53 protein-coding genes and 2 tRNA genes are annotated in these 56,222 nt (G+C 69.9%); 20 read left to right on the plus strand and 35 right to left on the minus strand.

The annotated features are described in order from the left end of the window. Positions 1–127: 127 nt before the first annotated feature. Genes IE302_RS13035 through IE302_RS13055 form a run of 5 tightly spaced genes read right to left on the minus strand, consistent with a single transcriptional unit; the run spans position 128 to position 4,457 of the window. The gene (locus tag IE302_RS13035; protein WP_191254791.1) at positions 128–1,081 is read right to left on the minus strand and encodes a DUF6177 family protein; all 954 of its coding nucleotides are present in this window, start codon (positions 1,079–1,081) and stop codon (positions 128–130) included. Continuing rightward, positions 1,066–1,422: a hypothetical protein gene (locus IE302_RS13040; RefSeq protein ID WP_191254792.1), complete on the minus strand. Its 357-nt coding sequence runs from the start codon at positions 1,420–1,422 to the stop codon at positions 1,066–1,068. Before IE302_RS13040 ends, IE302_RS13035 begins: the two co-directional genes overlap by 16 nt. A gap of 54 nt (positions 1,423–1,476) precedes the next feature. Further along, the gene (locus IE302_RS13045; protein ID WP_191254793.1) at positions 1,477–2,139 is read right to left on the minus strand and encodes a winged helix-turn-helix domain-containing protein; all 663 of its coding nucleotides are present in this window, start codon (positions 2,137–2,139) and stop codon (positions 1,477–1,479) included. A gap of 9 nt (positions 2,140–2,148) precedes the next feature. Next, complete coding sequence (locus IE302_RS13050) at positions 2,149–3,804, minus strand: right-handed parallel beta-helix repeat-containing protein (RefSeq protein ID WP_191254794.1); 1,656 nt, start codon at positions 3,802–3,804, stop codon at positions 2,149–2,151. Continuing rightward, positions 3,804–4,457, minus strand: a complete 654-nt coding sequence (locus IE302_RS13055; protein WP_191254795.1) for a helix-turn-helix transcriptional regulator — start codon at positions 4,455–4,457, stop codon at positions 3,804–3,806. The genes IE302_RS13050 and IE302_RS13055 overlap by 1 nt, the downstream gene beginning before the upstream one ends. 178 nt (positions 4,458–4,635) lie before the next feature. Between IE302_RS13055 and IE302_RS13060 the strand changes: the two genes are divergently transcribed. Beyond that, a complete protein-coding gene (locus IE302_RS13060; RefSeq protein WP_191254796.1) occupies positions 4,636–5,301 on the plus strand; it encodes a response regulator transcription factor in 666 nt (221 codons plus the stop codon). Continuing rightward, positions 5,298–6,551: a sensor histidine kinase gene (locus IE302_RS13065; protein ID WP_191254797.1), complete on the plus strand. Its 1,254-nt coding sequence runs from the start codon at positions 5,298–5,300 to the stop codon at positions 6,549–6,551. Before IE302_RS13060 ends, IE302_RS13065 begins: the two co-directional genes overlap by 4 nt. A 95-nt stretch (positions 6,552–6,646) precedes the next feature. Here IE302_RS13065 and eccB read toward each other — a convergent pair whose 3' ends face one another. Continuing rightward, a complete protein-coding gene (eccB, locus tag IE302_RS13070) occupies positions 6,647–8,080 on the minus strand; it encodes a type VII secretion protein EccB (protein ID WP_191254798.1) in 1,434 nt (477 codons plus the stop codon). A gap of 4 nt (positions 8,081–8,084) precedes the next feature. Further along, entirely contained in the window at positions 8,085–9,467 is a 1,383-nt protein-coding gene (gene eccD, locus IE302_RS13075; protein ID WP_191254799.1) for a type VII secretion integral membrane protein EccD, read from the minus strand. A 102-nt stretch (positions 9,468–9,569) separates the two neighbouring features. Here eccD and IE302_RS13080 point away from each other — a divergent pair, with 102 nt between their 5' ends. After that, positions 9,570–10,994, plus strand: a complete 1,425-nt coding sequence (locus IE302_RS13080) for a serine/threonine protein kinase (protein ID WP_191254800.1) — start codon at positions 9,570–9,572, stop codon at positions 10,992–10,994. An 85-nt stretch (positions 10,995–11,079) separates the two neighbouring features. Here IE302_RS13080 and IE302_RS13085 read toward each other — a convergent pair whose 3' ends face one another. Genes IE302_RS13085 through IE302_RS13100 form a run of 4 tightly spaced genes read right to left on the minus strand, consistent with a single transcriptional unit; the run spans position 11,080 to position 17,476 of the window. Next, entirely contained in the window at positions 11,080–13,254 is a 2,175-nt protein-coding gene (locus IE302_RS13085) for a transglutaminase TgpA family protein (protein WP_191254801.1), read from the minus strand. Beyond that, positions 13,251–14,378, minus strand: coding sequence for a DUF58 domain-containing protein (locus IE302_RS13090; RefSeq protein ID WP_191254802.1), 1,128 nt, complete (start codon positions 14,376–14,378; stop codon positions 13,251–13,253). Before IE302_RS13090 ends, IE302_RS13085 begins: the two co-directional genes overlap by 4 nt. 3 nt (positions 14,379–14,381) lie before the next feature. Continuing rightward, positions 14,382–15,335, minus strand: a complete 954-nt coding sequence (locus tag IE302_RS13095) for an AAA family ATPase (RefSeq protein WP_005158230.1) — start codon at positions 15,333–15,335, stop codon at positions 14,382–14,384. Further along, positions 15,332–17,476, minus strand: a complete 2,145-nt coding sequence (locus IE302_RS13100; protein ID WP_191254803.1) for a fibronectin type III domain-containing protein — start codon at positions 17,474–17,476, stop codon at positions 15,332–15,334. Before IE302_RS13100 ends, IE302_RS13095 begins: the two co-directional genes overlap by 4 nt. A gap of 117 nt (positions 17,477–17,593) precedes the next feature. Between IE302_RS13100 and IE302_RS13105 the strand changes: the two genes are divergently transcribed. Next, a complete protein-coding gene (locus IE302_RS13105; RefSeq protein ID WP_229907752.1) occupies positions 17,594–18,907 on the plus strand; it encodes a type VII secretion protein EccE in 1,314 nt (437 codons plus the stop codon). On the opposite strand, the gene IE302_RS13110 is transcribed toward IE302_RS13105, so the two are convergent. Then, positions 18,900–19,376, minus strand: coding sequence for a TspO/MBR family protein (locus IE302_RS13110; protein ID WP_191254804.1), 477 nt, complete (start codon positions 19,374–19,376; stop codon positions 18,900–18,902). The genes IE302_RS13105 and IE302_RS13110 overlap by 8 nt on opposite strands. An 86-nt stretch (positions 19,377–19,462) precedes the next feature. On the opposite strand from IE302_RS13110, the gene IE302_RS13115 reads away from it, so the two are divergent. The 3 genes from IE302_RS13115 (at position 19,463) to IE302_RS43075 (ending at position 20,932) form a co-directional block, all read left to right on the plus strand. Beyond that, positions 19,463–20,224 carry a nucleotidyltransferase domain-containing protein gene (locus IE302_RS13115; RefSeq protein ID WP_191254805.1) on the plus strand — a complete coding sequence of 254 codons (762 nt, stop codon included), beginning with the start codon at positions 19,463–19,465 and terminating at the stop codon, positions 20,222–20,224. A 64-nt stretch (positions 20,225–20,288) separates the two neighbouring features. After that, positions 20,289–20,720, plus strand: coding sequence for a pyridoxamine 5'-phosphate oxidase family protein (locus IE302_RS13120; RefSeq protein WP_191254806.1), 432 nt, complete (start codon positions 20,289–20,291; stop codon positions 20,718–20,720). 86 nt (positions 20,721–20,806) lie between these two features. Continuing rightward, positions 20,807–20,932, plus strand: a complete 126-nt coding sequence (locus IE302_RS43075) for a hypothetical protein (protein ID WP_005159680.1) — start codon at positions 20,807–20,809, stop codon at positions 20,930–20,932. A gap of 49 nt (positions 20,933–20,981) precedes the next feature. Here the strand turns inward: IE302_RS43075 and IE302_RS13125 are convergent, their stop codons facing one another. Together IE302_RS13125 and IE302_RS13130 are read right to left on the minus strand one after the other, a co-directional pair. Continuing rightward, the gene (locus IE302_RS13125) at positions 20,982–21,182 is read right to left on the minus strand and encodes a DUF3072 domain-containing protein (protein ID WP_373308003.1); all 201 of its coding nucleotides are present in this window, start codon (positions 21,180–21,182) and stop codon (positions 20,982–20,984) included. 19 nt (positions 21,183–21,201) lie between these two features. Beyond that, positions 21,202–21,345, minus strand: coding sequence for a hypothetical protein (locus tag IE302_RS13130; RefSeq protein ID WP_308436864.1), 144 nt, complete (start codon positions 21,343–21,345; stop codon positions 21,202–21,204). A gap of 158 nt (positions 21,346–21,503) precedes the next feature. On the opposite strand from IE302_RS13130, the gene IE302_RS13135 reads away from it, so the two are divergent. Next, positions 21,504–22,253, plus strand: coding sequence for a maleate cis-trans isomerase family protein (locus tag IE302_RS13135; RefSeq protein ID WP_191254809.1), 750 nt, complete (start codon positions 21,504–21,506; stop codon positions 22,251–22,253). Here IE302_RS13135 and IE302_RS13140 read toward each other — a convergent pair. Further along, complete coding sequence (locus tag IE302_RS13140; protein WP_191254810.1) at positions 22,243–23,022, minus strand: SigB/SigF/SigG family RNA polymerase sigma factor; 780 nt, start codon at positions 23,020–23,022, stop codon at positions 22,243–22,245. The genes IE302_RS13135 and IE302_RS13140 overlap by 11 nt on opposite strands. A 116-nt stretch (positions 23,023–23,138) precedes the next feature. On the opposite strand from IE302_RS13140, the gene IE302_RS13145 reads away from it, so the two are divergent. Then, on the plus strand, positions 23,139–23,516 hold the full coding sequence (locus IE302_RS13145; RefSeq protein ID WP_191254811.1) for a VOC family protein: 378 nt from the start codon (positions 23,139–23,141) through the stop codon (positions 23,514–23,516). An 85-nt stretch (positions 23,517–23,601) separates the two neighbouring features. Then, entirely contained in the window at positions 23,602–24,384 is a 783-nt protein-coding gene (locus tag IE302_RS13150; protein WP_191254812.1) for a GAF and ANTAR domain-containing protein, read from the plus strand. 81 nt (positions 24,385–24,465) lie between these two features. Here IE302_RS13150 and katG read toward each other — a convergent pair whose 3' ends face one another. Then, entirely contained in the window at positions 24,466–26,700 is a 2,235-nt protein-coding gene (gene katG, locus IE302_RS13155; RefSeq protein ID WP_191254813.1) for a catalase/peroxidase HPI, read from the minus strand. Positions 26,701–26,727: 27 nt separating this feature from the next. After that, positions 26,728–27,150 (minus strand): Fur family transcriptional regulator, encoded by a 423-nt coding sequence (locus IE302_RS13160; protein ID WP_191254814.1) that lies wholly within the window; start codon positions 27,148–27,150, stop codon positions 26,728–26,730. Positions 27,151–27,275: 125 nt separating this feature from the next. Between IE302_RS13160 and IE302_RS13165 the strand changes: the two genes are divergently transcribed. After that, positions 27,276–28,328 (plus strand): NsdA family TPR-like regulatory protein, encoded by a 1,053-nt coding sequence (locus tag IE302_RS13165; RefSeq protein WP_229907753.1) that lies wholly within the window; start codon positions 27,276–27,278, stop codon positions 28,326–28,328. A 75-nt stretch (positions 28,329–28,403) separates the two neighbouring features. Continuing rightward, entirely contained in the window at positions 28,404–29,720 is a 1,317-nt protein-coding gene (locus tag IE302_RS13170) for an amidase family protein (protein ID WP_191254815.1), read from the plus strand. Here IE302_RS13170 and IE302_RS13175 read toward each other — a convergent pair. Continuing rightward, positions 29,696–30,565: a LysR family transcriptional regulator gene (locus IE302_RS13175; RefSeq protein WP_191254816.1), complete on the minus strand. Its 870-nt coding sequence runs from the start codon at positions 30,563–30,565 to the stop codon at positions 29,696–29,698. The genes IE302_RS13170 and IE302_RS13175 overlap by 25 nt on opposite strands. Before the next feature lie 93 nt (positions 30,566–30,658). Between IE302_RS13175 and IE302_RS13180 the strand changes: the two genes are divergently transcribed. Beyond that, a complete protein-coding gene (locus tag IE302_RS13180) occupies positions 30,659–31,198 on the plus strand; it encodes a cysteine dioxygenase family protein (protein WP_191254817.1) in 540 nt (179 codons plus the stop codon). A 75-nt stretch (positions 31,199–31,273) separates the two neighbouring features. On the opposite strand, the gene IE302_RS13185 is transcribed toward IE302_RS13180, so the two are convergent. Beyond that, positions 31,274–32,248 (minus strand): AraC family transcriptional regulator, encoded by a 975-nt coding sequence (locus tag IE302_RS13185; protein WP_191254818.1) that lies wholly within the window; start codon positions 32,246–32,248, stop codon positions 31,274–31,276. Between the two features lie 107 nt (positions 32,249–32,355). On the opposite strand from IE302_RS13185, the gene IE302_RS13190 reads away from it, so the two are divergent. Further along, on the plus strand, positions 32,356–33,468 hold the full coding sequence (locus IE302_RS13190; protein ID WP_191254819.1) for an FAD-dependent monooxygenase: 1,113 nt from the start codon (positions 32,356–32,358) through the stop codon (positions 33,466–33,468). A 208-nt stretch (positions 33,469–33,676) separates the two neighbouring features. On the opposite strand, the gene IE302_RS13195 is transcribed toward IE302_RS13190, so the two are convergent. Next, positions 33,677–34,570, minus strand: a complete 894-nt coding sequence (locus IE302_RS13195) for a hypothetical protein (protein WP_191254820.1) — start codon at positions 34,568–34,570, stop codon at positions 33,677–33,679. Further along, the gene (locus IE302_RS13200; RefSeq protein WP_191254821.1) at positions 34,567–34,917 is read right to left on the minus strand and encodes a hypothetical protein; all 351 of its coding nucleotides are present in this window, start codon (positions 34,915–34,917) and stop codon (positions 34,567–34,569) included. The genes IE302_RS13195 and IE302_RS13200 overlap by 4 nt, the downstream gene beginning before the upstream one ends. 45 nt (positions 34,918–34,962) lie before the next feature. On the opposite strand from IE302_RS13200, the gene IE302_RS13205 reads away from it, so the two are divergent. Further along, positions 34,963–38,196, plus strand: a complete 3,234-nt coding sequence (locus IE302_RS13205; protein WP_191254822.1) for a CHAT domain-containing tetratricopeptide repeat protein — start codon at positions 34,963–34,965, stop codon at positions 38,194–38,196. A 9-nt stretch (positions 38,197–38,205) separates the two neighbouring features. On the opposite strand, the gene IE302_RS13210 is transcribed toward IE302_RS13205, so the two are convergent. From IE302_RS13210 to IE302_RS13220, 3 genes are all read right to left on the minus strand, one after another. After that, positions 38,206–38,868: a response regulator gene (locus IE302_RS13210; RefSeq protein WP_191254823.1), complete on the minus strand. Its 663-nt coding sequence runs from the start codon at positions 38,866–38,868 to the stop codon at positions 38,206–38,208. Next, positions 38,865–40,019, minus strand: a complete 1,155-nt coding sequence (locus tag IE302_RS13215; RefSeq protein ID WP_191254824.1) for a sensor histidine kinase — start codon at positions 40,017–40,019, stop codon at positions 38,865–38,867. Before IE302_RS13215 ends, IE302_RS13210 begins: the two co-directional genes overlap by 4 nt. 101 nt (positions 40,020–40,120) lie before the next feature. Further along, positions 40,121–40,909, minus strand: coding sequence for a S1 family peptidase (locus IE302_RS13220; protein WP_191254825.1), 789 nt, complete (start codon positions 40,907–40,909; stop codon positions 40,121–40,123). A gap of 251 nt (positions 40,910–41,160) precedes the next feature. On the opposite strand from IE302_RS13220, the gene IE302_RS13225 reads away from it, so the two are divergent. Further along, on the plus strand, positions 41,161–41,982 hold the full coding sequence (locus IE302_RS13225; protein WP_191254826.1) for a S1 family peptidase: 822 nt from the start codon (positions 41,161–41,163) through the stop codon (positions 41,980–41,982). A gap of 209 nt (positions 41,983–42,191) precedes the next feature. After that, the gene (locus IE302_RS13230) at positions 42,192–42,884 is read left to right on the plus strand and encodes a trypsin-like serine protease (RefSeq protein WP_191254827.1); all 693 of its coding nucleotides are present in this window, start codon (positions 42,192–42,194) and stop codon (positions 42,882–42,884) included. Between the two features lie 23 nt (positions 42,885–42,907). On the opposite strand, the gene IE302_RS13235 is transcribed toward IE302_RS13230, so the two are convergent. From IE302_RS13235 to IE302_RS13255, 5 genes are all read right to left on the minus strand, one after another. Next, the gene (locus IE302_RS13235; RefSeq protein WP_191254828.1) at positions 42,908–43,147 is read right to left on the minus strand and encodes a three-helix bundle dimerization domain-containing protein; all 240 of its coding nucleotides are present in this window, start codon (positions 43,145–43,147) and stop codon (positions 42,908–42,910) included. A gap of 193 nt (positions 43,148–43,340) precedes the next feature. Then, positions 43,341–43,901 (minus strand): RDD family protein, encoded by a 561-nt coding sequence (locus tag IE302_RS13240; RefSeq protein ID WP_191254829.1) that lies wholly within the window; start codon positions 43,899–43,901, stop codon positions 43,341–43,343. 110 nt (positions 43,902–44,011) lie between these two features. Continuing rightward, positions 44,012–44,626, minus strand: coding sequence for an SMI1/KNR4 family protein (locus IE302_RS13245; protein WP_191254830.1), 615 nt, complete (start codon positions 44,624–44,626; stop codon positions 44,012–44,014). 82 nt (positions 44,627–44,708) lie between these two features. Then, positions 44,709–45,035, minus strand: a complete 327-nt coding sequence (locus tag IE302_RS13250; RefSeq protein WP_191254831.1) for a hypothetical protein — start codon at positions 45,033–45,035, stop codon at positions 44,709–44,711. Positions 45,036–45,195: 160 nt separating this feature from the next. Beyond that, positions 45,196–48,231 carry a tetratricopeptide repeat protein gene (locus tag IE302_RS13255; protein ID WP_191254832.1) on the minus strand — a complete coding sequence of 1,012 codons (3,036 nt, stop codon included), beginning with the start codon at positions 48,229–48,231 and terminating at the stop codon, positions 45,196–45,198. A 216-nt stretch (positions 48,232–48,447) separates the two neighbouring features. Between IE302_RS13255 and IE302_RS13260 the strand changes: the two genes are divergently transcribed. Further along, positions 48,448–48,618 carry a hypothetical protein gene (locus tag IE302_RS13260; protein ID WP_191254833.1) on the plus strand — a complete coding sequence of 57 codons (171 nt, stop codon included), beginning with the start codon at positions 48,448–48,450 and terminating at the stop codon, positions 48,616–48,618. A 284-nt stretch (positions 48,619–48,902) separates the two neighbouring features. After that, a complete protein-coding gene (locus IE302_RS13265; RefSeq protein WP_191254834.1) occupies positions 48,903–49,103 on the plus strand; it encodes a hypothetical protein in 201 nt (66 codons plus the stop codon). A 292-nt stretch (positions 49,104–49,395) separates the two neighbouring features. Here IE302_RS13265 and IE302_RS13270 read toward each other — a convergent pair. The 3 genes from IE302_RS13270 to IE302_RS13280 all read right to left on the minus strand — a co-directional run bounded on the left by IE302_RS13270 (position 49,396) and on the right by IE302_RS13280 (position 50,458). After that, positions 49,396–49,468 (minus strand) — tRNA-Glu (locus tag IE302_RS13270). A gap of 132 nt (positions 49,469–49,600) precedes the next feature. Then, positions 49,601–49,672: transfer RNA gene (locus IE302_RS13275), tRNA-Gln, on the minus strand. 51 nt (positions 49,673–49,723) lie between these two features. Next, positions 49,724–50,458, minus strand: a complete 735-nt coding sequence (locus IE302_RS13280; protein ID WP_191255585.1) for an HAD family hydrolase — start codon at positions 50,456–50,458, stop codon at positions 49,724–49,726. A gap of 554 nt (positions 50,459–51,012) precedes the next feature. Here IE302_RS13280 and IE302_RS13285 point away from each other — a divergent pair. Further along, a complete protein-coding gene (locus IE302_RS13285; protein WP_191254835.1) occupies positions 51,013–52,251 on the plus strand; it encodes an FAD-dependent oxidoreductase in 1,239 nt (412 codons plus the stop codon). A 70-nt stretch (positions 52,252–52,321) separates the two neighbouring features. Here the strand turns inward: IE302_RS13285 and IE302_RS13290 are convergent, their stop codons facing one another. From IE302_RS13290 to IE302_RS13300, 3 genes are all read right to left on the minus strand, one after another. Next, positions 52,322–53,095, minus strand: coding sequence for a fumarylacetoacetate hydrolase family protein (locus tag IE302_RS13290; RefSeq protein WP_191254836.1), 774 nt, complete (start codon positions 53,093–53,095; stop codon positions 52,322–52,324). A 19-nt stretch (positions 53,096–53,114) separates the two neighbouring features. Beyond that, positions 53,115–54,740 (minus strand): citramalate synthase, encoded by a 1,626-nt coding sequence (gene cimA / locus IE302_RS13295; protein ID WP_191254837.1) that lies wholly within the window; start codon positions 54,738–54,740, stop codon positions 53,115–53,117. A gap of 279 nt (positions 54,741–55,019) precedes the next feature. Then, the gene (locus tag IE302_RS13300; protein ID WP_191254838.1) at positions 55,020–56,063 is read right to left on the minus strand and encodes a 3-isopropylmalate dehydrogenase; all 1,044 of its coding nucleotides are present in this window, start codon (positions 56,061–56,063) and stop codon (positions 55,020–55,022) included. Between the last annotated feature and the right edge of the window lie 159 nt (positions 56,064–56,222).

Below are 56,222 nucleotides of genomic sequence, written 5' to 3' on the forward strand. Positions count from 1 at the left end.
GAGGCGACCTGTCCCTGCGGATCTCGAACAACACACAACCCCTGAACAACTCAGGTGTTGCAACCACCGCTAGAACCCAAGGGGAAGGGGGCCTTCACGCGCTTAAGTAGGTGAGGGTGGGTGGCGATTAGGTGTCGGCGGGCAGGCCGAAGTGGCGGACGAGGTCGGCGAGCTGCTCGTACGGGGGCCGCCGCCCGCCGTCCAGCACGCACCAGGCGGCGGACCCGAGCATCTCGACCCGCGCGGCCGGCGCCCGCTCGGCGTGGGCAACCCCGCGCTGCGCGACGATCTCTTGCCCGACAAGGAGTCCATAGGGCAGGGCGGGCCGGGTCGGCCGATTCGAGCGGACACCGCCCCGCCTGCCGGGATGCACCGCGGCGAGCATCAGCCGCGCGCCGCCGGAGACCCGCTCGGCCAAGGCCGTGACGGCGTCCGGCCGCAGTGTCCCGGCACGGGGCCCGCTGAGCCTGGTTTCCTCGATCGTCCCTTCGTCCGTGCGCGACACCCGCAGTTGCCCGGTCACCCCGCGCCCGACCACGACCACCTGGGCGCGTTCGTCCCGGCAGCGCGCCGTGATCTCGTCCACCGACCACGGCAGGGTCGCGGGTTCGGCGTCCCCCCAGCCGAAAGGCGCGTCGCCGGTGAGGGACCGCAGCGCGGCTTCGGCGGCCGAGCCGAGCCGGAGCGGTTCCGCGGCCGGATGCACGGTGGTGATCCGCACCTCGAAGTCACCCGAGTCGATCTCCGGGTCGAACGGGGCCGCCGCGGGCAGGTCCGGAACGCGGGCGAACCTGGTCCCGTTCCAGCGCATCTCGAAGCCGCGGATGCCGTCGCGATAGCGGTCGGCTTCCTCCTGCACGACCCACTCGGCCGCGGAATCCCGGAGCAGCAGCTCCATCGGGTAGGTGATCCCGCTGTCCGCCGGGGTGAGCAGCTGGAGCACTCGCCCGCTCCGCACAGCGGACCGGGCCGCGTCGATCAGCCAGGTCGAAGCGGGGACCAGGGCGCGGGACTGTTCGACGATCAGGGCCTCCGCGGTGGCCCAGTCCGCGGCGGGATGCCCGGTCACCTGCTCGACCACGACAGTCCTCCGGTGCCTGCCAGCAGCGCGTCGGTGAACGCCCTGGCGACGGTCTCCGCCTCCGGGTCCTCCTCGAGGGCGCGGCTCTCCACCCACCACACCGGATCGGGCACGTCGACCTCGTCGCCGGCACCGAGCAGCCGCCGGACCTCGCCGGGGACCCGCACCAGCCGGGCCTCCTCGATGCTCAGCACCAACCGTCCGTCGCGGTGGAACACCTGCACCAGCGGACGTCCCTCCACGGTGGACGCGGTCAGCCCACCGCACAGCGGCAAAACCGCGCCGACGGCGGCACCCAGATCCGGCGGTTCCGCGCACAGGCCGATGATGTCGAAGGTCACGGAAGTCATTAGACGTCCGATCCGGCACCCGTTCCGCTCGCTGACCGGAACCTGTCAGAGCGGCGCCAGCCGGTACCCCGACCCGCGCACCGTGTGGATCAGGGGCGGGTCCTTGAGCTTCCGCCGCAGCCGCGCGATCACGACGTCGAGCACGTTCGACGCCGGATCCGCCATCTCGTCCCACGCGTACCGGATCAGCTCCCGCCGGGAGACCGGCCGCCCGGTCGCGGCCAGCAGCCGCTCCATGACGAGATACTCCTTGCGCGTGACGGTGAGCAGCACGCCCGCCCGCGAGATCTGGTGCCTGCCGGTGTCGAGTTCGAGATCCGCGCAGCGCAGCACCACCGCCTGTCCCGCCATGTCGCGACGGCACAGACTCCGCACCCTGGCCACGAGTTCGGGCATCGCGAACGGTTTGACCAGGTAGTCGCCGCCGCCGACGCGCAAGCCGTCGATCCGGTCGGCGACGCTGTCCCGCGCGGTGAGGAACAGCACGGGCATCGGCCATCCGGCGCCGCGCCGGTTGCGCACGTACGCCAGCGCGTCCCCCGAAGGCAGCATGCGGTCGAACACCGCGCAGTCGTAGGCGTTCACCATCAGCGCCTCGTCCGCGGCGGGCAGGTCGGCGGCGGTGTCCACCGCGAACCCGTCCCCGCGCAGGGCGAATTCGAGCGCCACCCGCAAGTTCTCGTCGTCTTCGGTCACCAGCACCCGCACGCCTTCACGTTAGCGTCCCGCGGCGATCTCCACGTCGGCCGCGTGCAACCCGCGCAGTTCTTCGACGCTCGGCATCCGGCCCAGCAGCCGCAACCGCTGCGACTGGGCCTTGCGCGCCCCTTCGAACAGCCGCCGCGCGTCCCGCGCGTTGCCGAAGTTGACGTCGCCCGAGATCCGCCGGAAGTAGTCGACGAGGACGGGCTCCGCGCCGGGGTCCAGCTCGTAGTCCCCCGCCGCGGCCATCCGGCCGAAAATGGAGAGCAGTTCGCCGGGGCTGTAGTCCTCGAACTCGATCGTCTTGCCGAAGCGGGACGCGAGACCGTGGTTGGCCGCGAGGAAGTCGACCATCTCGCCGGTGTACCCGGCCACGATCACCGCCACCTCGTTCCGGTGTTCCTCCATCAACGGGACCAGCGTGTCGATCGCCTCCTGGCCGAAGTCGCCACCGGATCCGGCGAGCCGCGAAAGCGTGTACGCCTCGTCGATGAACAGGACGCCGCCCTTGGCTTCCTCGAACACGGTCGCGGTCTTCTCCGCCGTGTGGCCGATGTACTGCCCGACGAGATCCCGGCGGGAGACCTCGAGGAACTGGCCGCGTGGAAGGATTCCCAGTGCCTTCAGCAGTTTCCCGTAGATCCGCGCGACCGTCGTCTTCCCGGTACCGGGCGCGCCCGCGAAGACCAGGTGGTGCGCGGCGACGCCGATCGGCAGCCCGGCGCGGCGGCGCCATTCGTTGACCTGCAACTCGTCGACGAGCGCGCGCACCTCCTCCTTCACCCCGGGAAGGCCGATCATGGCGTCGAGTTCGGCCAGCATCTCGTCGAGTGCGAAGTCCCCGGACGCGCCGGGACCGGCCGGAGCGGCTGCGGTGACGGTCGCCGTCGCGCTCTCGGCGATCGCGATCCCCGGTACGGCGGTGTTCTCGACCCGGCACGCGGTGACCGAACCGCCGCAGCCCGCCCCGAACGCGATCCCGGTGCCCCGGACGTCGCTGACCGCGCACCGCTCGATCACCGGGGTGCTGTGGTGCGCCACGGCGATGCCCTCGTGGCCGGTGCGCGAGATCGCGCAGCCTTCGATGGTGGGCCGCGCGTATTGGTAGACATAGAAACCGCGCAGTCCGCAGCCGGTCACGGTGCAGTCGCGGACGACCGGGGCGGCGCCAAACCCGATGGTGATCCCGTCGCCGGAGACGTCTTCGACGGTCGTGTCCTCGATCCTGCCGGGCGCGCCGTCGACGACGATCCCCTGTTCCGCGGCCGAGATCACGCAGCCGGTCAAGGTGAAGGCCGCGGCACCGCGGACGGCGATCCCCGGCCCCCGGCCGCCGGAAACGGTGCAGCGGTCCATGGTCAGTTCGGTGTCGTCGGCCACGACGGCGGACGACGTGTCGGCCAGCAGCTCGATCCCGGTCAGGACGACCGCGCCGCCGGACGCGCGGAACACCGGGCGCTCGGCGCCGCGGCCGTCGATGACCACGTCGGCGTCCTTCGCCGCGGCCAAGGTCACCCGCAGCCCGGTCAGTTCGACGGTCTCCGCGTACTCACCGGCCTCGATGGTGACGACGGCGCCGTCGGTCGCCTCCGCCAGTGCCTCGCCGATGGTGGGATAGGCACCGGGCCGCCTCGCGACGAGCAGGGCACGGCCGGGGATCGAAGTCGTCATCAGCCCGCCTTGGCCATCAGCCAGCCGCGGTCGACGGCCTTCGCCCCGGCCTGGAACCGGCTGCGGGCACCGAGCCGGTTCATGATGTCGGCGACCATCCGGCGCACCGTGCGCACCGAGACGCCGAGCCGCGCGGCGGCGGATTCGTCGGTCGTGCCGGAGAAGAGCAGGGTCAGGAGTTCCTGTTCGCGGCAGGTCAGGATCGAAGCGTCCTCGGGCTCCGCGAGGTCCAGGGGCACGAGCGGGGCGGCGGCCTGCCAGATCCGCTCGAACAGGCCGACCGTCGCGGTGACCACCCCGGGCAACCGGAACACCGCGGAACCGGTCTGCCGTCCCTCGGCGGGCAGCACGACGGAGGTCCGGTCGATCACCAGCGCGTCCATCGGGACCTCGGCGTCGGTCCGCACCTCCGCCCCGGCACGCGACATCCGGTTGAGCGCACCGGACATCCGCGCGGAATCGGGGAACAGCACCTTGTGACGCACTCCGGGGCGGACGTTCGCGAGCGCGATCCGCTGGAACACGGAGTCCGTCCCGGTGCTCATGACGAGCACCTCACCGGTCGCTTCCGCGAGCAGCTCGCCGAGCCCCGCCCGGTCACGGGCCGGACCCACTCCCTTGACCAGGCTGAGCTGGCCGGTCTGCGTGGTCATCGCAGGTACCTCCCTCTTCCCCGGCGCGGTCCCGCCGACGACGTCCTGTTCATGCCAGTTCCCGCCGTCCGGACGGGCCTGGGCGCCCGACGCGTTAGCGTTCAGGGGCGGCGCGGCCGTCGCGGCGGGCCGGTGCAACTGCATGCGTCTACTTTCGCTGTCCGAACATGAGGTTTTGATGACACGGGTGATGGTCGTCGAAGACGACGAGAATCTTCGGCTGGCGCTGGTCACGCAGCTGCGTTCGGCGGGCTTCGCCGTCGACGGCGCGGGTGACATCGCGGCCGCCGACCGGCTGCTGCGCTCGGCGCACCACGACTGCGTGGTGTTCGACCGCATGCTGCCCGACGGCGACGCGATCGAGTACGTCCACATGCGACGGCAGCTCGGCTGGCGGGCGCCGGTGCTGTTCCTCACCGCCCGCGACGCGCTCGCCGACCGGGTGGCCGGGTTCGAGCACGGCGGCGACGACTATCTCGTGAAGCCGTTCGTGATGGCCGAGCTGACCGAGCGGGTGGCCAACCTGTGCCACCGTTCCGCGTTCGACCGGCCCTCGGTGCTGCAGCACGAAGACCTGGTGATGGACTGCGCCCGGCGGGAAGTGCGCCGGGCGGGCGTGCTGCTCACCTTGACCAACAAGGAGTACGCCGTGCTCGAGTACCTGCTCGCCAAGGCGGGCCTGCCGGTGCAACGCGCCGATCTGATCGAGCACTGCTGGGACGCGCAGGCCGATCCGATGTCCAATGTGGTCGACGTGGTGGTGAAACGGTTGCGCCGCAAGCTGAAAGAGCCCGAACTGATCCACGCCGTCCGCGGTCTCGGCTACCGGCTGGGCGCCCGGTGAACGCGCGCTCCTCGGCCGACCGGCTGCGCAGGCTGCGCTGGACGCTGACCGCGTTGTTCACCGTGATGAACACGCTCGGGCTGGTCCTCTTCGCGTGGCTGCTCATCGCCGAGGACGGCGACCAGGGCGAGGAACGGATCGACGCCGCGCTGAGCCAGGTCACGTCGTCGGTCAGCAGACTGGTCTCGTTCGACGGCACCGTGGACTTCGGGCTGGTCAACACCGACGTCCTGAACGACCGTTGCCCGCAGTTCGCGATCCTGCCCGGTGGCGCGCCGGCGTTCCAGGCGCACCTTTCGCGGGCGGCCTGCGTCCCGATGAACCCACAGCTGCTGAACACTCTCGCGACCGAAGCGGTGCGAGGGGGCAAATTGGTGCAAGGCCATCAAAGGGGCACCGACGGCACGGTGGTCAAGGTCCGCGCCGAACCGTTGCGCGACAAGGACGGGAAGGCGTTCGCGGCCGTCGTCGCGGTGCAGTCCACCGACGCCGAGGACTCGGCGCACACGCGGTTCACCCTGCTGGTGCTCGGCGGCACCGTGCTGCTGGTCGCGGTACTGGGCTTCGCGGGACACCTGCTGTCCGGCCGCTCGATCCGTCCCGCGGCCGCGGCCTTGCAGCAGCAGGAAGTCCTGCTCGCCGAGACCGCGCACGATCTCCGCACCCCGGTGGCCGCCCTGCGCGCGCTCGCCGAAACAGCGATGGCCCATCCGGCGCAGTCGGCGGAACTGCTGCCTCGCACGGTGCGGCTGGCGTCGAGAATGGGCGGGATCATCGACGACCTGCTCGTCCGCGCCCGGCTCGCCGCGGGGGTGGAACAGCTGAGCATCCAGCCGATCTGGCTCGATCAGCTGGTGGTGGGCGTCGTCGAGGACACCACGACCGACAGCGCGGAGATCACCGTCACCGCGGCGCCGACGAAGGTCGATGCCGATCCCGCCCTGCTGCAGCGCGCGATCGGCAACCTTCTCGACAACGCCGTGCGCTACGGCCGTCAGCCGGGCGCGAAGGCGTTCGTGCACCTCACCGTCGCCGGCGGCACCGTGACCGTCGCGGACCACGGCCCCGGCATCGACGCCGCGATGGCGGACGACGCCTTCGACCGGTTCGCCAGCACCGGCGGCTCTTCCGGGCTCGGGCTGTCGATCGTGCGCTGGGTCGCCCAGTCGCACGGCGGCACGCTCGCGGTGTACAACGCCGACGAGGGCGGCGCGATCTTCGAACTGAGGCTTCCCGTCAGCGGCTCCTGAGCGGGTCTCGGGATGTCAGGAAAGGGTCGTTCAGGACGTTTTCCGTCCTGAACGACCCTTTCCTGACACACGCGGGGTGCCCGAGCCTGGACTTCTCAGCCGCCCAGGGTCTGGCGACGCGCGGCGGCCGGGTCGAGGCTCGGGCCTTCGGGCAGGCGCGCGACCAGGCCGGCGGGCAGCCGCACCGGACGCGCGGCCGGGTACCCGAGCATCTTCAGGACGTCGGAGGAAGCCAGCGGATAACGGCGCCCCATGTCGGTCACGACGGTCAAGGTCCCGGCGGGCGCCTGCGCCGAAGGCATCGCCTCGACGAGGATCGCGCTGCCCGGCGGCACGTGGACACGGTCCGCGAGCGGGGTCCCGCCCGCGGTCCGGCGAGCGGTGGTGGACATCGGATCCGCGGCGGGCAGCGTGGGATCGACGGTGAGCACCGGGGCCGCGGAACCGTCGCCGAAGGACGCGCACACGGTGGCGTCCTGATCGCGCAAGCGCGCGATGGCCGGACGCGTGGCCGGTGCCGTGCCCGCTTCGGTCTGGACCGGGGCCAGCTGCCGCGACATGGTCGCCAGCGAAGGCGGCAGCGGCACCGTCTTGGGTTCGGTACCGGGATAGGCGGCCATCATCTGGGCGCTCGCGCGCTGGACGTCGTACTGCAGTTCGGTGATCGGCCGCAGCGCGTCCCGTTCGGCGAGGTAGTGCTGCTGCCCGCCGCCGGAGGTCTGCACCATCAGCAGCATCCCGTTCCGGATGTCGGTCCGGCCCGGCACCGCGGTGGACACCTCGCCCGCCGCCGCCACCGGGAGCGGGCCGATCGGCGCGCCTTCCGGGAGGACGTCGAGCCACGCCCGGCCGACCCGCGCCCACGGCTCGGCGGTGAACGCCAGACCGGTGCCGACGGCGCCGTAGTCGTCGATCCGGTGCCGGTGCCCGCGCCAGACGACGAACCGTTCGCCGGTCGACGTCGACTCCACCAGCAGCGCCTGGTCCCCCAGTTCCGCGCCGCCGGACGGCGAGGCGCCCGCCAGCAGGACCGATTCCTCGATCCGGCTGCCCGCCAGGTCGCTCGCGGGCGCGGAGCACAGCGACCACGCCCCGGTGAGCAGTTTTTCGGGGCCGGGCAAGCCGTCCGGCGCGTCGGCGATACCGATCCTGGGCCCGCGCGGGACTCCGGCGAGCGAATCGCGCGAAACCCGTTCCGTGGTGCCGTGTTCGCCGAGCAGCAGCAGCGCGGACGCGTAGTTCGCCACCGGATGCAGCCGCTCGTCCAGGTAGACGTAGCGGGTGCCGCTCTCCTTCTCCACGATGACGGCGGCGTTCTTGCGCCAGGCGTTGTTCCCGCCGGGCACGATCATCCCGTAGACCCCGACGCACGCCAGCGCCACGATCGCCACCGCGATCCCGGCGAAGGTGGCGCCGGACGGGCGGCGGAACGGCGGCTGCTCCGGGTCGGTCTCCCTGGTCACGAGCGCGGAAATCGCGCGCTGCACCAGGAACTGGTACGCCTGCAGCTGATCTCGTTTGGACGCCATGGTTTCAGCCCCCCAGCCCGCGGACGTAGCCGTACAGGCCCAGCACCGAACACGCCACCGGGACGACGGCGATCATCACCAGGATCTCGAAGTACTCGGCGATCCGGCCGAGATACGGGTTCGCGGCGCGAGTGCTCAGCACGACACCGGAGGCGATCACACCAGCGGCCACCGCCAGCGCCAGCGGCCCGGCCAGCACGAGCAGCAGCGAGCGATCCGTCATGAGCGGACCCGCGAGCAGACATCCGGCGCCGAAGATCCCGGTCACCAGCAGCAGCGACCGCTGCCGCAGGATCGGGTACAACCTCGCCCGCATCAGGAAACCGGCCGCGAGCAGGGCGACGAGGACGACGGCGGCCTCGCTGTCGCTGCGGATCAGCTGCAGCTGGCAGTACATGACGACGATCGCCGCGCCGCCGAGCATGCCGGTGAGCAGCGAGTCCGCTCTGGCCACCGCGGCGTGCACGAGGTCGAGCGGCGGCTGGGGATCGTCGCGGACGAGGTCCGCGGTCGACCGCGGCAGCACCGGCATCGGCACCCGGCCGAGCCGCAGCGCCAGCGGCGCGAACGTGGTCGAGAGCGCGAGCACGCCGCCGCCGATCACCGCCGCCGACCGGTAGCCGGCCAGGTCGTCGAAGGTGGCCAGCCAGCCGCCGAGCACCCCGAGCAGGCCGACGGTGGCCGCCCCGGCGAACAGTTCCGGCGCGGCGGTCACCCCGAGATGGCCGACGACGGCCGCGAGCAGCAGCGCCGCGCTCCCCAGCAGCAGATGCCCGGCGGACAGCTCGCCGATCGGGTCGTCGCCCGCCAGCAGCAGACCGCCGCCGGTGAAGGCGAACGGAAGCGCGACGGCGGCGACCACCGCCCCCGCCCCGGCGTCACGCAGCGCCCGCGCGAGCAGGACACCCGCGGTGAGCAGCAGCGCGGAGACCGCCAGTGCCCAGGCCGCCGGTGACGTCCACGGCGGACCGGCGCGCAGCACCGCGAGCAGGCCGAACGACATCGCCACCGCGCCGGCGGCCAGCCCGGCCCACCGCGTGTGCCGCGGCCCCCAGGCCTTCCCGGTGCGGCCGGAACCGGTGGCGATCGCGTCCACGAGGTCGTCGTACTCGGGCTCCGGCCATTCGGCGCGGCGCGGCGTCAGATGGAGGATCTCCCCGTCCCGGACCCGGTGCGCGCCCAGCGTCCGGTCCGGATCGAAGGTGCTCCCGTCGGCGCGGCGCAACTGCCAGCCGCCACCGGCGACACCGTCGTCGGCCATGCCTTCGCCCGCCCGCGCGAGCAGTCCGGGGAGGATTTCGGCGACGGACGCGTGTTCCGGCAGCGCCATGTCGATGCGCCGGTGCGGAGTGCTGATGGTGACCCTGACGAGGCCGGCGGTCTGCATGGGGAAAGAGTCCGCCGCCCGCCGGTCCGCCGGGCCGTCACGGCAGGAACCTGCCGCCGGGAAAGCACGACGGATCCGGCCTTCTTGCGCGACAATGGGGTCATGGACATCGAGACCACCGGCGGACCGAGGTTGCTCGCCCAGGGCCCCGTCGCCACCGTGTACGCGGGCTGGGATCCCGCTACCGGCAACGACTTCGCGGTCAAGATGTTCCCCGGCTCCTTCGATCGCGAAACGGCGGCGTCGGTCGAACGCGAACGGAAGGCACTGGCCGCGGTGCGGTCGACGAGGTCGGTCCTGCAGATCGACGAGGTGCTCTCCCACCCCGACGGCCGCTCCGGATTCCGCCGCGAGCTGTGCCCGGGTTCCCTCGCGAACCTGCTGGATTCCGGTGCGCGGCTGGGTGTTCCCGACGTCCTCGCCCTCGGCGCCGCCGTCGCCTCCGCGCTCGCCGCGGCGCACGGGGCCGGCGTCGTGCACGGCGGGGTGAGCCCGCACAACGTGCTGTACCGCGCGTCCGGCGAGTTCGTGCTCGCCGACTTCGGCGTGGCTCTGCGGCGGCGATTCCCGCGCGATCCGATGTACTCGGTCGAGTACACCGCGCCGGAGACCCTGCGCGACGACACGCTTTCCCCCGCGTCCGACCTTTATGGACTCGGCGCGGTGCTCTACGCCGCGCTGACCGGGACACCGCCCTTTCCCCGGCACACCGGGCAGCAGCCCGGCGAGCGGATCCTCCAGGTGCTGCGGGAACCGGTCGCGCCGATCCGGGATCCGGCCGTCCCGAACGAGCTTTCCGCGACGATCCTCCGGTTGCTGGCCAAGGAACCGGCCGACCGGCCGCAGGACGTCGCGTCGCTGGCCCGGCTGTTCACGAAGCTGCGCCTGCCCGGCGGCGAGATCGCCGGTTCCGAATCCGCCGACACCCCCAGCGAAGAGGACGACACCGAGGTCGAGTTCGACGACTTCGCCGAAGTTCCTCGCCCCGCCGTTCCCGCCCGGCCGGTCCACGCGGCCCCGGCGCCGGTCCAGGTGGTGCAGGCGCCGCCCACGGGCGGCCGCACCCTGATCCGCGAATTCAGCGGCCCGCTCAAGACCCGGCGCGGGATTCCGTTGCGGCCCATCGCCTTGGCGGGCGCCGGAGTGCTCGTCGCCGGGCTGGCCGTGGCGCCGCTTTTCCTCGGTCCGGCGAAGATCGACGGTCAGGCCGTCCCCGTGGCGGCCGCGATCCCGCCGCCCTCACCGGTTTCCGCGCCCGCCCCGGACGTCAAACTGGCCCTCGCCCCGCCCCTGGATCAGAGCGATCACGTGCAGCTGACCTGGACAGCGGAAGGCGAACTGGACTTCGTCGTGATCATGGCGGGCGAGCGGCTCGAACCGAAACAGCTCGTCGCGCACCGGCAGCGCAGCCTGGACGTCCCGATCGATCCGGCGCGGCGGTACTGCTTCCAGCTCCGGGCGACCGACGGCCGCCACATCTACACGACCGAACCGGTCGCGATCCGCGGCGCGCGCTGCAACGCGTGAGCCCGCTTGCCGCCTGAAGTACATGAAGGCCCCCTTCCTTGCGCCTACCGCAAGGAAGGGGGCCTTCATGTACTTGGGTCGCCCTTCAGCCGCCTTTCCCGCCCCTCCCCTTGATCGGGACCAGGGTCCGCGGCTCGAGTGCCGCCAGCACCCGAGCCGCGAACGGTCGGGTGGCCAGCCCCCGCCGCAGCTCGCCGACTTCCTGCCACGCCCGCCGGACTGCGCCGTCGCCCACCGGCACCCCGGACCACAGGGTCACGTCCAGCACCTTGGCCAGCCTGGCGACGGGCTCGCGGATCCCCTCCCCGGCCAGCGATCCCGCGGACTCGGCGAGATCGCGCGGGGTCATCCCGATCCGGAACGGCACACCGTGCGCGCGCAACCGGTCGCGGATCTCGTCCCAGGCGCCGAGCACCCCTTCCGCACCGGTCCGGCGACGCCGCCGACGGGCACGGACGACCTTCGCCACCGGGACGCCGAGAAGCCACAAGAGTCCGAAAAGGACGATCGCGGCGGCCAACGAGACCCACCACCAGCCCGCGCCCGCTTCGGCGCTCTGGTCCTCGGCGGCGTCCGACGGCGTTCCCGGCGGCAGCTGCGGCGGCCGCAGCTCCTGTTCGGCGGGCAGCTGTGCCCGCGCCCGGGCGACGGCCTTGCCGGACGCGGCCTGATCGTGCCCCGACTTGCCTGCCGCGGCGGTCGGGTCGAGCGGCACCCAGCCCGCGCCGGCGACCGCGACTTCAGGCCAAGCCAGGACATCGCGGTTGCGGACGACGCGCATCCCGCCGTCGGTCTCGGCCGAACCGCGGAACCCGACGACGAGCCGCGCCGGGATGCCGCTCATCCGCGCCAAGACGACGTACGCGGCGGCGAACTGTTCGCTCGTCCCCCGTTTGCTCTCCAGCAGGAAGTGCCGCAGCTGCGGCCAGCCGTGCCCGGTCGGCAGCTCGTCCGAGCCCGCCGCGAGCAGATAGTTCGTGCTGAGGAAGCGTTCCAGCTGCAGCGCGGACTGGAACGTCGGACGCAGACCGCGTACGGCGTCCTTGGCCAGCTGCTCGATCTCGGGCGGCACCGCGCCGAGTCCGCCGAGCCCGCCCGGCGCCCGCGCGTCGACCTCCCCCGGGCCGAGATCGACCTCGGGTGAAGACCAGCTGAGCCGGTAGTCCCGTGCGAGCGACGGCGTTTCCGCCAGGAGGGTGCCCGCGGACTGGTCCACCAGCGGCGTCACACCGTCCACATCGGTCAGGTCCTGGTGACTCGGCAGCCACGGCCCGGTGAGTCCGCGCACCTTCAGTTCCGCGGTCCCGCGGGTACCGCCGGGAGTGCCGTCGATGCCCGCGCCGAACCGCTGGAGCCGGGAATCGGCCAGCCAGTTCGATCCGTCGAAACCGTTCAGCACGATCAGGCGCCACTGGTCGACCGGGACGTCGGCCTGGTAGCGGAAGACCTCCTCGCCCGGCCGGGAGAGCCGCTGGGCGATGTCGTCCAGCGGATTGCCGAGCCTGCTCCTCGGTGGTGGCGCGGCTTGGGTGTCCTTGAGTGTCAAGGGATCGCGGCCGACCGGGTCGAGCCCGGCGAGCGCCACCGATCCGGCGACGAGCGCGACCACAGTGGACAGCGCGGGCCAGACCGCCGATCCCGTGACCCGCCAGGTGAAGCGCGGCCCGCCGGGTGCCCTGGTCACCGACCGGGCGCGACGGCCCGACCACAGCAGGAGCCCCGCGGGCACCGTGTACCCGAGCGCCGCCGCCACCGCACCGGCACCCGTCAACGCCTGGTACGCCTGCGCGAGCCCGGCGACGAGCAGGCTCGGCACCAGTGCCACGAGCGGCTTCTTCAGGCGCAGCAGCAGTTCCAGCCCGAGCACGACGGCGAGCAGCACCGCCAGCGGGACGAACAGGAGCTGGTCGGGAACCGGCCGCGCGGGCCAGGTGGACTGCAGGGTGAGCTGCCAGCCTTCGGTGAAGCCACGCGCCACTCCCCGCAGGGAAGCGAGCGTCGGCAGGAAGGCGAGCGTGGTCGAGGTCAGCACCGTCTCGATCAGCCCCAGCAGACCGAGCAGCGCGACGAGCAAAGGCCGGTAGGGAACCAGCTTCGGGAACTTCGCGGTCAGCTCGACGCAGCCGTAGCCGACCAGGACGACCACGAGCACCGGGATCAGCAGCGGCCCCCAGCCGAACACCGGGGTGAACAGCAGTCCGGCGACGCCGGTCGCGCCGAGCAGCCCGGCGACCGCGATCCGGTCGAATCCCGCGCTCATGCCTTCGCCACCAAGGAATTCCACTGCGCCGCGGCACCGGCGGCGTCGACCGCGACGATCACGCCGCCGGAGCCCGCCGACGGCCTGAGGTCACCGAGGCGGACGACCGTGTCGGGCCGCCAGCGGGCGGCGTGACCGAGGTCGGCGTCCGGGCCGGTGATCAGCACCAGGACCCCGCCGGGGCGGTGGGCGGCGGCCAGGGCCGAAGGCAGCAGCGGCGCGTCGTCCGGCGCGTCCTGCGCGACGAGCGCGAGTTCGTCCAGCAGCGTCCTCGCCGCGCGAACCCCGCTGTCGGTCAGCACGTCGGCGCCCGCGGAGGTGATCAGGCGGCAGTGCTGTCCCGCCGACGCCGACGCGTAGAACAGGGACGCCGCCACCTCGACGGCTTCTTCGAAAACGGCCGGGCTCATCGCCGCGGGCCGGGTGTCGAGCACGGCGGTGAACCGAGGCTGGGCCGGGTCGGCGTACTCGCGCACCATGAGCCGGCCGGTCCGGGCGGTCGCCTTCCAGTGCAGATGCCGGACCTCGTCGCCGACGACGTACTCCCGCACCGCGCGCAGATCCGCGGAACCACGCAACGGCGGATCGGTGATCGGGCCCTCGTGGTGGTGGCGCGGATGCCCCGCCTGCGCCGCGCGCACCGAGTGCCGTCGCGGATGCACCCACAGCCAAGCGGTGCCGCCGACGGTCTGGTCGCCGCGGGCGAGATCGAACAGGTCCGGCCGGTGCACGACGAGCGGGCCGACCCGCAGTTTCCCGCGGGCCGTCGTCGGCAGTTCGTAGTGGTACGTCGCTTCCGCTCCAGGGGCGAGCGGGCGAACGCGCAGGCTGTGTGTTTCGGTCCCGATCCCGTCCGCCGCGGTGAACCCGCCGTGCCGCCGGACGTCGGCGTTGCGCACGACAAGCGTGGCCAGCGCGGGCTTCCCGCGTTCGACGCGGTCCGGCTGGACGGTCCGGCCGATCTCCACCTTCGGCCGGAACCTGGTGGTGGCCAGGGCGATCAGCACCGCGCCCGCCGCGATCCCCGCGAAGGCACGGAAAAACGTGTATCCCGCCAGCTCGCCGAGGGCGTAGAACCCGGCGGCGAAGGCGAGCACGATGACGCCGCGGCGGGTGAGCCGCACGGCCTACCTCCCCATCGCGGCCATGGGAGCGGCCGTCGCGCCCAGGAGTTCGTCGACGATGTCGGCGGTCCGCCGCTGGTTGAGTTCCGCGTCGGGCGTCAGCACGAGCCGGTGGTCGAGTACCGGATGCGCGACGTCCTTGACGTCGTCGGGGGTGACGAAGTCGCGGCCGAAAGTGGCGGCGAGCCCCTGTGCGGCCCGGATCAGCGCGATGCTGCCGCGCGGGCTCGCGCCGTAGCGGACGTCCGGATGCGAACGGCTCGCCGCGGCCAGCCGGACCGCGTAGTTGACGATCTCGGGCGCCAGGTTGGATTTCCGGACCTCGTCGATGACCGACTGGACGTCGGCGATGCTCAGCACCGGCTTCAGTTCGTCCGGCGTCACCCCGGCGCAGTCCCCCATCACCACCCGCATCTCGGATTCCAGATCCGGGTAACCGACCGAAATACGCATGAGGAACCGGTCCAGCTGCGCTTCGGGCAGCCGGTAGGTGCCCTCCAGTTCGATCGGGTTCTGCGTGGCCACCACGAGGAACGGCCGCGGCACGGCCTGGCCGACCGAATCGACGGTGACCCGGCGTTCGGCCATCACCTCCAGCAGCGCGGCCTGCGTCTTCGGCGTGCCCCGGTTGATCTCGTCCGCCAGCACCACGTTGGCGAAGATCCCGCCGGGGTGGAACTGGAAGCGTTCGGCGTTCTGGTGGTAGACCATCACGCCGGTGATGTCGCCGGGCAGCAGGTCGGGGGTGAACTGGATCCGGCTCCACCGGCCGCCGATGCTGGCGGCGACGCAGCGCGCGATCGTCGTCTTCCCGACGCCGGGCACGTCCTCCATCAGCAGATGCCCTTCGGCGAACAGTGCCGCCACGGTGAGCCGGACGACCTCCGGTTTGCCGCGCACCACCGATTGCACGTTCTCCGCGATCTGCTCGTAGGCGACCCTGGGAGTGAGCGTCACAGCTGTTCCTCTTCTTCCTTCCGTCGGCGCAGTCCCACCAGAGCCAGCGGGCCGAGCCAGACGGGCATGCCCGCCGACACCGTGGGCACCCCCCGCCAGGTGTCGGTGGCGGTGCCCGCGGAGGTGGTGATGGTGGCGGTGATCGTGATGGAGCCGATCCAGGCGACGCTGCCGATGGTCAGGGTCGTCGCTCCGGAACAGGCCGTCGGTTTGCCTTTGGCGAAGAACTCCGCCTGACAGGTCGCGGGGGCGCCCTTCCCGTCCGCCTTCACGGAAACGAACAGGGTGCTGTCGGTGCCCCGCACCTGGGTGATGGTGATCGTCGGCGGCCCCGACGCCACCGGCACGGTGACCTTCCGGCTGCCGGTGGCCCCGGTGAGCGTGGATCCCGAATCGAATTTCGTGACCGCGCGGACCGTGACGGTCGCGGAACCGGTGACACCGGTGAATTCCGTGGAGGTGGCCGAAAGCGTGCGCTGGCCCTTGCCCGTCAGGCTCACCAGGTAGTGCACCAGCGTCCCGCCGCGGAGGTCGGGCTGGGTCCAGCTCACCGACACCTTCCCGTCACCACCGGCCTTCGCGGTGACGACCGGTGCCCCGGCGGGGCGGTTCGCGGGTCCCGGTACGACCGCCTTCGCGCTGACCCCTGCTCCGAGTCCCGCCGAGTTCTCCGCGACCACGGTGATCACGTACGGCTTCCCGTTCGTCAGCCCGGAGATCGTGGTCCCCCGGGACGACCCGCCGACCTTGGTGGAACCACCGGGCCAGCTCACCCGGTAGCCGGTGATCCGCGCGCCGTTGTCCGCGGCCGGGCTCCACGAGACCTTGGCGGAGCCGTCCCCGGCGGTCGCGCTCAGCTTCCTCGGCGCGCCGGGCGGAGTCGCCCGCGCCACCGGCGGGAGCGCCTTCTGCGTGCTCGGCGGCACCTGCCGCTGCTCGGGATTCCGCGGCGGCGCGGGCCGCTCGCCGGACGGTTCCGGATCGGCCGACGGCGCGCCCGCGGTCTGGGTGTTGGCCGCCTTGTCGACGTCGACGTCGACCACCGTGCCGTCGTCCCCGTTGACGACCAGCACATGCGAGCCGTCGGAGCTGTCGACGTAGATCCGGTTGTCCTCACCCTTGGCCAGCCTCGGTGCGGCGGCCCCCTGGCTCGGCACCTTCGCGGTGGACTTGAGCTTGCCGTCGGCGTCGTAGGTCAGCACCTCGCCGCGGGTTTCGTCGACCATGGCGACGACGTTCGAGGAGGAGAGCGGGCCGTTGAACCGGCTGCCCTTGGTCAGCTCGACCGAAATCGGCTTCGCGGCCGGGCGGTCCTGGTCGAGGCCGCTGATGTCGATGAGGTGGAGCTGGTTGCGCTCCGGATCGGCGATGGCCAGCCGGTCGCCGACCGCGCTGTTGGCCACCTGTGCCGACGGCGAGAGTTTGATACCGAGGGGCAGGGCTTCGCCGAGCCCGTCCGGGCCGACCCGGTGGAGGCTGTCGCCGGTCATGTCGAGCACGACCGGGCGGTCGCCGACCAGTGTGAGCCCGCCGCCGTGTCCGGGCGGGAGCTGCGCGACGCAGGTCAGGACGGCGGCGCCCTTGGGCAGCTCGCAGATCGAGCCGCTGTCGACGCGGTGTGCCCACACCGTGCCGTCGCCGGTCGCGACCGGCCGGGACAGCGGCCCCCCTGCGGGCACTGTCGCGGCGGGGTCACCGAGCCGCACGATCTGGCCGGCGTTGCGGTAGACCAGGTACGGGCCGCCCGCGATCTCCATCACGAACGGCGTCTCCGGCGCGGGCGGCGGCGTGGACTCCTCCACGCTCAGCGTCGACTTGTCGAACTCCGTGATGCGGTTCCGCTCGACCACGTAACCCGAATCGTCCCCCTGCGCGACCTGGCTGCCGCTCGCCGCGCCGGGGACGTCCGCACGCGCGTCGACGCGGCTCGTCGAGCCGTCGATGTGGAAGGCGGACTGGGCGGCGTCGTTGTAGACCCAGTGGCCGACCTGGACGAACTCCAGCCGTTGCGGGGTCGTCGCCGCCTGCCCGGTCACCGCGAGGCCGACCAGCGCCAGGCAGCCCGCGACCACCAGCGCGACGGCCAGCCGTGTCCTGGCCACGACGCCGAAGCGCTTCGTGTCCCGCTCATCGGTGTTCACGCGATCAAGCTAGAGAGCCACCATGAAATTTCGATGAAACAGCCTGTCTCGCCGCCGGTGTCATCGAAACCTCATGTTCGCCGGACACGCTGGGGCGGACACGGAGGAGGCAGGACGATGACCGAGTTCGGCGCGGCCAGGACCGGCGGGCAGTACCCAGCGCCGCCCCCGCCGCTTCCCCGGGCGGCACCGGCCGTAGCGCGGCCCGCGGCCATGCCCGACCCTTTCGCCTACGCCGCGCCGGAGGCCCGGGCGGCCGCGCGTGAAGCCGCGCTGAACGCGCTGAACGCCGCTCGTCAGGCCGGACCCCAGCCGCGGTGGCAGGCGCAGGCACCTGTCCCCGCACCGGTTCAAGGGACGCCGCCGCATCCCGTGGCGCCCGTCCAGGCACGGCGCACCGGCCGGTTCGGTGGGATCGCGGTGCCGCAGATCCTCTGCTGGCAGCTCGTCCTCGTCGCGCTCGTCCTGGTGGCGGGGCGGCCCTGGCCGCTGGTGGCGGCGGTGATCACCGCCGCCGTGGTGGTCGTCGCGCTGACGGCCGTGCGGTTTCGCGGTCGCTGGCTCTACGCGTGGCTCGGTTCGGCGTCGGGATATCTGGTGCGCGACCGCGACCGGGATCTCCGGAACGCGGGCGAGGCGGGCCACGCGCTGTTGCGCTTGCTGTCGCCGGAAGCGGAGGGGACCACCGGCGAGATCGGCGGCGAGACGGTGTTCATGGTCAGCCGGATCGACGGGATCACCGCTGTGCTGCAACCGAAATCGGCCGTACGCGAGCAGCCGATGCCGTCGCCGCTGACGGTGCTGCCGCCTTCACGGGAACAGGACCTGGACGTCGCCGCACAGGTCATCCACCACGTCGGCGCGGACCGCTCGCGGCCGCCACGGGGCTGGGTCGCGCTGCAGGCGCTGCGCACGGTCGACGTCCACCGCGACGCCGATGTGCGGCAGGCACTCGGGAACACGGTCCGGCGTGTGCGGCGGCGGCTCCGTCGCGACGGGCTGCCGGTGCGGGCGCTCGCCGAGAACGAGGTCCTCGGCACGCTCGCCTCGCTGGCGCACGTCACGGCGGGCAGGGCGCACATCCGGGAGGACTGGCGGTTCTGGCACAGCGGCCCGATCTGCCAGGCGACCTTTCGGCTCGACGGCTGGGACACGCTGTCACCGGCGGTCGCGGCGGAGCTGCCGCGCCGTCTGCTCGCCGCCGCTCCTCGGGCCGCGGTGACCCTCGCCGTGACCGCGCGCCGGAGCGCGGGAGAGCCCGAAGCCCGGGTGAGCGCGGCGATCCGGGTCGCCGCCGCGGGCGCTCACGCGGTGGACCACGCCGTGCGGGACCTGGAACTCGCCGCCCGCCGGGGCGGGCTCACCCTGGACCGGCTCGACGGCAGGCACGCCAAGGGAGTGGCCGCCACACTGCCGATCGGGATCAGTTGAGCACGACGATCGCGACGGTGAGCGCGGTGGCGTACAACGACCAAGCGAGATACGGCAGGAGCAAGGCGGCCGAAACCCGGGAAGACCGGCGGAAGTACAGCGCGGTGACGACGACGGCGATGTCGAGCAGGACGATGTCGGCCAAGGCGAGCTCGTAGGCGCCGGCCGCGAAGAACAACGGCGTCCAAGCGGCGTTCAGCACCAATTGCGCCACGTACCAGGCCAGCGCACGGCGTTCGCCACCGGATTTCCAGTACAACCAGCCGGAGAAAGCGATCCCGATGTACAGCACCGTCCACACCGGACCGAACAGCCAGGCAGGTGGCGCGAACGGCGGAAGCACGAGTCCGGAGTAGACGGAGCGGGCGTCGGCCGCGGCGAGTCCGCCCACGACCGCGACGACCGCGACCGCGGCCAGGAACGGGAGGAACGCGAGTGGCGCACGGAGTCGTCCTGGGATCGTGGTCATCTTCCGAGGGTAAGGCCGCGCCCGGGCTCCCGCGCGTTCAAAAGCCGTCGCGGCCGTCCAGGAACGCCCCTAAGATCGTTCGCGCGATGAACGACGAGACTTTCCTTGCCCACGTGGCCGACAACCTGGCCGCGCTGCCCGCCGTGCACGCCGTCACCCTCGGCGGATCACGCGCCCAGAACACCCATGGTCCCGGCAGCGACTGGGATTTCGCCGTCTACTACCGCGGCGGCTTCGATCCGGCGGAACTGCGTGCCGTCGGCTGGGACGGCGAGGTCTCCGACCTCGGCGCCTGGGGCGGCGGCGTGTTCAACGGCGGTGCCTGGCTCACGATCGACGGCAAGCAGGTCGACGTCCACTACCGCGATCTCGACGCCGTCGAACACCACCTCGCCGAGGCGCGGGAAGGCCGGTTCCACTGGGAGCCGTTGATGTTCCACCTCGCGGGTGTCCCGAGCTACCTGCCGGTCGCCGAGCTCGCCGTCAACCGGGTGCTGCGCGGCGATCTGCCGCGACCGGAGTACCCGGAAGCCTTGCGGGAAACGGCTCCGCCGATGTGGCGGGGCCGCGCGGAGCTGACCTTGCGGTACACCCGTGGCGCCTTCGTCCCGCACGGGCAGGCCACGGAGGTCGCGGGGGCGCTGGCCACCGCCGCCATGGAGACCGCGCACGCGGTACTGGCGGCGCGCGGCGAGTGGGTCACCAACGAGAAGCGGCTGCTGCGGCGGGCGGGCTTGCGCGAGGTCGACGCGATCGTCTCCGGTCTGGGGGCGGATCCCGACGTCCTCGCCAGGGCGGTGGACAAGGCGGAGGCGCTGTTCCAGGCGGCGGATTTCGCCACTAAGTAGCCAAAATCGCCCGATGGGATTGTCGGAGTTGAGGTAGCGGGCCGACCGGGTTCTAGTTTCCGCCATGTCCACGACCGATGTCTCCGCCCTCGCGCGGACCACACTGGCCGCCCACCAGTCGCTGTACCTCGCCACCTCCGGCGAGTCCGGCCCCTGGGTGAACGGCGTCTTCTTCGCCGAGTCCGACCTCTTCACCCTCGTTCTCGTATTGGAGCGACGAGGCCGCACGCTCGCCGCGCTCCGGCGCAACCCGGTGGCCTCGGTCATCGTCTCCACCGGCTCGCCCGCCGACCCGTTCCTCCAGGCGATGGTCCGCGCCGAGATCCTGGACGGCGAGCGGGCCCAGGCCGCCCGCGACCTGCTCGTGGCGAAGGTGCCGTACGTGACGCCGTTCCTGGACACGCCCATCGAGACCGTCCAGCTGGCCGTGGACTCCTGGCGCGTCACCGACATCCCCAACGGGCTGCTGCCCGGCAAGGAGCTGGCGGCCGTCTGACCCGTTGTGGCGCGGGTCACGGAATGGCGGACGATCTTCGGCGGCTACAGAGAGATAAGACCCGTTCCGTACCCCTAGGGAGTGACATGTCCGCCACCGCCACGCCGGAAGAGACCACGCTGGCCGTCCCCGCGCTCGACGACTTCGACTTCCCGCTCACCGACGGTGCAGCCTGCCGCATCGACGACCCGGACTGCGAAGCCTGCCAGTAAAGCTGTGGTGAGTGGCGATCCGCCGGAACCCGGACCGCCACTCACCACCTCAGTCCGTACCGCGCCCGGTCTCGCGCTGAAGCTGTTCGATCTTTTCGGACGCTTCCGCCTTGGTCAGCTCCCTTGGCGGCTCTTCGCCCGCCTCTTGCGCGAGCGTCCGCAGGTACGACCGTTGCGGTCCGGTCATCGGCTCGTCGCCGGTGGTCCATTCCTCCGGGTCCTTCTCGGGGTTGGGCTGGGGGCTGTCCACCACGACGTGGTCCTTTCTCTCAATTCACTCGCCCGTCGACGGCCGCCACGACGAGCGCGGCGCACCGTTCGACCGTGAGACCCCGCTCCCGCGCCATCGTGTCGAGGGCGGCACGCGCGGCCTGCCCGTCCAGTCCTTGCGCGGCGAGCACCTTCATCGCCAAGCCGAAAACATCACTTGAGGGCGGGGAATCGGTCCTGACGCGCATCGGAAGCCTCCGGCTCACTCGGCGGACTGGCGAACGGCTCCTGATACCCGTTCCGCGGTGTGCTCACACCACCTGTTCGGTGTGAGCACGGCCTCGCCGGGTACCCGGCGGGAATGCGACCTGAACTCCATCTCGGCCTGCTGTACCCGACGCGGGACTGCGGCGAGGACGATTTCCTCGCGCTGGCGGGAAAACTCGATCCCGGCCTCGTTGTGGACTTCGCCTACGTCCCCTGGGGCGAGAAGGTCGGCAGGCTCGACGACCTCGACCAGGCCGGGAAGCACGAAGCCGTCCGGGAACTCGGAGAACCGGACCGGCTTTCGGCCGCCGCGCGGTTCGGCACGCGGCCGGACGTCGTCAGCTGGGCCTGCTCCAGCTGCAGCTTCACTCGCGGGCTCGGCGGCGCGCGCGAACAAGCCCGCGTGCTCGAAGATCGCCTCGGTGTCCCCGCGAGCAGTACGTCCCTGGCCTTCCTCACCGCACTCGCCCACTTGGACGTCCGCCGGGTCGCGCTCGCTTCGGTCTATCACCGCGACACGACCGCGACTTTCGCGGATTTCCTCGCCGAGGCGGGTGTCACCACCGTTCACTCGGTTTCGGCCGACGCGCCCTCGGACCGGGCACTCGCCGCCTGGGACGGTCACCGCATCACCGCGCTCGCGACCGCCGCCGACCACGCCGACGCGGACGCGCTGCTGATCCCGGAAACCGCCCTGCACACGACACCGCTGGTCGAAGACCTCGAAGCCGCTCTTGGCAAGCCCGTCCTGACGGCCACGGCGGTCACCCTGTGGGACGCCTCCCGCGCGCTGGGCACACCACCGGTCCGGCCTGGTTCGGGCGAGCTGTTCGCTATGCGTTGAGCCTGCCCCGCAGGTCCTGCAGGATCTTCGTGAGCAGACGCGAGACGTGCATCTGGGAAATCCCCAGGCGCGCCGCGATCTGGGACTGGGTCAGGCCGTCGAAGAACCGCATCACGATGATCGCCCGGTCCCGTTCCGGCAGCCGCTCCAGCAGCGGGACCACGGTGTGACGGTCTTCGATGTGCTCGAACCGGGAATCCAGCTCCCCCACCACGTCGGACAGCGGAAGCGAGCCCTCGTTGACCGGCTTGTCCAGCGACGACGTCTGGTAGCTGTTCGCGGCGAGCAGGCCTTCGCGGACCGTCTCGACGTCCACGTCCAGATGCCCGGCGAGTTCGGTCGGGGTCGGCGCGCGGCCGAGGAGCTGGGTCAGTTCCGTGGTCGCCCGGGAGAGCCGGGTGCGCAGCTCCTGCATCCCGCGCGGGACGTGCACCGCCCAGCCGGCGTCGCGGAAGTAGCGCCGTACCTCGCCCATGACCGTGGGCACCGCGTACGCCAGGAAATCGCCGCCCTGTCCGGGATCGAAGCGGTCCACCGCCTTCAGCAGCCCGACCCTGGCCACCTGGATCAGGTCCTCCCGCGGCTGGCCGCGCCCGCTGAACCGGACGGCGATGTGCTCCGCGATCGGCAAGAGCTCCAGGATCAGGTGTTCGCGCAGCCGCCGATGCTCCGGATGGCCGACGGGAAGGGCGGCCATCTCTTCGAACAGGGGACGGCAGTGCGAGTAGTCGCCACTCCGCCGCTTTTCTTTTAGGGACAGCGCGTTCATCGAGGTGTATCCCGTCACTCCGCCTGGGGGGCCCTGTTCCCGTCTTCTACATCCGCAGTACCCGGGCGCGGGGCCGGGCAAACCTCGAAGGCGGCTGAACCGGTTATCCTCGCCCCATGGCCTGCCGTATCACCGAACTCGTCCTCGACTGCGCCGACCCGGTCCGGATGGCGGACTTCTGGTGCGAGGTACTCGGCTACGTCGAGATCGGCAAAGAGGGCGACGACATCGAGATCGGCCCGCCGGGGACGGGCTTCGGCGGCCCGCAACCCACCCTGATCCTGAGCCGCAGCGACGACCCGAAACCCGGCAAGCTCCCGCTCCACCTCGACGTGAACCCCACCGACCGCGATCAGGACGCGGAGCTGGAGCGGCTGCTCGCCGCCGGAGCGCGGCCCGCCGACGTCGGCCAGACGGGCGAAGAGTCGTGGCAGGTGCTCGCGGACCCGGAGGGCAACGTGTTCTGCCTGCTCCGGGCCCGCGTCACCGCCTGAGAACCGTCCACAAAGGACCCTGATTGGGGATCGGTGTCACGGGGTATCCGCCCGGGGACACGGAACCCTACTGAAATGGTCACTGATGGCGGACGAACGACTGTGGCGGCGAGACAAGGCCGAATTCGGCGCGGGCGGTGACGCGTCCGCCGGCCCGCTGTCCGAGCAGTTCGTCGAGCTCACCCGCCTGTTGCTGGCCGCGTCGACCCCGGCCCAGGTCCTCGAACAGGTCATCGACGCCGCGTACCGGGTGGTGCCGGGCGCGGATCTGGTGTCGGTGACCCTCCGCTCTCCGGACGGGACCTTCCACACCCCCGTGTCGACCGGCGAGGTGGCGCTGGAGCTCGACGAGGTGCAGTACCGCGCCGGGAACGGCCCCTGCGTCGACGCGGCCGACAAGGGGAGCCCTGGTTACATCCGCAGCGAGGACCTGACGGCGGAGAAGAGGTGGCCGGACTTCTCCGAGGCCGCCGTGAGGCGCGGCTACACCGCGATCCTGTCCACCGTCCTGGTGCCCGACGCGAAACCACCGAGGCTGCCCGGGGCACTGAACATCTACAGCCGTCGCCCCGGCGCTCTCGACTCTTTGGCCCAGGACACCGCGCTGCTGCTGGCCACCCACGGCTCGCTCGCCCTGGCGGGCACGGCCGCCGTGAGCCGGGCGGAGCTGGAGGCGGGCCACCTCCGGCGCGCCGTCGAATCCCGCGACGTCATCGGCCAGGCGAAGGGCATCCTCATGCAACGACGCGGCCTGACCGCCGACGAAGCCTTCGACCTGCTGCGCCGCACGTCGCAGGACCTCAACGTCAAACTCGCCGAGCTCGCCCGCACGCTCGCCACCCGGCACACCGAACTCGACGTCCCCTGAAGCGCGTGAAGGCCCCCTTCCCTCGGCTCAGCCGAGGGAAGGGGGCCTTCACGCGCTATCGCGTTCAGAGGACCAAATGCGTCAGGCGAGGTCGAACCGGTCGAGCTCCATGACCTTCGTCCAGGCCGCGGCGAAGTCGGCGACGAACCGCTCGCGGGCGCTCTGACCAGCGTAGACCTCGGAGAGAGCCCGCAGCTGGGAGTTGGAGCCGAAGACGAGATCGACCGCGGTGGCGGTCCACTTCACCTTGTCCGTGGCCACGTCGCGGATCTCGTACACGTTCTCCTCGGACTCCGACACCTTCCATCGCGTGCCGGGCGAGAGCAGGTTGGTGAAGAAGTCGTTGGTGAGCACGCCCGGCCGGTCGGTGAGGACGCCGTGCCGGGTCTCGCCGTGGTTGATCCCGAGAGAACGCAGACCGCCGGTGAGGACGGTCATCTCGGGCGCGGTCAGGTCGAGCATGTAGGCGCGTTCGACGAGGAGGACCTCCGGCTGCTGCTTCTCACCGGGACGCAGGTAGTTGCGGAACCCGTCGGCACGCGGTTCGAGCAGGGCGAACGATGCGACGTCGGTGTCCTCCTGCGCGGCGTCGGTGCGGCCCGGGCGGAACGCCACGGTCACCTCGGTGCCCGCGTCGCGCGCCGCCTTCTCGACGGCCGCCGAGCCCGCCAGCACGATCAGGTCCGCCAGCGAGATCTTGGCGCCGCCCGCGTCGTTGAACTCGGTCCGGATGCCTTCCAGCGTCTCCAGGACGCCTTCGAGCCGCTTCGGCTCGTTGACCTCCCAATCACGCTGGGGTTCCAGGCGGATCCGGGCGCCGTTGGCCCCGCCGCGTTTGTCGGTGGACCGGAAGCTCGCCGCGGCCGCCCACGCGGTGCCGGCCAGCTGCGCGACCGTGAGACCGGATTCGAGCACCTTCGCCTTGAGCGCGGCGATGTCGGCGTCGCCCACGAGGTCGTGGTCGACGTCCGGCACCGGGTCCTGCCACAGCTGCGGCTCGGGCACCCACGGCCCCAGGAAACGGCTGACCGGGCCCATGTCGCGGTGCAGCAGCTTGTACCAGGCCTTGGCGAACGCGAGCGCGAACTCGTCCGGATGGTCGAGGAAGCGGCGCGAGATCCTCTCGTACGCCGGGTCGACGCGCAGCGCCAGATCCGTCGTGAGCATGGTCGGCTTGTGCTTCTTGGCCGGGTCGTGAGCGTCCGGGATGATCGCCTCGGCGTCCTTGGCGACGTACTGCTTGGCACCGCCCGGGCTCGTGGTGAGCTCCCACTCGTAGCCGAAGAGGATCTCGAAGAACCGATTGCTCCACTGCGTCGGCAAGTCGGTCCACGTCACTTCGAGACCGCTGGTGATCGTGTCGGTGCCCTTGCCACTCCCGTGGGTGCTCAGCCAGCCGAGGCCCTGCGCCTCGATCGGGGCGGCTTCGGGTTCCGGGCCCACGTGCTCGTCCGCGTCGCCCGCACCGTGCGTCTTGCCGAAGGTGTGGCCACCGGCGATGAGCGCGACGGTCTCCTCGTCGTTCATCGCCATCCGGGCGAAGGTCTCGCGGATGAAGTGCGCCGCCGCTGCCGGGTCCGCGTTGCCGCGCGGCCCCTCGGGATTGACGTAGATGAGGCCCATCTCCGTCGCGCCGACGTCCGACACCATCTCGGTCTCCCCGGCGTAGCGCTCGTCACCCAGCCAGGTGTCTTCCGGGCCCCAGAAGATCTCCTCGGGCTCCCAGGTGTCCACGCGGCCGAAGCCGAAACCGAACGTCTCGAAGCCCATCGACTCCAGCGCGACGTTGCCCGCGAGCACGAGCAGGTCGGCCCACGAAACCCGCTGGCCGTACTTCTCCTTGACCGGCCACAGCAGCCGCCGTGCCTTGTCGAGGTTGGCGTTGTCCGGCCAGCTGTTGAGCGGGGCGAACCGCTGCCCGCCGTCACCGGCTCCGCCGCGGCCGTCGTGGATGCGGTACGTGCCCGCGGCGTGCCAGCTCATGCGGATCATCAGGCCGCCGTAGTGACCGAAGTCGGCGGGCCACCAGTCCTGCGAGGTGGTGAGCACCTCGACGATGTCCTGTTTGAGCGCTTCGACGTCGAGCTTGGCGAACTCCTTGGCGTAGCTGAAATCCACGCCGAGCGGATTGGCCTTCGACGAGTGGGCGTGCAGCACCGACAGGTCGAGCTGGTTGGGCCACCAGTCCTTGTTGGTGCGCGGGCGGCCGCCCCGCTTCGGGGTGGGCGAATCGATCGCCGGGTTCTCGCTCTCGCTTCCGTGCGCTGTCACGGAGTCTTGGGCCACCGGGCAGCCCTTCTCCGGTGTGTCACTCATGGAACTTCCTTCCGAGCTGGTGAAACTTCACTGGACCGGTTCGGCCGCGCACTCGGGGCAGACACCCCAGTAGACGACCTCCGCCTCGTCGATCACGAAACCGTGGTCGCTCCCGGCGGTGAGACAGGGGGCGTGACCGACCGCGCAGTCGACGTCCGCGATCGCGCCGCACGAACGGCACACGACGTGGTGATGGTTGTCCCCCACCCGGGTCTCGTAGCGGGCGAGCGCGCCGGCGGGCTGGATGCGCCGGATCAGGCCGGATTCGGTGAGCGCCCGCAGCACGTCGTAGACCGCCTGGTGCGAGACCGTGGGGAGCTCGGCCCGCACCAATGCGATCACCGTTTCGGTGTCGACGTGCGGATTGTCACGCAGCGCCGCGAGCACGGCCAGCCGGGGCCGCGTCACGCGCAACGAAACCGCCCGCAGCTGCGCCTCGAAGTCGGACATCACCGAAAACGATAGGAGCGTGTCTGGACTCGGTCAAATCAAAGCGGGGAAACGAACCCCGCGTTTGAAAAAGATCAACCCCGGGTAATCGCCGACCGAGGCTCGACTTCGAGCGGGGTGAATTCATGACGAACACCGGGAACGGCGAGCCGCCGCGCCGAGTCGGGACCGCCGACGTCGAGTGCCTCGAAAACGCCGTCGATGTACTGCGCGCGTTGGACTACCGGCAGGGCGGTGCCTTCTGCCGGGACGCGGTGCACGTCGTGAAAACGGTCAGTCTCCTGCTTCATTGGAGCGCGGTTCCCGGCGCGCTCCGTTCCCGGTTGCTGACCGTGCTCGCCGATCTGCACAATCTGCTCGGCTGGACGGAGTTCGACATCGGCCGCCGGATACCGGCGCGAATCCGCTTTGATCGCGCGCTCACTCTCGCCGCCGAGGCCGGGAACGACAATCTCGTGGCCAATATCCGTTATCGCCTCGCGCGGCTGGCCCTGCACCATGACGACGTCGAAAGCGGGCTGGATCATCTCCGCCGAGGACAGTCCGCCGCGCACCGGTCCGGTTCCGGGCGGGCGCGGGCGATCCTGACGGTCAACGAGGCGTGGGCGCTCGCCATGACCGGTGACGAACGGTCCGCCCTCGCGTGCCTCGAACGAGCGGAAAGCCAGTTCGACAGAGCGGACACCTGGACTGCCGCACGTCCCTGGGAAGCCTTCTTCGGCACCACGGACATGGCGGCGATGCGCGGCACCGTCCTGACCGAACTGGCCAGGACGGCCGGCCCCCGGCACAGTGACGACGCGATCGCCCGGCTTCGCGACGCCACCGGCGGCTACGGCGCGGAAATGTCCCGCAGCCTGACCCTCACCCTGATCATGCTCGCGCAGAACCACGCGCTCCGAGGGGATCTCGACGAAGCGGTCCGCGCCGGGACCGAGGCCGTCGACCTGGCGCGCGGCCTCGGTTCCAGCCGGACGAAGGACAGGCTCGCGCCGCTGGCGGGGCTGCTGCGCGGGCGCGCCGGTGATCCCGGCTCACGCGACCTGCTCGAACGGATCGACGGCTATCGCGCCACCCCGGTCGCGAACCCGGCACACCGCCGTCCGAGTCCACAAAGGACTGACGAGCCCAACGGCCGCGGTCAGGGTCGCGACGAGCAGTGCCGACCGCAGGAGTGACCGGATCCGGCCGGAGCTTAATTGAAATGATTGTCCTTATCGCCACCTGCGCCCTTGTCCCGCTAAGCTGGCGCCGTGAAAAGAGCCTGGAGCGCCGAGGAAAGCCGCTCACGAGCGGAAGAAGTCCGGGATCTCCACGCCATCGCCCATCTCGCGACGGCAGGCCGCTCACCGGGACCGGCCGGCCCGCTGGCGGGCGTCCCGATGGTCGTCAAGGACAACATCCACGTCGCGGGCATGCCGAACACCGCGGGCACCCCGGCGCTCGCGGACCATGTCCCGCGCGAGCACGCGAGCGTGGTCCGGCGCCTGATCGACGCGGGCGCCACCGTCATCGGCAAGGCGACCATGCACGAGCTCGCGTTCGGCATCACCTGCGACACGACACCGGTGGGCCCGGTCCGCAACGCTCACGACCCGTTCCGCTTCGCCGGCGGAAGCAGTGGCGGGACGGCGGTCGCCGTCGCGGCCGGCATCGTCCCGGCGGGCCTGGGCACCGACACCGGGGGCTCGGTGCGCGTCCCCGCCGCGCTCAACGGGGTCTGTGGTTTCCGGCCGACCACGGGCCGCTACCCGGCCGACGGCATGACACCGTTGAGCGGCACCCGGGACACGGCGGGACCGATCGCCCGCACGGTCACCGAACTCGCGCTCCTCGACTCGGTCCTCGCGGCGGAGCGGCCCGAACCCCTCGCCGAGGTCCCGCCGCCGGCGATCCGGCTGGGCGTGCCGCACGGCTTCCTGACCGGCGACCTGGACGAGGAAGTCGAAGAACTGTGGGAATCCGCGGTGACCCGGCTGCGCGCGGCCGGGGTGACGATGGTGCCCGTCGACGACACCGCGCTCGCCGAGCTCAGCGCCGATCAGGGAATGTCCCTGGTGATCCACGAAGCGGGCACCGGACTCCGGGCGTACCTGGAGGAACACGTACCCGGCGTCTCGTTCGAGCGGCTCGTCGGCGAAGTCGCCGCGGCCGATGTCCGGGCGATCTTCACCGACTCGGTCGTACCGGGTGTCGCTCCGGCCGTCTACGAAGCGGCCCTCGCCACCCGCTCGGCCTTGCGCGGCACCTACGCGAGAGTCTTCCGCGAGTGCGGCATCGACGCGCTGGCGTTCCCCACCACCCCGGCGACGGCCAAGGAGTTCTCGGCCGTCGGGGACTTCGTTCTCCGCGGGCGCGTGGTCCCGACGTTCCCCACCTTCATCCGCAACTGCCAGCACGGCAGCATCGCGGGCTTCCCCGGCTTGACCGTCCCGATGGGGCGCGACCAGAACGGGCTGCCCGCCGGGCTGGCGCTCGACGGCGCTCTCGGCGAGGACCGGAACCTGCTGGCGATCGGGGCTTCCGTCGAGCGGACCCTGGCCGATCAGCAGGCTTCGATACTGGCCTGAAGCGCGCGGATGAGCGCCGCGGCGGCGGGCGGATCCGGCGGATCGCCGTAGGTGACGGCGTAGATCTGGCGAGGATCCTCGGCCAGTTCGGTGGCGTGGATACCCGGCAGCCGGTGCGCGCGCAGCGCCAGCCTCGGCAGCGTCGTGACGCCCATCCGGGCGGCGACCAGCGCCTGCATGACCACTATGTCGTCGCTGACCATGGAAATCCGCGGCGCGAACCCGGCACGCCCGCAGATCGTGACGAGTTCGTCCTGGCACCGGCCGCAGCCGCCGATCCAGGTGGAGTCCCGATGGTCGGCGACGGTCTGCCCGGGTTCGCTGGAGATCAGGTAGATCGGGTCTTCGAGCAGATGGACCAGCCGCAGCCCCTGTTCCTCGCGCGGTGTGTCGGCGTACCGGAAGATCAAGGCGACGTCGATCCGCCCTTCCCGCAGCATGCGCAGCGCTTCGCCGGGATGCTCGTCGACCAGGCCCAGCTCGATCCCGGGATGGGCGCGGGCCAGCGCGGCGGCCGCCCCGGGAACGATGGTGCTCAGGATCGACTGGAACCCGGCCAGCCGGACCCGTCCGGCCCGTAACCCGACCTGTGCGGCCAGCTCGGCCTCCGCGCCTTCGACCCGGCCGACGATTTCGGCCGCGCGGGTGGCGAGCAGCTTCCCTTCCGGGGTGAGCCGGATCCCGCGGCCGATCCGCTGGATCAGTTTCGCGCCGGTGGCGGCTTCGAGCCTCGCGAGCTGATGGCTCACCGCCGGTTGGGTGTAATGCAGTTCCTTCGCCGCCGCGGTCATCGAGCCGTGTCTGGCGACAGCCGCCAGTACCGTGAGCTGGACCAGATTCAGCATACATAAAGAGTACCTATGAGATCGGAACAACGTCGTCATTGGACGTCCACCGAAGCGCGGACCACGATGAGAAGCGACGGAAGGAGAACATCGATGACCGCCGCTTCCACCAATGTCAGACCCGGCCTCGCCGAGCTGATAAAACGGCTTCGCCTGTGCACCGGAAGAACGCACGAACCCCTTGTCACCGCGCAGGCCGTCGCCTCCGTTCTCACCGAACTCCGGCCGACCCCGGATCTGCTCACCGCGGAGGAACGCGAAGGGTCCGCGACGGGATACACCCGCAACACCCTGCACGCCGAAGCCGACTTCTCGATCACGGCCCTGGTCTGGCGGCCCGGCCAGCGCACCGAGATCCACGATCATCTGGTGTGGTGCACTTTTCTTGTGCTCCAAGGAACCGAGACCGAGAATATCTTCGACATCAAGGGCGATCGGCTGGTCCGGACAGCGCAGCGACAGCGCCCCACCGGCTCGGTCAGCGGGGTCGCGCCGCCCGACGACATCCACCAGGTGCACAACGCGGGCGACATCGTCGCCATCACTTTGCACGTCTACGGCGCCGACCTCAGCAAGGGCTCCAGCGTGCGCCGCAATTACCAGCTGCGCGGCGGACCGACCTATAATTCGTGAGCATTACTCCATTTCGACCAACGCGCTCGTCCGGAATTCATTTCGAGCCGGGAAAATCCGTCTCGGCCAATTACGCTACCGCCGGGCGGCGGTGGCCGACGGGAGTTCCCCGAACCGGGAACGATAGTCGCTCGCGAATCGGCCGAGGTGGGTCACACCCCAGCGATACGCTATTTCCCCGACCCGGTCGCCGGTCGAGAGCAGTTCGTGCCGGATCCGGTCCAGCCGGAGACCGCGGACGTAGCCCATCGGAGAGATCCCGAGTTCTTCCCGGAACACCCCGCTGATCGTCCTCGCGCCGCATCCGGCGGCCTCCGCGATCCGGCCGAGGGAGATCGGCTCCGCCAGATGGGCTTCGACGAAGGCGACGGCCACCCGCAGCGCCCGGGGATGCGGGGTCGCGGGAACGCCGCGCAGCGTGGCGCTGTGGGTGTGCGGCTGGGCCAGCAGCAACGCGGTCGCGATGCAGCGCAATTGGCTTCGCCGCAGTTCTTCCCGCTGGAGCAGCGGATCACCGGAGCCGAGCTGCTCGATCAAGGACCCGATCAGCAGCTTCACCGTCTTGCCCCGCGACCCGGAAAGGTCGAGCGGAAGGTCGAAACGCACGGCGGCGCTCACCGGGCGCCCGGTGAGCGCCGCGTACTCCCGGCGGACGAGCCCGGCGCCGATCCGCAGGCCGAGGCATTCCGTGCCCGGCCGCTTCGGGCGCAGTTCCTGGACGTCACCCGGGTTGACCACCCCGGCCAGCGTCCGGCCGAGAACGGCTCGCCCGTCACCGCTGCTCGCCCAGACCTCACCGGCGAGGCCCAGGTTCACGAAGTACGAATCCCTGCCGGGCACCGCGCCGACCCGGACGGCCAGCGGCGAGGCGAAGTAGCCGACGGTGAAGTCCGGGCCCGCGACACCGCGGACCTCGTGCTCACCGTCGGAGAAGGGACCGATCGGGCTGGTGGTGACCTCACCGCCGAAGAGCCGGGACGCCGCGTGGAGCAGGTTCACCGGATTGCCGGACTTCGTGATGACGAAATCGCGAAGAGGACCCGACGCCATCGCTCACCTCCCGGACGATCATGGCATCGGGTGATCCGTTGCCGGAACCGGACAGCCCTTGCCGGAACCGGATCACGAACGCGAGGCCGCCTGCCTAACTTGACCGGATGGACATCAAGAACGGCACGCGTTCGGCACTGATCGTCGGCGCCGGGATCGCGGGACTGACCGCGGCGAGTGCGCTCCGCCGCCGCGGATGGCTTGTCGAGATCGTCGAAAAGGACGCCGAGGGCACCTCCGCGGGCTGGGGGCTGAGTTTGACCGGCCCCTCGCTGCGGGCGCTCGACGACCTTGGCCTGACCGATCGGTGCCTCGCCGCCGGATACGGCATGAGCGTCGTCACCAACACCGCCCCGGACGGAGCGGAGAGCACGTTCGAATTCCCGCGCCTGATCGGCCGTGACCGCCCGGCGATGGCGGGGATCGCGCGCCCGGAACTGCACCGGATCCTGCGCGCCGAAGCACTGCGGCTCGGCACCCGGATCCACTTCGGACTCAGCGTTTCCCGCCTGGGCCTCGAAAACGGCCGGGCGCGTGCCGAACTGACCGACGCGACGACGCGGACCGTCGACCTGCTCGTCGGCGCCGACGGGATCCGCTCCGCCGTCCGTGACCTCATCGGCCGCCCCACCCCGATCCGCTATCACGGCCAGCAGGTCTGGCGTGCCCTCATCCCGCGCCCCGGATGGGCCACCGGCATCCACACTTTCGCCGGTACCGGCCATCAGACGGGAGTCGTGCCGATCTCACCCAGCCAGGCGTACGTCTTCCTCACCGAGAACGACGTCCGCCCGGAGGACGAGCCCGCTCCGCGGATGGAAGATCTGCTCGCCTCCTTCACCGGCCGTGCCGCCGAACTCCGTTCCCTGGTCGCGCGATCCGATTCGGTGATCCGGCGGCCCGTGCGGACCACGCTCGCCGCGTCGTCGTGGTCCGGCGGCCCCGGCGTCATCATCGGCGACGCCGCGCACGCGCCCTCGCCGCAAACCGCTTCCGGGGCCGCCCTCGCCATCGAGGACGGCGTGATCCTGGCGCGGGAGCTCGAAGATCGCCCGGACGTCCCGGAAGCCCTCCGGGCGTTCGCCGTCCGCCGCGGGGAACGGTGCGCGGCCCTGGTCGAGACCTCGGTCGCGATCGCCGCCTTGGAACGGCAAGGGCGGCACCACGAGTCGTATCCGCTCATCGAAGCCTGCCATCACCGGATGGCACTCCCGGCCTAGCTTGAGTTTATCGATGGGCGTGACTTTGCGAAGGGGCCGACGCCTCAAAGGCCGTACCGACCGGCGGACGTGTTGTGAAAGCCACTTTCGCAACGTTGAAGGTTGCGAAAGTGGCTTTCACAACACGCCACCTTTGCCTTTCCGCTCAATGACCCTCATCGCCACTCACGACCCCGTTCCTGGGGCCGGTGTCAGGCCGCGTCCTGGTTCAGCGGCCCTTGCGGAAGATCGCGGACACCTGCGCGCCCTCGTCGACCTCCATCGGCCCGGCCGCTCGCAGGGTCTCGACGCCGACCGCGGTCGCCAGCGCGCACCCGTACAGGTCGAGCGCGGACTCGGCCAGCCCGGTCAGATCGGTGATCGCGGCCCGGCCGCGGACCCAGCCCGTCGTGCCGATCACCACCGCCACCACGATCGCGGGCCACCAGAACACGCCGAGCAGCAGCGTCGGCCAGGCCCAGCTCGCGACCGTGACCGCCGCCGCGAACGCCCCGTTCGCGGCGGAGATCTCGGCCCGCGCGGTCTCCGGCATGGTGAGCCACAGCCGGGGCCACGCGAACGGGAGATCCAGGCCGTACCGCGCGGCGGCGATCGCTTCCACGGCGTGAATCCGGTCGCCCATCCAGGTCGGCCTGCCCGGCCGTGCCATCGCGACCGCGTTCATCCGCGCGGTGGCCCGATCGATCTCGTCCTGTGCCGAGGCGCTTCGGGCCGCCGCCGGTTCCGCGGCTTCCAGTTCCTGCCGGTGCCGCAGGCGCCGTTCCCACTTACGGACGCGCCGGGCGGTCAGGATCGCTCCCGGCCACCGGCCCAGCCACAGTCCGCGGGTGACCCCCGCCATCGCCTGGACCAGCAGGCCGACCCCGGCCGACGCGAGCAGCGCCGCGACCAGCACGACCACCTGCACGGCGCCCGCCCGTCCGGCGACCGACGTCGCGGCCGTCGTGAACACCCGCGACGCCATCGACAGGTCCAGCGCGTGCGCGTGCCCCAGCCGGACGCCGAGGAGCGCACCGGCGACGAACAACGCGCCGGGTACGAACAGCAGGCCGACCCACCGCTGCGCGAGGGTTTTCGCCAGTTCCTTGAAGAAGTCGCTCATCGAAGGCGTTTCATCGCCGAGTCGGTCAGCCGGCACCGGGGCACCGGCCCGGCCGGGACCGGCCGTTCCTCGCGCGAGCAATGGCCGTGCGGGCAGCCGAACAGTTCCTCGTGTGCCCGTCCGGTCCCGGCGCCGGGCAATCCGCCGTGCAGCGCACGGTTCCCGGTCGCCGGGTCGATGCCGAAGTACCGGCTGAGCAGGCCGGAGATCGGCCGCCCCTCGATCGCGGCCCGCTCTATCCTGGCCAGTTGCCCGATCTTCGTCTCGTCGAGCCGCGCGACCTCGGCACGCAGTTCCGGCAGTTCGAGGCAGAACCGGGCCACCACTCGCCGTTCGGCGTCATCCATCCGGTTCCTCCCCGCTCGCGCCTGGTTTGGGTACGGTATCGGCTGGTGGCACATTATGAGGCGCTGAACCGATTGTCCGCCCGGCTGGCCGAATACCAGCGGTCGGGCGAGCCGGGAACGTTGTTCACGGCGGAAGCCGCGGCCGACGCGGACGAAGTGACGCCGATAGCGTTGTCCGCCACGGACGACCGGTGGGCGGCGACGTGCCAGGTACTCGGCTGGTGGCGTTTTTTCCGTTGCTCCGTTCTGGGTACGGACGACAAATACGCGGAATTGGCCAAGGCGCTCACTTTTCTCACCCGGCTGGCGGATCAACCCGCCGCGCTGCCCGGACCGGTGCGGTCGCTGATCGGCCCGGCGGCCGAGGCGAACGCCCAGGCTGAGATCGGACGCGACCTGCTGCTCGCCGGATCGCGCTCCCCCGATCCGCAGTTGCTCGACGCCGGGATCATGCTGCTGTCGGCGGCGACCGACGCCGGCGATCCCCGGGCGGGCGGTCGCGTCGCGCTGCTCATCGTGGGATACCAGTGGCGTTACCGGCGCACCCGCCGGATGGACGATCTCGAACGGACCATCGAAACCGGGGAGCGGGCGATCCGTGTCCTCCCCGCGGATCATCCGGAACTCGCGGGCATCCTGTCGAATCTCGGCGTGGCCTATCGCTCCCGCCACGGACGGACCGACGCGCTGCCGGATCTGACCCGGTCGATCGAACTCACCACGGCGGCGGTGAACTCCAGTCCCGGCGACGCTCCCCTGCGCGCGGCGGGTCTGGCCAATCTCGCCGACACCTATTGCGACCGGTCGATCAGAACCGGCGACCTCGGTGACCTGGGCACCGCGATCGACCACGCCGAACAGGCCTTGGCTCTCGCCGGCCCCGGGGATCCGGACCACGCGAGCTGCCTGGCCAGGGTCGGCTCGATCCGGTTCCGCCGGTACGAGCGCTTGGGCGACGTCGCCGATCTGCGGCAGGCCATCGAATTCGAGGAACGGGCACTCGCGGCGGACCCGGACCTGTTCAAACCGCTGACCGACCTGTGCGTGCTGTATCGCGAGCGGTACCAGCGGCTCGGCGACGTCGCCGATCTGCGCCGTGCCGTGGAGTCGGGCGAGCGGGCGCTGGCGTCGCTGCCCGGCGACGACGCGCGCCGCGCCATCCCGGCGTCCATGCTCAACCTGGCCTGCCGTCACCTCTACGAAGCGACGCGGGACTTGGCGCAGCTACGGCGCGCGATCGACTACGGCAGGCAGGCGGTGGCGGCCAGCCCCGCCGGTTCACCGGACCGGGCGAGCGCGCTGGGCAATCTCAGCCCGGCGCTGCAACGACTCTACGAGCACACCGGCCTGCTTTCGGATCTCCAGCAAGCCATCGACGTCGACGAAGAAGCCCTCGGGCTGTTGCCCGACGGTCATCCGACCCGCGTCACGTCGCTGTCCAATCTCTGCGTCGCCTACGGGAGCCGGGCGGAGCACACCGAGGCGTCCGCCGACCGCGCGCACGCCATCGAAGTGGGTGAGCGGGCGCTGGCCGCCATCCCGGCCGACGACCCGACCCGGAACGTCACCGTCCGGACGGTGTCCGCCGCCTACCGGGAACAGTTCAAGCACCACGGCGGCATCACCAACCTGGACCGGGCGATCGAACTCGCCCATCTGGCGCTGGACACGCTGCCTACCGGCCACCCCACCCGGCATCGCTGCCTGTCCGACCTCAACACCGTCTACCAGCTCCGGCACCGGCATTCCGCCGACGAGGCGGACATGCGGCGCGGAATCGGGTTCCAGGAGCAGGCGCTGGCGTGCCTGCCCGCCGGTCATCCCGAACTGGCCAGGGTGGCCGCGAACCTCGGGCAGGCGCACCACCAGTTCGCCGACACGACGGGCCACCCCGTGGACAGGGACCGCCTCGGCCCGCTCATCGACGTGATCGTCGAGTCGGCCGCCACGGCTTCGATGACGCAGCAGGTCCGCTCCTTTCACGTGGCGGGCCGGGTGGCGACGGTCCTCGGCGACCATCGCCGTGCCGCGACACTGCTGGACTCGGCCACCGCGCTGTTGTCGTCGCTTCCGCCGTCGGGCGCGGACTGGCGCGACCGCGAATTCCGGATAGGCCAGTACACCGGGCTGGCGCGGGAAAGCGTCGCCGCGCACTGCGCCGTCGGCGATCCGGCGGGTGCCGTCGAGGCGGCCGAGCGCGGCCGGGGCGTCCTGCTCGCCGCCGAACTCGACGTCGGCGCGGATTCCGTTGCGACACCGAGGTTTCCCGAACTGCGGACGGCGGCGGCCGACGGCGTGGTGGTGCTGGTCAACACGAATCTCCGCCAGGGCGAGGCGATCATCGTCACGGCCACCGGCGACCCGGTCCTCGTCCGCCTGCCCGGCCTCGGCGGCGCCGGGCTGCACGAGCGGGTCCAGCACCTCATCGACGTCAACCAGCGAAGCGGGTTCGCCGCCGCATTGCAGCGGCAGCGGGTCATCCCGGACATCACCGGCTGGCTGTGGGACGTCGCCGTCGCCCCGATCCTGGCCGCTTTGCCCGCCGCGCAACGGGTCTGGTGGATGCCGACCGATCTGCTCGGCCTGTTCCCTTGGCACGCCGCCGGACGTCTGGGCGAACCGGGCGCGCTCGACGCCGTGGTGTCCTCCTACACCGCGACCCTGCGCACGTTGTCCCACGCCCGCTCCCGCCCGCCCTCGGCCGGACGACGGCAGCTGACCGTCGCCGTTCGCGACGCCCCGGACGCGATCCCGCTGCCCGCCACCGCCGACGAAGCGGAACACCTCCACGGCGCCCACCCGGATCTGCCGCTGCTGATCGACGAGCACGCCACGTCCGACGCCGTGCTCGGCGCGCTGCGCGAAGCGACGTGGGCCCATTTCGCCTGTCACGCCGACGCCGATCTGCTCGTCCCTTCCCGCAGCGGGATCCGGCTCCACGACGGGATCCTGACGCTGTCCGAGATCAGCCGCCTGCGGCTGGCCGACGCCGAACTGGCCTACCTGTCCGCCTGCTCGACCGCGAACCCGGGCATCACCCAGGCCGACGAGTCGCTGCACCTGGCGTCGGCGTTCCAGATGGCGGGGTTCCGCCACGTCATCGCCACCCTGTGGCCGATCGCCGACGACATCGCGGCCACCACCGCGCGCGAGATCTACCGGCACCTGGACGAAACGCCGTCCGCCGCCCACGCCGTCCGACGGGCCACGCTCGATCTGCGCGCCGAACACCCGGATCGCCCGGACCTGTGGGCTTCGCTCATCCACAACGGTCCCTGAGCCCGGCGGCTACCGGCGCGGGCGGCCGAGCTCGTGTTCGTAGGCGTAGATCGTGGCCTGCACCCGATCCCGCAGCCCGAGTTTGGCCAGCATCCGGGACAGGTGCGTCTTGACGGTCGCCTCGGACAGGAACAGCCGCGCCGCGAGTTCCGCGTTGGACAGGCCGTCGGTGAGCAGCACCAGCACTTCACGCTCGCGGTCGGTCAGCGTGGCGAGTTCGGAGGGCGGTTTCGGTGGCGCGCTGGACGTCTTGGCGAACTGGTCGATCACCCGCCGGGTCACCGTCGGGTCCAGCAGGGCCCGGCCCTCGGCCACCACCCGCACCGCGTGCACCAGTTCCTCCGGCGGCGCCTTCTTCAGCAGGAACCCGCTCGCCCCCGCACGCAGCGCCTCGTACACGTAGGCGTCCACGTCGAAGGTGGTCAGCACGATCACCCTGGTGGGTTCCGATTCCATCGCGCACAGCTGCCGGGTCGCCTCGATGCCGTCCAGCTCCGGCATCCGGATGTCCATCAGCGTGACGTCCGGCCTGGTCCGCTGCGCGCACTCGACGGCCTCGACGCCGGTGGTGGCCTCGCCGACGACCTCCAGATCGGGTTCACCACCGAGGATCAGCCGGAACCCGGCACGGACGAGGTACTGGTCGTCGGCGAGCAGGATCCGGATGGTCATCGTGCCGCTCCCGCCGTCGGAATGGTCGCGGCGACCCGGAACCCGCGTTCGGGCAGGGGGCGGGCTTCCAGGGTGCCGCCGTAGAGCGCGGCTCGTTCACGCATGCCGATCAGGCCGTGCCCGCCGCCGCCCGGTTTGCCGTTCGCCGCCGCCCCGTCGTCGGTGATCTCCAGACGCACCGCGCGCGGCTCGTAGCGGATCGTCGCGTCGACCCGGCTCGCCTTGGCGTGTTTGAGCACGTTGGTCAACGCCTCCTGCAGGATCCGGTAGGTCGACAGGTCCACGCCGGGCTCCAGGTCACGTGGTTCCCCGAGGACGCGCAGCCGCGCGGCCAGCCCGGCGGCGCGCGCGGGCCGCAGCAGTTCCTCCGCGTCCGCGAGCCGCGGCACGTCCACCGGCGGCTCGTCCAGCGGCGAGCGCAACAGCTGCAGCACCCGCTGCATCTCGTCCTGCGCCTGCCTGCCGGTCTGCTCGACGACCTCGAGAGCGTCGTGTTCGGCCCGCTGGTCGGAACGCAGGAGACGGCGGGCCCCGCCGGCGTGCAAGGTCATCACGCTGATGCTGTGCGCCACGACGTCGTGGAGTTCGCGGGCGATCCGTACTCTTTCCTCGGCCATCGACGCCGCCGCGCGCTGCTGCGACAACTGCGCCCGCAGGGCACCCATCTTCATGCTGTGCCCCACCAGCCAGGCCAGCACCATCAACGAGCCGTGATACACGAAGTCGCCGATCGGCGGCCGCAGGTCGCTCTGCGCGATGAGCAGGGGAATCCAGGTCATCAGCAGCGAGAGGACCAGCGCCAGGAAAGGCGAACGGGCGTAGTAGCCCGCCGAACCCACGACGACGAACGCGGTCAGCGTCTTGGTCAGGTTCCCGCTCTGCAGCGCGGGATCGATCAGCTCGGCCGCCTTGGGGCACATGAGCGCGACGATCAGCACCGCGAACGGCGCGCGGCGGCGCAGCAGCAGCGACAGCGGACCGGCCAGCCAGACCGCCACCGCCACCGGTTTCAGGTAGCCGTCCGGGCCGAAGTCCACCTGCGAATCGATCACGCCCAGCACGATCAAGGTGGCGACGACGAGCACTTCGGCCAGTGGCCGGAACCGGCGCAGCCGATCGAACCCGGCCGCCGAGAACGGCATCGCACCCATGTCCCTGCCTTCCGCCCTCGCGGTGGGACGACGCCCCGCGCGCGCACCAGCCCGGAACGTCCACAGTGGACGTTCCGGGCACGGTCGTGGAACCGGGCGTGTCAGCGGAGGTCGGTACCACCGCCGCCGGTAGTCTGCGTCACCCAGTCCTTGTAGGCCACCACCGAGGTGTAGATGGACGGTCCGGTCGCGCAGGTGGCGTCACCGTTGCCGCTGCGGCTGGTGTCGCCGATGAGCCGCCATTCCTCCCCGCTCTTGACGATCTGCGGTCCGCCGGAGTCGCCGTAGCAGGCACCCGAGTTCTGGTTCGGGTTGTCCGTGCACAGCTCGACCTTGCCGTCGATGTCGGTGCACTTGTCGGCCTCGAGCACCTTGGTGTCCAGCTGCTGCAGCTCGTCGGGAACCTCACCGCAACCCCGGGTCGGGCAGGTCTGGCCCCACCCGATGATCCGCGACTCGGTGCCCGGGTCGGCCTTGTCGGCGAGCTGGACCGGCTTGGAGGTGGCCTTCGCCGCCAGCTTGATCAGGGCGATGTCCCCGCCGGCCTTCTGGCCGTCGTAGTCCGGGTGCACCTTGATCTCCGCGGCCTGGGCCTCCTCGCCGCCCTGGGCCCAGGTCTTCGTGCCGATCCGCAGTTTCACCTGCTCCGGCTGGGCGTCCACCACACAGTGCGCGGCGGTGAGCACCCACTCCTCGCTGATCAGCGATCCACCGCAGAAGTGGCTGCCGCTGGACTGCAGGGAGACCATGAACGAGTAAACCTGGTCCGCAGGCTGCCCGCCGATGATCTTCGGCGTGATCGGGTCGGCGCTCGCCGGTACGGCGGTGATCACGGCGATTCCGCAAGCCGCGGCCGCGGCCAGGCCGGCGGCCATGAAACGTGCCTTCATAGTGCGTTCCTTCCGGGTCCCCTTGGACGAGACATCACGGAAGGTAGGGATCTTGAACCAACGAGTGACACCTACTCAGGTAGGTCACCGGTCAATCGTTCGGATGAGATCACGCCGTGAAGCGACTCCATCATCCGTCCGGATGACCGCGCCCCGCCGAAAGGCGCTGGTAGGGGCCCTCTCGACCGGACTACTTCTCGATACAGCCCCCGAGTCCCCTGCTCGAGGGCGACGACGAGAAGGAGATCGACATGACGAACGGCTCGCGCCGCATGGCGCTGTTGGTGGGTACGGTCGCGGTGGCGGCGGCTTCGATCGCCGCCACCGCGACCAGCGCCATCGCCGCCCCGCCGCCGCCTCCGGTCAAGCCGTTCGTGGTCGGCGGCGAGGACACCACCACCGAGGAGAACCCCTTCGCGGTCGCGCTGCTGAGCGCGGGCGGGCAGTTCTGCGGCGGCACCCTGGCCGCGAAGAACAAGGTCGTCACCGCGGCGCACTGCACCGTGGACATCAAGGACAAGCCGGAGCAGGTCCAGGTCGCGATCGGCCGCACCAAGATGTCCAGCGAGGAGGGCAAGGTCTTCAAGGTCAAGGCCATCTGGGTGCACGAACAGTACGACGCCGGCAAGACCACGGCCGACGTTTCGGTGCTGACACTGGAAAGCGACACCGACGCCAAGCCGATGGAGCTCGCCGGCAAGTCCGACGAGGGCTACCAGCCGGGCGCCGAGGCCGTGGCCCTTGGCTGGGGCCTGACCTCCGAAAACGGAGAGCAGTCGGACAACCTGAAGAAGGTCTCGCTCCCGGTCGTCTCCGACGACGGCTGCAAGACGGCGTATCCCGACGGCTACGTGGCGGAAGCCCACGTGTGCGCCGGTGTCGAGGAGGGCGGCAAGGACACCTGCCAGGGCGACTCCGGCGGTCCGCTGGTCGGTTCCGGCGGCAAGCTGATCGGCGTCGTCTCGTGGGGCGAAGGCTGTGCCCAAGCGGGCAAGTACGGCGTCTACAGCCGTGTTTCGACCTACCTCGACGACATCAAGAAGCAGCTCGACGGCGGCACCGACACTCCCTGATCCCGGACGTGCGGGGGCGGTCGCCGACCGCCCCCGCACGCTTTCCAAACGGCAAATGGGAATTTCCCGCACGCGACGGTCGACGAAAGTAGGTGGCCCCCTCGTCCCGGGTCCGTGAGGGTGAGTGACCTACTCAGTCGGACGGCGACCCGGGAGGTGTGTGGGCGATTCCCAAAGTCGCGAAGGGGGCGATCCTGCACGGTGTCGTGGTGACCGTGGTGACCGTCGCCGCCGCCGTCGCGGTGGGTGTGGCGGGCCGCCACCAGGGCGCCGGCGATCCGGAAGGGACCTCTCCCACCCTCGCCGCCGATTTCTCGACGTCGGGCCCGTGGGACGCCCGGCTGCTCACCGACGGCGACGAGCTGTGCAACGCCACGATCATCGCTCCGCGCTGGATGATCACCACCGCCCGGTGCGCCCGGCACCCCTCGGAGATCGAGTTCGACCTCGACAGCGAGAGCCAAGGCGCTTCCCGGACCGCGGTCGTCTCCGTCGACAGCGTCCGAACGCATCCGGACGCGGATCTCGCGCTGGTGCGGCTCGATCACGATGTCCCTGGTCCTTACGCACCGCTCGGCACCGAGAGCCCGCGAGCGGGGGGACAGGTGCGGACCTATGGCTGGTCGATGTCCTGCGAGGGCGACGAAGCGTTGTGCGCGACCGATCTGCAGACCGCGTCCAGCACTCGGGTGACCACCGAGAACTGCGGGGGAACCGCCACCATCTGTCTCGCCAGGGACGAGGGCTGCGCGACCGAGAACGACTTCGCCCGGCCCCTGTTCGCTTCCGGGCCGGGCGGCGCCTGGTACCTGATCGGGCTGTCGGGTGCCTGCCACCCGACCCCGGCTTACACCGACGTGACGCGGTACCGCGACTGGATCAGGCAGAACGCGGGCGTCTGAATCATCGTGGAGGCGGCGCTTCCCTACGGCTTGCGATGCTTCGCCTGGGGCAGGGTCAAGGTCAGCCGGACCGCGCGCTCCACCAGGATCGGGACGAAAGCGTGGATCCGCGCCCCGGCGAACCGGGACCGCTCGTGTTCCACCAGGTCGTGCAGGGCGGATCGGGTGATGCCGGAGTAATCGTGGGTCAGCCGGTCTTCCAGCTGCCGGAAATGAAGATCGAGCTGTTCGGTCGCCATCGTGTCCAAGGTCGGAGTGCTCATCCTGCTCTCCTTCGACGTCGCTGTCCGCTGCCTGCAAGGTTCCCCATCACATGGCACCGAGATGAACGTGGCGTGAACAACGGCTTGCGGTGGGATCGGCGTGTTTTCACTGGCAGGCCCCACGATGTCCGGCGACGCGGCGAAAGCACGGACGAGCGCCTCCATCACCGCTAGCAGCCACGCTTGCTTCGTGTCACCGATCGATACCCGCCGCACGAAGCCGTCGGGTGGCGCCGACGTCCACGCTGACCCTGGCCTGCGAACCACCCGGCGCGGTGCCGCCCCCGGTGAACGCGGCCGCGAGCACGGCGAGGAGGAGCAGCGGCATCAGCACCGTCCTGACCAGCATCGCCCAGGCCGCTCTCTTGCCGATCCGGCCGCCGTCCGCGATCCGCACGAGCCTGGTACCGGCGACAACCGCGCCGAGCGCGCGACCGTTCCCGTAGCAAACGCCGTACAGCGACGGCACCACGAAGAACATCGCCAGCATGGCGAGGGTGAGCACCCCGTCGTCGAGATTCGCCGAACGATCCACGACCGCCATGATGACGACGCCGACTCCCACGCCGAACAGGAAGACGACGAAATCGACCAGCCAGGCCACGAACTGTCTCCCGGCGCCGGCCTCCACATAGGACGTACCGTCGCGGAAGACCGTCACCCGCTTGGCGGCCCGAGGTCCCAGCACCTGCTCCGCCCGGTCCTTGAGGCCGCCCCGCCTCGGGAGCGGCCGGCTCGGCACCGGGACGGTCATGGTCTTCTCCCCGCATCGCCTACGTTTCCGGCCGAAGCCTTTCCTCTCAACGTATCCGATGCGCGCCACGGGCACTGTGGTCTGTTCGGCCCCTGATCGGACGAACTCCCTTACTGCCACTGGAGTCTTCCCTCGTCGTCGACCGAGGGGTGTTTCTCGCCATAGGGAAGTTCGGCTCGACGCGCGTAGGCGTCGAGCCGTTCGGCGATCTCGGTGAGCATCTCGGTCACGCTTCCCCAGTGGGTCGCGCCGAAGCCGTCCCCGGGCGCCATCTCCACGATCATGCCGTGATCGTCCCCGTCGCGCAGGTCCACGCACAGGCTGGAGCCGGTGATGTCGCGGCAGATGGGGACCAGCGCGGTGCAGAACGGGCCTCCGTCGTCGCCCGCCCGGTTCCGGTGTGCCCGGTCCGGGCCGCAGCAGGTCGGGTCCGGGGCGGTGGACTCCAGAAGCCGTTGGTACTCCTCGTGAGCTCTCCGCACGGCGAGGGGCACGTAGCCGTTCGGCACCAGGTTCCCGGCCCGTTGGTCGTACCGGTCGACGATGCCGTCCATGAGCGCCCACCAGCCGAGGAGATCTTCCGGCAACGGGAGCCCGACGAGGCGTTGAAGATCTTGGACATCCTCCGCGGGGCCGGGAGGACGGAGCTCGCGAGCGGTGGCCGGGGCGTGTTCCCGCAGCAGGTCCACGACGCGCTGCCATATCTCGTTCACCGGTGCGGTCACGAATGCCCAGCCTCTCGCCGAGGTGAGGTGTGCCCGGGCGAACCGGGCACACCTCACCGGTCAGAAATCCACCGTGCCGATTCTAGGGTGTGATCGGAACCCAGAAGCGTTCCTGATCATTCGGGTCCAGGATCTTGTTCCACGGCGGGATCAGGCGATCCACGTCGAGGATCCGATGGGTCTGGTAGAAGGAATGCAAGCGATTCCCGGCTTCCGAATTGTGCTGCCTGTTCACCCAGCGCACCGCGAATTCGTCCCGGTACTTGTTCGGGTCGGCGATCCCGCCCGGGTCGCGCCACCCGTTCGATCGAGCACGATGTCGTGTCCCTTGGCCCTTGCCGCCCGGTGCAGCGAGTCGGCATGCGACGGCGAGCCGCCGAGCAGCCTCTTGCCCGCCTTCGGGGGCCACGAGCCGTCCCGCACCGACGTCGAGGGCACGGCGCAGGCCACCGCTGGTCGCGCGGAAGCCACGGCCGAATTACCGTCATGACAACGAGAAATGTTGCCGCAGTTGGCTCGAGTGTAGGCACCCGCCTTGAAGTAGGCGCCTGAGAGCTTCTTGGAGATGGTCAGTCCATCTTCTCTTCCAGGCTCATCCTAAGCTCCCGAAGAGCAGCGGCCGCGTCAGCTGCAGCCGGCTCAGTTCCGGACTCCGCCGCTAAACGCCATGCTTCCGCGGCGCCTTCGATATCATCGAGAGCGTTAAGTACTTTACCCAGAAACAAGGCCGCTATCGGCCACAGCTTGGAATGTCGGTTGACCACTACCTCGCGGAACGCGACCACTGCGTTTCGGTACCGCGCGAACCAGTAGTGCAGTAATCCCATGTGAAACGCGGCTTCCACCCGATACTCGGGATGTCCCGAGTTGTACGCGGCTTCCAAGTGACGCATGGAGAGTCCTGGCTGGTTCAGTATCCCGTACAGTTGCCCCAGCGAGGACTGTGCCGCCGGGCTGAAGTCGGAATGCCCGGCGGCGATGGCCATCTGATAAGCCTGAATCGCGCCATCGTAATCTTCGCACACTTCCAGAAAGCACCCTAGGATCCATGAAGCCCTCGGCGCCACGTCTGCATGTTCCGATTCGCTCGCCACACGCAACAATGACAGGGCCTCGTCGGTCGGACCGTGCTGCCGGTGAATCGAGACGCCTAGTTCTATCAGCGCCAAAGGAGACCATTCCGGGGATCCCGCCTCGATCGCCTGCCGGTAAAAGCCATCGACCACGGCTACATCGGCGTCCTGGGCCTCGAGGATCTGCGCACTCAGAAGCGCGGCATGAGCCCGGCGATCCGGATCACCGTCCGCGAGGACCTGTTCGAGCTGTGCAATCGCCCCGGCCGAATCGCCGGTTTCCTGGCGCAGCAGCGCTATGTTGAACCGAGCCCGAGGCGCCAGTTCCTCGTCGCCGGCCTCCACGATCGTCATCCAGGCGCGTTCCGCTCCGGCAAAATCACCGTCCTCATGCAGGAGTTTCCCCAGCTCGAAGGCTGCCTCGATCGAGTAGCGTCCGTCACCACAGCGGACACACTGGTCCAACGCGGTGGCGGCGTCCTCCCGCGCGCCGAAAATGAGTGCTGTGTAGCCCCTGTCGAACAGGACCTCCGCATGAGTTGTTTCACCGGGCTCAGTCCGTTCAGCTGTCTCGGCCAGCTGCAGTCGCTTAGCGACGTAGCTCATGAGCTCGCGTTTGATCTCACGTTGAGCCTCCGTTTCCAGTGGGGTTTCGTCCGCGACCGCAGCGACCTCGGCCAAGCTCTCGGCTGTCGGACGCAACAGGAGAAGCAACATCGAGACGTGCTGTCGCATGGCGGGCTTCTCCCCCGAGAAGTCACGATCAAGGGCGGCCAGCGCCTTTTCCTTCTCGCCCTTCAGCGCGTAATGGGAACCCAGAGCCAGATAGGCTGCCAGGGAACTCCACTCGTCACGCTCGGCGGAATCGGTCCACCAGCGGACAGCCTTGTCGGTGTCGCCGCCCGCAGCAGCGAGATTGCCCAGCTCGTAGGCCGCATAGCAGGCCTCGGATGCGAGCGTGTCCCGGGAGGCGGCCCGATACGCAGCCATGAACGCCATCTGCGAAGCTGGACGATCTCCGAGGTCCCTGTACGCGACGCCGGCGAGAATGTGCGCTCGCGCCTCGACATCCGGAACACTCGCCGCCTTTGTGTGGGCTTGCGCGCCATACGCCAGCTGCCCCAGTTGCATCGCCCTGTGGCCTATCCCTCCGCACTCCCCGGGTGTCGCGAAGTCGATCAGCTCCGCCCACAGGACGTCGGGAATCGCCCGTTTCGGCTCCGCGCCGTCCACCAAGGTCCGAACGACGCTCCAGAGCCGATCGCCGTTCTTGAGGTGTGGAGACACTACGAACATCGCCTCCGCCTCCGAACCGACGCCCTGAGCCCAGGCGATACCCGATTCGAAAAGTTCGTCCGTCACAGCGAAGTTCCTGACGTCGGCGAGATAGTGCGGGAACACTCGCCGCAGCTCACCGTCGGAAACCGGACGCTCCAGTCCCGCACGGCGGTAGTCGATGGCGGCCCGCACAAGCGCCATGCCCGCGGGGCTGCTCGAACGCGCGGTGTTCAGGCGAAGGATCATCATCTCCGGGTCTGCGGGATCCTGGATCTCGCCGGCGTCGAACGATTCCGTGCCGAGCGAGGCATTGAGCATCACCTCCTCGATGATCTCCGGCTCATACGGCAGATGCAGGAGATACGTACTCCGCAGCGCGGCCCGTGCGATGGGCATCCAGTCTCGGGGGCCCTCGATGATGGTCGCGCAGTCGTCGGCAGCGATCGTCGCCACGATGAACGCCGTGCCGGCAAGACGTTCGAGCATCTCGCCGGTGAGGCGGTCCAGGTCCGCGGCGGTCATGCCGTCCACCCAGATCAGCGTCGGCCCGTTCGTGATCGTAGGCAGATCGGCGGCTTGAGCGAGGGCGGCTAACGCGTTTCGGTCCTGTGGCACGAGCACCTTGGTGCTGGGATCAAGAACCCTGACCACCGCAGCCCAGGCGGACGTGGATTTGCCCGCGCCGTCGTCGCCGTACACCAACACGAATGGGTATGGCGCCGACTCCGAGGCGAGAGCTTCGCTCAGCTCCTCATCGAAGTCGGGCCGAGGCAAGTACACGCCACCCGAGGGCTCCGGTCTGCCCTCCCAAGCCATTGTCAGCTCGTCCAGCGTAGGAAACGGTGGATGCCGGAGCTCGTCTGTCGGAAGCACCGAGAACGCCGTCAACAGCGCCGCCTGCCGAGCGGCCCGATCGGCTACCGCCTTTTCCATCGCCTCGACGAGGAGCTCGTGATTTCGCCGCCACTCCCCCAGGTCCGCCACCCGCGGATCCAGGTTCAGCCGGTTTTGACGAGCGTAGGCGAGCATCGCCGTGACAACGTCGGAGACGAGGTCCCACCTCGGAGCGTTCTTGCCACTGCCTGCGAAAAGCGCGCTCAGCGTCGCTGAGGACGGCTTCCTGTCGGTCAGTTTCTTGATCTCGCTGAACGACGGCCCACCAGCGTGCCGTTTGAGGGCGCGAAGACTCTCCGAGAACCGCCTTAGTGACCAAGGACCGTCTACGCCACCCTGTGTGCCCATTCCCTCACCCATGGCCGCCAGGGTAGTGCGGACGGCAGGTCATGCGTTCGGATTCGTTCGGCACAGGCCCGCTTTCGCCGCCCGAACCACACTAAATGCGCAGGTCAGCGGCATCCAATCGAAAGGGTGTGCGATCTTGTTCGGATTCAGCCACCACGCGTCCCAGGCCGGGCACCTTCGTTCTTGGGCCGCGACAAAGACGCGGCCGGCGAAACGAACGGAGGCCCCATGGAACTCTTCGATGCCAAAGCTGCGCTTGTCCTGGTCATGATGCTTGTTGTCGCTGCGATTACCGCTGGACTGACGATCGCGACCGGCCTCACCTGGCCCGCCGCACTGCTGGCAGGCGGAGGCAGCGCGATGGGCGTGCTCGCCACCGTGCCCGCGCTTCTGAAGTAGCAACCGGCCCGGGGAGCGGGACCTCCGCTCCCCGGCTCAGCTCATCCGGCGGCACGGGGCGACCACGATGAAACCGGCAATCTTGAGCGGGTCCCGTGTGGGTGAAGTCGATCGCCGAGCACGAGGTCCTCATCGGCAAGCCTCCGTACGGCTACAACCCCATCGCGGACCGGCTCAACGCCGACCTCCAGCGCTAACCACCGCAGAGCGACCACGTCCGAACACGAGCCCTTCAAGGAGGCTGGGCACTGAGGCCCGGTTCACGAGGCCTGATCTCCAAATGGATGCTCGACGAACTCAACAGCCGTCGCGCGGGCAAACGAGAGTCTCGTGCGGACGGTCAGCTGAACATCAACCCGAGCGCCGAACGTTCCTACTTCTTCCGCGGCACGATCTTCCACAGCTGCGGGCGGCGCATGGCCGGTGACACGAAGCAACAGGATTCTCTACTACCTGTACCGACCGGCACGAACAATCGCGGGTGACACCGGACCCCACGCAGGACTTCCGGTAGCGATCCGGCTCCGTGAAGACGAACTGCTCGCTGCCGTCTCAGTTTTTACACCGATCGCCTCTTCAGTCCGGCGCGGCGCGGCATCATCGAAGCCGAGCTGACCACAGTGGACGACAGCGCCGCCCAGGAACATCAGGCCGAACGGAAACTGCCGGTCGGCCAGGTACCGGAAACCGCTGTTGCCGCAGAAAGGATCACCGACGCCATGCCAGCTCCTGAAATAGCAAAAAGCGCCGATCAAAATGATCGGCGCTTTTTGCGAGTACCCCCGATGGGATTCGAACCCACGCTACCGGCGTGAGAGGCCGGCGTCCTAGGCCGCTAGACGACGGGGGCTAGGAACTTCCTCCTGCGAGAGGAGGTTTTTCAGTTGTTCGCCTGCTGTGTTGCTGTGGAGAAACTTACCAGACCGGGTTTCCCGCCTTCTCAGGGGGGTCACTCTGTGTTTCACTCCGGAGAGTTCTCCAGCTGGGGTACCAGGACTCGAACCTAGACTAACTGGACCAGAACCAGTCGTGCTGCCAATTACACCATACCCCAGTGAAGTGCCGTTCCGATCTTGACCGGCTCAGCACCGCACGAGAAGAAATACTAGAGCACGCTGTTCCGCACCGTGAAAGCGGGGGTCTCCGTAGCGCGCTGGGCCGGGACGCCGAGCTTCGCGAACTCGGAAACCAGCAGCTCAGGGAGCTCGTCGAGGCCGGAGATCGTGTGCACGCCCGCCGGGGCGCGCTCGGCGATGCCGTCCCGGTCGAGCCAGACGGCGCCCAGGCCGGCGTCGCGGGCGCCGATGGCGTCGGTGTCGAGTTTGTCGCCGACGTGGACGGCCTGCGCCGGGTCGCAGCCGAGGCCGAGGCAGACCGAGTGGAACATCGCCGGGTCCGGTTTGGCTACTCCGAGTTCACCGGCGATGGCCACGTGGTCGAAGAAGCGGGCGAGGCCGAGGTCGGCGATCTTCTTGCGCTGATGCGTGCCCGAGGCGTTCGTGACGGCCGCGACGAGGACGCCAGCGGCTCGCAACCATTCCAGACACGGGAGGACATCTTCAAACAATTGCCACGAACGGGTGAGGATTTCACGACGGCGTCTTTCGAAGCCGCTGACCTGCTCTTCGTCGGCGAAAATGCCGATCTCGGCGAGGAAGCATTCAGTACGCTTGTGATGCATGGTCGCGTAATCGATTTCACCCGCGACCACCAGCGCGACATGCTCTTCGGTGATGAGATCCCACAGCGGCCAAAGGTCGTTCTGGCCGGTGAGCGCGCGAAGGCTGAGCCGTATCGCGGCCGTGCAGTCGATCAGTGTGTCATCGATGTCGAGGCACACCAACCGTAACTCCGGGGGCTCCCAGGGGGCTCCATCCGGAGCGTCCGGCGTGGTTCGTGACGAGGTCCGGGGCACGAGAGCGAAATCCACCAAGTGAGGCTAGGGCACCCAGCGCGATCGCGACTCTGCCGATGAGGTGATAAAGGCTGCTCTGTTCCGGCGCGGGCACTCTACTCCCAGTTGGTGAGATGACGTTTTTTAGTTACCGGACAACAGGTAACGCGACCAGTCGGGTGAAATGCCGATACCCGGCCCGCTGCCCGGTCCAGAGTGCACACACGCAGTGACGACACCGGAAATCCTTGCGTGGCTTGAAGTACGGACCGTCCACAACGGCATTTCCGCGATCGCCGTCCATCGAGGACAGCTCCCGCGCCTCGGAGTCCTTTTCGGACAGTCGTCTCGATCGCCGGCAAGAGCACGCGAACCGGTGAGACCCGGGTCATAGCCCGATCAGCGTATCCGCCCGGATGGCGCTTGACGCGCCGGTCGGGCGGGTGCATCCTGACCTTATTCAACAAGTGATGAATAAGGGTTTCGAAGGGGTGGGACGGATGAACGAACGCACGAACTGCGTGGTCGTCGGCGGTGGCCCCGCGGGCATGGTCGCCGGGTTGCTGCTGGCCAGGGCCGGGGGCGAGGTCACGGTGCTGGAGAAGCACAAGGACTTCCTGCGGGACTTCCGCGGCGACACCGTGCACCCGTCGACGTTGACGTTGCTCGACGAGCTGGGCCTCGGCGAGAAATTCCTCAGCCTGCCGCACAGCGAGATCTCCTACGCGGGCTTCCCCGCCGAGGACGGCACGATGATGCGCCTGGCCGACCTGACCAGGCTGAAGGTCGCGCATCCGTTCATCGCGATGGTCCCGCAGTGGGACTTCCTGGACCTGCTCGCCGACGCCGGCGCGAAGGAACCCACGTTCACGCTGCGGCAGAGCACCGAGATGACCGGGCTGATCCTGGAGAAGGGCCGGGTGGGCGGGGTCCGCTACCGCACCGGCGACGGCACCACCGGCGAACTACGCGCCGACCTGGTGATCGCCGCCGACGGCCGCTGGTCGCTGGCCCGGCGCGAGGCCGGGCTGATCCCGAAGGAGTACGACACCCCGTTCGACGCGTGGTGGTTCCGGATCTCGCGCGACGACGGCGAGTACGAGGGCAGGCTGACCCCGAAGATGCGGAACCGCCGGTTCGCCGTGCCGCTGCCGCGCAAGGGCTACTTCCAGGTCGCCTACCTCGGCCCGAAGGGCGAGGACCTGCGGACCAAGGGCATCGAATGGTTCCGGGAGAACGTCGCCGACGTCTGCCCCGAGTTCGCCGATCGCGTGGACGAGCTCAAGACGACCGACGACATCAAGTTCCTCGACGTCAAGATGAACCTGCTGCGGACGTGGCACCTCGACGGGCTGCTGTGCATCGGTGACGCGGCGCACGCGATGTCACCGGTCGGCGGGGTCGGCATCAACCTCGCGGTGCAGGACGCGGTCGCGGCCGCCACCCTGCTCGCCGAGCCGCTGCGCCGGGGCAGGCCTTCGGGGTCGGACCTGGCGAAGGTCCGCAAGCGCCGTCTCGCGCCCACGATGATGGTGCAGGGGCTGCAACGGCTGTTGCACAAGAACATCATGCGGCCGGTCATGGAGGGCAAGCGCAACGGGCCGCCCGCGGTGATGGTGAAGCTGTTCAGCCGCTTCCCCGTGCTGTCCTACGTCCCGGCGCGGCTGCTGGGGCTGGGGCTGCGGCCCGAGCACGCCCCGGCCTTCGCGCGGCGGGCGATGGAGCCGGCCGACGGCTGACGGCCCCCGAACGCTATGAAAGGTCCTTTCCTTGCAAATTTTGCAAGGAAAGGACCTTTCATAGCACGCTCTAGACGTCCTGGACCGGATTGGTCAGGGTGCCGATGCCTTCGATGGTGATCGACACGGACTGGCCGTCCTCGATCGGGCCGACGCCCTCGGGCGTGCCGGTCAGGATGACGTCGCCGGGCAGCAGGGTCATCACACCGGACACGAACTCGACCAGCTCGGGAATCTTGTGCACCAGGTCCGACGTCCGGCCGTCCTGTTTGAGCACACCGTCCACCTCGGACTTGAGCGCGAGGTCGGCCGCGTCGAGCGAGGTCTCGATCCACGGGCCGAGCGGGCAGAAGGTGTCGAATCCCTTCGCCCGGCCCCACTGGCCGTCGGACTTCTGGAGGTCACGGGCGCTGACGTCGTTCGCCACGGTGTAGCCGAGGATCGCGCTCGCCGCGCGGGCGGCGGGCACGTTCTTCACCGGCTGGCCGATGACGATCGCCAGTTCACCCTCGAAGTCGACCCGGCCGACGCCGCTCGGACGGCGGATGGGCACGTTCGGGCCGATCACCGTGGTCGACGGCTTGATGAACAGCATCGGGTCCGACGGCACCTCGTTGCCGAACTCGGCCGCGTGCTTGGCGTAGTTCCGGCCGACCGCGATCACCTTCGACGGCAGGATCGGCGCGAGCAGCCGGACGTCGGCGAGCGGCCAGCGTTTGCCGGTGAAGTTGGGTTTGTTGCCGAAGGGGTGCTCGGCGATTTCCAGTACCTGGGCGTCGTCGCCGTCCCCTTCGATCGAAGCGAACGCGACACCACCGGGATGAGCAATTCGGGCTAGACGCACTCCCCCACTGTACGACTCCTCACGCCGGGCCCTCGCTGAGGGACTTGTGCACGAGCGCGTCGCACAGCGCGAGCCAGCTCGCTTCGACGATGTTGCCGTGCACGCCGACGGTGGTCCATCCCCGCTCGCCGTCGCTGGTCTCGACGAGCACGCGGGTGACGGCGTCGGTGCCCGGATGACCGGGCAGGATCCGCACCTTGTAGTCGGCCAGCTCGACACTGTCCAACCAGGACAGATGCGGGCTGAGCGCCTCGCGCAGCGCGGCGTCGAGCGCGTGCACGGGGCCGTTGCCCTCGGCGGTCGCGATCACGCGCTGCCCGGCGACGTGCACCTTGACCGTCGCTTCGGAGACGACCTCGCCGTCGGAACGGTGGTCGAGGACGACCCGGTACGACTCGAGTTCGAACGGCGGTTCGTCGAGGACGTCGCTCTGCGGGCCGTCGACCTCCCGCCGCAGCAGCAGTTCCAGTGAAGCGTCCGCGGCCTCGAAGGACCAGCCTTCGGATTCGAGCCGCTTCACCTTGCGGACGGCGCTCGTCAGCGCCTCGGGCTGGCCGGCAAGGTCGACCCCGAGCTCACGTCCCTTGAGCTCCAGGCTGGCCCTGCCGGCCATCTCGGTGACCAGTACCCGCATGTCATTGCCGACGAAAGCTGGATCGATGTGGTTGTACAGCAACGGATCCACCTTGATCGCGCTCGCGTGCAGTCCCGCCTTGTGGGCGAAGGCCGACGCCCCTACGTAAGCCTGGTGGGTGTAGGGGGCGAGGTTGGCGATTTCGGCAAGGGCATGGGAGACCCGGGTGAGCTCGGCGGCGCCTCCGGTCGGGAGGACCTCCAGTCCGAGCTTGGTCACGAGATTCCCTGTCACGGCGAACAGATCGGCGTTACCCGCCCGTTCGCCGTAACCATTGGCGGTGCACTGGACGTGCGTCACGCCGGCCTGCACGGCGGCGACGGAATTCGCCACCGCGCAGGAAGTGTCGTCCTGACAATGGATTCCGAGCCGGAATCCGGTCCTTTCCTTGACCTCGCGGACGGTTTCCGCGAGACCGAGCGGCAGCTGGCCGCCGTTGGTGTCGCACAGCACCGCGACGTCGGCACCGGCGTTCACTCCCGCGTCGAGCACCTTCAGCGCGGTGTCCGGGGAGAACGCGTAGCCGTCGAAAAAGTGTTCCGCGTCAAGGAAGACGCGACGTCCCTCGCCGACGAGGAACGCGACGGTGTCCCGCACCATCTCGCACGCTTCGTCGACGTCGACCCGCAGCGCGCGCTCGATGTGACGCAGATCCGATTTGGCCACCAGCGTGATCACCGGGGCCTGAGAGTCGAGCAGGGCCCGCACCTGCTGGTCCTGCTCCGCTTTGGCTCCGGCCTTCCTCGTCGCGCCGAAGGCGACGAGGGCAGCGTGGTTCAGTTTCAATTCGCCCGAAGCGGCTCGGGCGAAGAATTCCGTGTCCTTGGGCAGCGCGCCCGGCCATCCGCCTTCGATGAAGCCGACCCCGAGATCGTCGAGCAGCCTCGCCACCGCCAGTTTGTCCGCGACGGAGTAGGAGATGCCCTCACGCTGCGCACCGTCTCGCAACGTCGTGTCGTACAGGTGGAAGGCGTCGCCGAGCGGAGTATCGGCGGGCTCCTTGCGGGTCACTGGGGACTCCTCATGGTGGTGGCAAAACGTGTTCAGGCAACAAAAAAACCTCCCGCATGGGTGCGAGAGGTTGCGCGCCGGGGGCTCTTGTGGAGCTGTTATCCGGCGCGCTCGGCGATAATGATGGTGCAGGAGGTCACGGACGCATCATGGCACACGCCCTCACCGGACGTCCACAAGCCGGGCGATACTTCCCACGTTCCGGGAAGCCTGGGATGCAATGAAGGGGCCTTTCATAGCAAATTTTGCTATGAAAGGCCCCTTCATTGCGCCAAGGACCTACTGAGTGACCGGGCGCACGTTCGACGAGACGAGCGCCGCCAGCCGGTCACCGATCGCGTGTGTCGCACCGGGCGACGCCTGGTCGCGGGTCGCGAGGTCGAAGGCCACCGAGGCCTCGATCCGCCGCGCCGCTTCCTTCTGTCCCAAGTGGTCCAGCAGCAGCGAGACCGACAGCACCGCGGCGGTCGGGTCGGCGAGACCCTGGCCCGCGATGTCTGGCGCGCTGCCGTGCACCGGCTCGAACATGCTCGGGTTCCGCCGCGTGATGTCGAGGTTCCCGCTCGCCGCCAGCCCGATGCCGCCGGTCACCGCCGCCGAGAGGTCGGTGACGATGTCGCCGAACAGGTTGTCGGTCACGATGACGTCGAACCGGGACGGGTCGGTCACCAGGTGGATCATCGCCGCGTCCACATGGGAATACGCGACGGTCACCTCCGGGTGCTCCAGCGAGACCTCTTCGACGATCCGCGACCACAGCGAGCCCGCGTACTCCAGCACGTTCGTCTTGTGCAGGAGCGTCAGGTGCTTGCGCGGCCGCGCCTCGGCACGGTTGAACGCGTCGGTCACCACCCGCCGGACGCCGAACGCCGTGTTGACGCTGACCTCCGTCGCGATCTCGTGGTCGGTGTCCTTGCGCAGCAGGCCACCGTTGCCGGCGTAGGGGCCTTCGGTGCCCTCACGTACGACGACCATGTCGATCTCGCCGCCCTCGGCGAGCGGGCCGCGCACCCCCGGGTACAACCGGGCGGGGCGCAGGTTCACATGGTGGTCGAGCTCGAACCGGAGACGCAGCAGCAGGCCACGCTCCAGAATGCCGCTCGGCACCGTCGGGTCGCCCACCGCGCCCAGCAGGATCGCGTCGTGCTGACGGAGTTCACCGAGTACCGACTCCGGGAGCAGCTCACCGGTGGAGTGCCACCGGGCGGCGCCGAGGTCGTAGTTCGTGATCTCCGCCGTCGGTACGACCTCACCGAGCACTTTGAGCGCCTCGGAGACCACTTCGGGCCCGATCCCGTCTCCTGGGATCACCGCGAGCCGCATCCACACACCTCCGTAGACCAGGCCACCGGCAGTCCGGATGGCCCATCCGCAAGAAAACGCCAGCAGCGGAAGGTTACCGGCTGTAGCCCGGTAGCCGTAGCCGCACCACCCTTATGCCGGAGCCTCCCACAGAGCGAGACAGCCAAAAGAGTGAATACA

The organism is Amycolatopsis oliviviridis (genome assembly GCF_014654365.1).
In the GTDB taxonomy this organism is placed as follows: Bacteria; Actinomycetota; Actinomycetes; order Mycobacteriales; family Pseudonocardiaceae; genus Amycolatopsis; species Amycolatopsis oliviviridis.

Excerpts from the sequence above, each read along its gene's own strand:
- IE302_RS13050 (WP_191254794.1), bottom strand. The coding sequence starts at position 3,804 with ATGACGACTTCGATCCCCGGCCGTGCCCTGCTCGTCGCGAGGCGGCCC.
- IE302_RS13055 (WP_191254795.1), bottom strand. The coding sequence starts at position 4,457 with ATGACCACGCAGACCGGCCAGCTCAGCCTGGTCAAGGGAGTGGGTCCG.
- IE302_RS13060 (WP_191254796.1), top strand. The coding sequence starts at position 4,636 with ATGACACGGGTGATGGTCGTCGAAGACGACGAGAATCTTCGGCTGGCG.
- eccB (WP_191254798.1), bottom strand. The coding sequence starts at position 8,080 with ATGGCGTCCAAACGAGATCAGCTGCAGGCGTACCAGTTCCTGGTGCAG.
- eccD (WP_191254799.1), bottom strand. The coding sequence starts at position 9,467 with ATGCAGACCGCCGGCCTCGTCAGGGTCACCATCAGCACTCCGCACCGG.
- IE302_RS13080 (WP_191254800.1), top strand. The coding sequence starts at position 9,570 with ATGGACATCGAGACCACCGGCGGACCGAGGTTGCTCGCCCAGGGCCCC.
- IE302_RS13085 (WP_191254801.1), bottom strand. The coding sequence starts at position 13,254 with ATGAGCGCGGGATTCGACCGGATCGCGGTCGCCGGGCTGCTCGGCGCG.
- IE302_RS13105 (WP_229907752.1), top strand. The coding sequence starts at position 17,594 with ATGACCGAGTTCGGCGCGGCCAGGACCGGCGGGCAGTACCCAGCGCCG.
- IE302_RS13110 (WP_191254804.1), bottom strand. The coding sequence starts at position 19,376 with ATGACCACGATCCCAGGACGACTCCGTGCGCCACTCGCGTTCCTCCCG.
- IE302_RS13115 (WP_191254805.1), top strand. The coding sequence starts at position 19,463 with ATGAACGACGAGACTTTCCTTGCCCACGTGGCCGACAACCTGGCCGCG.
- IE302_RS13120 (WP_191254806.1), top strand. The coding sequence starts at position 20,289 with ATGTCCACGACCGATGTCTCCGCCCTCGCGCGGACCACACTGGCCGCC.
- IE302_RS43075 (WP_005159680.1), top strand. The coding sequence starts at position 20,807 with ATGTCCGCCACCGCCACGCCGGAAGAGACCACGCTGGCCGTCCCCGCG.
- IE302_RS13135 (WP_191254809.1), top strand. The coding sequence starts at position 21,504 with ATGCGACCTGAACTCCATCTCGGCCTGCTGTACCCGACGCGGGACTGC.
- IE302_RS13140 (WP_191254810.1), bottom strand. The coding sequence starts at position 23,022 with ATGAACGCGCTGTCCCTAAAAGAAAAGCGGCGGAGTGGCGACTACTCG.
- IE302_RS13145 (WP_191254811.1), top strand. The coding sequence starts at position 23,139 with ATGGCCTGCCGTATCACCGAACTCGTCCTCGACTGCGCCGACCCGGTC.
- IE302_RS13150 (WP_191254812.1), top strand. The coding sequence starts at position 23,602 with ATGGCGGACGAACGACTGTGGCGGCGAGACAAGGCCGAATTCGGCGCG.
- katG (WP_191254813.1), bottom strand. The coding sequence starts at position 26,700 with ATGAGTGACACACCGGAGAAGGGCTGCCCGGTGGCCCAAGACTCCGTG.
- IE302_RS13160 (WP_191254814.1), bottom strand. The coding sequence starts at position 27,150 with ATGTCCGACTTCGAGGCGCAGCTGCGGGCGGTTTCGTTGCGCGTGACG.
- IE302_RS13165 (WP_229907753.1), top strand. The coding sequence starts at position 27,276 with ATGACGAACACCGGGAACGGCGAGCCGCCGCGCCGAGTCGGGACCGCC.
- IE302_RS13175 (WP_191254816.1), bottom strand. The coding sequence starts at position 30,565 with ATGCTGAATCTGGTCCAGCTCACGGTACTGGCGGCTGTCGCCAGACAC.
- IE302_RS13180 (WP_191254817.1), top strand. The coding sequence starts at position 30,659 with ATGACCGCCGCTTCCACCAATGTCAGACCCGGCCTCGCCGAGCTGATA.
- IE302_RS13185 (WP_191254818.1), bottom strand. The coding sequence starts at position 32,248 with ATGGCGTCGGGTCCTCTTCGCGATTTCGTCATCACGAAGTCCGGCAAT.
- IE302_RS13190 (WP_191254819.1), top strand. The coding sequence starts at position 32,356 with ATGGACATCAAGAACGGCACGCGTTCGGCACTGATCGTCGGCGCCGGG.
- IE302_RS13195 (WP_191254820.1), bottom strand. The coding sequence starts at position 34,570 with ATGAGCGACTTCTTCAAGGAACTGGCGAAAACCCTCGCGCAGCGGTGG.
- IE302_RS13200 (WP_191254821.1), bottom strand. The coding sequence starts at position 34,917 with ATGGATGACGCCGAACGGCGAGTGGTGGCCCGGTTCTGCCTCGAACTG.
- IE302_RS13210 (WP_191254823.1), bottom strand. The coding sequence starts at position 38,868 with ATGACCATCCGGATCCTGCTCGCCGACGACCAGTACCTCGTCCGTGCC.
- IE302_RS13215 (WP_191254824.1), bottom strand. The coding sequence starts at position 40,019 with ATGGGTGCGATGCCGTTCTCGGCGGCCGGGTTCGATCGGCTGCGCCGG.
- IE302_RS13220 (WP_191254825.1), bottom strand. The coding sequence starts at position 40,909 with ATGAAGGCACGTTTCATGGCCGCCGGCCTGGCCGCGGCCGCGGCTTGC.
- IE302_RS13225 (WP_191254826.1), top strand. The coding sequence starts at position 41,161 with ATGACGAACGGCTCGCGCCGCATGGCGCTGTTGGTGGGTACGGTCGCG.
- IE302_RS13235 (WP_191254828.1), bottom strand. The coding sequence starts at position 43,147 with ATGAGCACTCCGACCTTGGACACGATGGCGACCGAACAGCTCGATCTT.
- IE302_RS13240 (WP_191254829.1), bottom strand. The coding sequence starts at position 43,901 with ATGACCGTCCCGGTGCCGAGCCGGCCGCTCCCGAGGCGGGGCGGCCTC.
- IE302_RS13255 (WP_191254832.1), bottom strand. The coding sequence starts at position 48,231 with ATGGGTGAGGGAATGGGCACACAGGGTGGCGTAGACGGTCCTTGGTCA.
- IE302_RS13260 (WP_191254833.1), top strand. The coding sequence starts at position 48,448 with ATGGAACTCTTCGATGCCAAAGCTGCGCTTGTCCTGGTCATGATGCTT.
- IE302_RS13265 (WP_191254834.1), top strand. The coding sequence starts at position 48,903 with ATGCTCGACGAACTCAACAGCCGTCGCGCGGGCAAACGAGAGTCTCGT.
- IE302_RS13285 (WP_191254835.1), top strand. The coding sequence starts at position 51,013 with ATGAACGAACGCACGAACTGCGTGGTCGTCGGCGGTGGCCCCGCGGGC.
- IE302_RS13300 (WP_191254838.1), bottom strand. The coding sequence starts at position 56,063 with ATGCGGCTCGCGGTGATCCCAGGAGACGGGATCGGGCCCGAAGTGGTC.